This window comes from Erwinia sp. Eh17-17 (assembly GCF_039675725.1).
Lineage (GTDB): Bacteria > Pseudomonadota > Gammaproteobacteria > Enterobacterales > Enterobacteriaceae > Erwinia.
This window is the reverse complement of the sequence record NZ_JBDFQT010000001.1, coordinates 57,492-114,591: the sequence shown is the minus strand read 5'-3', so window position 1 is coordinate 114,591 and position 57,100 is coordinate 57,492. Positions and strand designations below refer to the sequence as shown.

Annotated in this window: 54 protein-coding genes (2 of these 54 only partly in view); 12 read left to right on the top strand and 42 right to left on the bottom strand. The window is 54.6% G+C overall.

What is annotated here, in order from left to right; translation table 11 throughout:
• The 4 genes from menH to elaB all read right to left on the bottom strand — a co-directional run.
• Nucleotides 1–215, bottom strand: partial view of a 2-succinyl-6-hydroxy-2,4-cyclohexadiene-1-carboxylate synthase gene (gene menH / locus ABEH87_RS00535; protein WP_346572947.1) — the 5' portion only. Its footprint begins 553 nt before the window's first position; only the first 215 of its 768 coding nucleotides appear in the window; it begins with the start codon at nt 213–215; the stop codon falls past the left edge of the window.
• The gene (menD, locus tag ABEH87_RS00530; protein ID WP_346572945.1) at nt 212–1,891 is read right to left on the bottom strand and encodes a 2-succinyl-5-enolpyruvyl-6-hydroxy-3-cyclohexene-1-carboxylic-acid synthase; all 1,680 of its coding nucleotides are present in this window, start codon (nt 1,889–1,891) and stop codon (nt 212–214) included. Before menD ends, menH begins: the two co-directional genes overlap by 4 nt.
• A 73-nt stretch (nt 1,892–1,964) precedes the next feature.
• Nucleotides 1,965–3,221, bottom strand: a complete 1,257-nt coding sequence (locus ABEH87_RS00525) for an isochorismate synthase (protein ID WP_346572943.1) — start codon at nt 3,219–3,221, stop codon at nt 1,965–1,967.
• A 125-nt stretch (nt 3,222–3,346) separates the two neighbouring features.
• The gene (elaB, locus tag ABEH87_RS00520) at nt 3,347–3,658 is read right to left on the bottom strand and encodes a stress response protein ElaB (RefSeq protein ID WP_346572941.1); all 312 of its coding nucleotides are present in this window, start codon (nt 3,656–3,658) and stop codon (nt 3,347–3,349) included.
• Nucleotides 3,659–3,993: 335 nt separating this feature from the next.
• Between elaB and ABEH87_RS00515 the strand changes: the two genes are divergently transcribed.
• Nucleotides 3,994–5,652, top strand: coding sequence for a glucan biosynthesis protein (locus tag ABEH87_RS00515; RefSeq protein WP_346572939.1), 1,659 nt, complete (start codon nt 3,994–3,996; stop codon nt 5,650–5,652).
• Nucleotides 5,653–5,716: 64 nt separating this feature from the next.
• Here ABEH87_RS00515 and ABEH87_RS00510 read toward each other — a convergent pair whose 3' ends face one another.
• The 15 genes from ABEH87_RS00510 to lrhA form a co-directional block, all read right to left on the bottom strand.
• Entirely contained in the window at nt 5,717–6,178 is a 462-nt protein-coding gene (locus ABEH87_RS00510; protein ID WP_346572937.1) for a GNAT family N-acetyltransferase, read from the bottom strand.
• 74 nt (nt 6,179–6,252) lie between these two features.
• Nucleotides 6,253–7,710, bottom strand: a complete 1,458-nt coding sequence (gene nuoN, locus ABEH87_RS00505) for an NADH-quinone oxidoreductase subunit NuoN (RefSeq protein WP_346572935.1) — start codon at nt 7,708–7,710, stop codon at nt 6,253–6,255.
• A 6-nt stretch (nt 7,711–7,716) separates the two neighbouring features.
• Nucleotides 7,717–9,237 carry an NADH-quinone oxidoreductase subunit M gene (nuoM, locus tag ABEH87_RS00500; protein ID WP_346572933.1) on the bottom strand — a complete coding sequence of 507 codons (1,521 nt, stop codon included), beginning with the start codon at nt 9,235–9,237 and terminating at the stop codon, nt 7,717–7,719.
• 71 nt (nt 9,238–9,308) lie between these two features.
• Nucleotides 9,309–11,147 carry an NADH-quinone oxidoreductase subunit L gene (gene nuoL / locus ABEH87_RS00495; RefSeq protein WP_346572931.1) on the bottom strand — a complete coding sequence of 613 codons (1,839 nt, stop codon included), beginning with the start codon at nt 11,145–11,147 and terminating at the stop codon, nt 9,309–9,311.
• On the bottom strand, nt 11,144–11,446 hold the full coding sequence (gene nuoK / locus ABEH87_RS00490; RefSeq protein WP_048915457.1) for an NADH-quinone oxidoreductase subunit NuoK: 303 nt from the start codon (nt 11,444–11,446) through the stop codon (nt 11,144–11,146). Before nuoK ends, nuoL begins: the two co-directional genes overlap by 4 nt.
• Complete coding sequence (gene nuoJ / locus ABEH87_RS00485; protein ID WP_346572927.1) at nt 11,443–11,997, bottom strand: NADH-quinone oxidoreductase subunit J; 555 nt, start codon at nt 11,995–11,997, stop codon at nt 11,443–11,445. Before nuoJ ends, nuoK begins: the two co-directional genes overlap by 4 nt.
• A gap of 10 nt (nt 11,998–12,007) precedes the next feature.
• On the bottom strand, nt 12,008–12,550 hold the full coding sequence (gene nuoI, locus ABEH87_RS00480; RefSeq protein ID WP_346572925.1) for an NADH-quinone oxidoreductase subunit NuoI: 543 nt from the start codon (nt 12,548–12,550) through the stop codon (nt 12,008–12,010).
• Nucleotides 12,551–12,562: 12 nt separating this feature from the next.
• Nucleotides 12,563–13,540: an NADH-quinone oxidoreductase subunit NuoH gene (gene nuoH, locus ABEH87_RS00475; RefSeq protein WP_346572923.1), complete on the bottom strand. Its 978-nt coding sequence runs from the start codon at nt 13,538–13,540 to the stop codon at nt 12,563–12,565.
• A complete protein-coding gene (gene nuoG / locus ABEH87_RS00470) occupies nt 13,537–16,263 on the bottom strand; it encodes an NADH-quinone oxidoreductase subunit NuoG (protein WP_346572921.1) in 2,727 nt (908 codons plus the stop codon). Before nuoG ends, nuoH begins: the two co-directional genes overlap by 4 nt.
• Before the next feature lie 50 nt (nt 16,264–16,313).
• Nucleotides 16,314–17,654 (bottom strand): NADH-quinone oxidoreductase subunit NuoF, encoded by a 1,341-nt coding sequence (gene nuoF, locus ABEH87_RS00465; protein ID WP_346572919.1) that lies wholly within the window; start codon nt 17,652–17,654, stop codon nt 16,314–16,316.
• The gene (gene nuoE / locus ABEH87_RS00460; RefSeq protein ID WP_346572917.1) at nt 17,651–18,166 is read right to left on the bottom strand and encodes an NADH-quinone oxidoreductase subunit NuoE; all 516 of its coding nucleotides are present in this window, start codon (nt 18,164–18,166) and stop codon (nt 17,651–17,653) included. Before nuoE ends, nuoF begins: the two co-directional genes overlap by 4 nt.
• Before the next feature lie 2 nt (nt 18,167–18,168).
• Nucleotides 18,169–19,968 (bottom strand): NADH-quinone oxidoreductase subunit C/D, encoded by a 1,800-nt coding sequence (gene nuoC / locus ABEH87_RS00455; protein ID WP_346572915.1) that lies wholly within the window; start codon nt 19,966–19,968, stop codon nt 18,169–18,171.
• 117 nt (nt 19,969–20,085) lie between these two features.
• Nucleotides 20,086–20,760, bottom strand: a complete 675-nt coding sequence (locus tag ABEH87_RS00450) for an NADH-quinone oxidoreductase subunit B (protein WP_346572913.1) — start codon at nt 20,758–20,760, stop codon at nt 20,086–20,088.
• A 17-nt stretch (nt 20,761–20,777) separates the two neighbouring features.
• A complete protein-coding gene (locus tag ABEH87_RS00445; protein ID WP_346572911.1) occupies nt 20,778–21,215 on the bottom strand; it encodes an NADH-quinone oxidoreductase subunit A in 438 nt (145 codons plus the stop codon).
• A gap of 669 nt (nt 21,216–21,884) precedes the next feature.
• Complete coding sequence (lrhA, locus tag ABEH87_RS00440) at nt 21,885–22,811, bottom strand: transcriptional regulator LrhA (RefSeq protein WP_191933007.1); 927 nt, start codon at nt 22,809–22,811, stop codon at nt 21,885–21,887.
• A gap of 1,028 nt (nt 22,812–23,839) precedes the next feature.
• Here lrhA and ABEH87_RS00435 point away from each other — a divergent pair.
• Complete coding sequence (locus ABEH87_RS00435; protein WP_346572909.1) at nt 23,840–25,057, top strand: pyridoxal phosphate-dependent aminotransferase; 1,218 nt, start codon at nt 23,840–23,842, stop codon at nt 25,055–25,057.
• Nucleotides 25,058–25,125: 68 nt separating this feature from the next.
• On the top strand, nt 25,126–25,722 hold the full coding sequence (gene yfbR, locus ABEH87_RS00430) for a 5'-deoxynucleotidase (RefSeq protein WP_346572907.1): 597 nt from the start codon (nt 25,126–25,128) through the stop codon (nt 25,720–25,722).
• Between the two features lie 64 nt (nt 25,723–25,786).
• Here yfbR and ABEH87_RS00425 read toward each other — a convergent pair whose 3' ends face one another.
• From ABEH87_RS00425 to yfbV, 3 genes are all read right to left on the bottom strand, one after another.
• Nucleotides 25,787–26,446 (bottom strand): sugar phosphatase, encoded by a 660-nt coding sequence (locus ABEH87_RS00425; RefSeq protein ID WP_346572905.1) that lies wholly within the window; start codon nt 26,444–26,446, stop codon nt 25,787–25,789.
• Nucleotides 26,447–26,459: 13 nt separating this feature from the next.
• The gene (locus ABEH87_RS00420; RefSeq protein ID WP_346572903.1) at nt 26,460–26,954 is read right to left on the bottom strand and encodes a YfbU family protein; all 495 of its coding nucleotides are present in this window, start codon (nt 26,952–26,954) and stop codon (nt 26,460–26,462) included.
• Nucleotides 26,955–27,075: 121 nt separating this feature from the next.
• Nucleotides 27,076–27,528, bottom strand: coding sequence for a terminus macrodomain insulation protein YfbV (gene yfbV, locus ABEH87_RS00415; RefSeq protein ID WP_346572901.1), 453 nt, complete (start codon nt 27,526–27,528; stop codon nt 27,076–27,078).
• Between the two features lie 354 nt (nt 27,529–27,882).
• Here yfbV and ackA point away from each other — a divergent pair, with 354 nt between their 5' ends.
• Both ackA and pta read left to right on the top strand, forming a co-directional pair.
• The gene (gene ackA, locus ABEH87_RS00410) at nt 27,883–29,085 is read left to right on the top strand and encodes an acetate kinase (protein ID WP_346572899.1); all 1,203 of its coding nucleotides are present in this window, start codon (nt 27,883–27,885) and stop codon (nt 29,083–29,085) included.
• 127 nt (nt 29,086–29,212) lie between these two features.
• Complete coding sequence (gene pta / locus ABEH87_RS00405; protein ID WP_346572897.1) at nt 29,213–31,357, top strand: phosphate acetyltransferase; 2,145 nt, start codon at nt 29,213–29,215, stop codon at nt 31,355–31,357.
• Nucleotides 31,358–31,454: 97 nt separating this feature from the next.
• Here the strand turns inward: pta and ABEH87_RS00400 are convergent, their stop codons facing one another.
• The 3 genes from ABEH87_RS00400 to yfcF form a co-directional block, all read right to left on the bottom strand.
• Nucleotides 31,455–32,144 carry a helix-turn-helix transcriptional regulator gene (locus ABEH87_RS00400; RefSeq protein WP_346572895.1) on the bottom strand — a complete coding sequence of 230 codons (690 nt, stop codon included), beginning with the start codon at nt 32,142–32,144 and terminating at the stop codon, nt 31,455–31,457.
• 600 nt (nt 32,145–32,744) lie between these two features.
• Nucleotides 32,745–33,269, bottom strand: a complete 525-nt coding sequence (gene yfcD, locus ABEH87_RS00395) for an NUDIX hydrolase YfcD (protein WP_346572893.1) — start codon at nt 33,267–33,269, stop codon at nt 32,745–32,747.
• Nucleotides 33,270–33,389: 120 nt separating this feature from the next.
• On the bottom strand, nt 33,390–34,037 hold the full coding sequence (gene yfcF, locus ABEH87_RS00390) for a glutathione transferase (RefSeq protein WP_346572891.1): 648 nt from the start codon (nt 34,035–34,037) through the stop codon (nt 33,390–33,392).
• Nucleotides 34,038–34,239: 202 nt separating this feature from the next.
• Between yfcF and ABEH87_RS00385 the strand changes: the two genes are divergently transcribed.
• Nucleotides 34,240–35,133, top strand: coding sequence for a TIGR01777 family oxidoreductase (locus ABEH87_RS00385; protein ID WP_346572889.1), 894 nt, complete (start codon nt 34,240–34,242; stop codon nt 35,131–35,133).
• A gap of 98 nt (nt 35,134–35,231) precedes the next feature.
• On the opposite strand, the gene hisP is transcribed toward ABEH87_RS00385, so the two are convergent.
• From hisP to tctD, 16 genes are all read right to left on the bottom strand, one after another.
• The gene (hisP, locus tag ABEH87_RS00380; RefSeq protein ID WP_346572887.1) at nt 35,232–36,005 is read right to left on the bottom strand and encodes a histidine ABC transporter ATP-binding protein HisP; all 774 of its coding nucleotides are present in this window, start codon (nt 36,003–36,005) and stop codon (nt 35,232–35,234) included.
• Nucleotides 36,006–36,015: 10 nt separating this feature from the next.
• Nucleotides 36,016–36,732, bottom strand: coding sequence for an ABC transporter permease (locus ABEH87_RS00375; protein WP_346572885.1), 717 nt, complete (start codon nt 36,730–36,732; stop codon nt 36,016–36,018).
• Entirely contained in the window at nt 36,729–37,415 is a 687-nt protein-coding gene (locus ABEH87_RS00370) for a histidine ABC transporter permease HisQ (protein ID WP_346572883.1), read from the bottom strand. The genes ABEH87_RS00375 and ABEH87_RS00370 overlap by 4 nt, the downstream gene beginning before the upstream one ends.
• A gap of 123 nt (nt 37,416–37,538) precedes the next feature.
• Nucleotides 37,539–38,321: a lysine/arginine/ornithine ABC transporter substrate-binding protein ArgT gene (gene argT, locus ABEH87_RS00365; protein ID WP_346572881.1), complete on the bottom strand. Its 783-nt coding sequence runs from the start codon at nt 38,319–38,321 to the stop codon at nt 37,539–37,541.
• 276 nt (nt 38,322–38,597) lie between these two features.
• Entirely contained in the window at nt 38,598–39,167 is a 570-nt protein-coding gene (locus tag ABEH87_RS00360) for a UbiX family flavin prenyltransferase (protein WP_346572879.1), read from the bottom strand.
• Between the two features lie 90 nt (nt 39,168–39,257).
• Nucleotides 39,258–40,775 carry an amidophosphoribosyltransferase gene (purF, locus tag ABEH87_RS00355; protein ID WP_346572877.1) on the bottom strand — a complete coding sequence of 506 codons (1,518 nt, stop codon included), beginning with the start codon at nt 40,773–40,775 and terminating at the stop codon, nt 39,258–39,260.
• Between the two features lie 36 nt (nt 40,776–40,811).
• Nucleotides 40,812–41,297, bottom strand: coding sequence for a colicin V production protein (gene cvpA / locus ABEH87_RS00350; RefSeq protein ID WP_346572875.1), 486 nt, complete (start codon nt 41,295–41,297; stop codon nt 40,812–40,814).
• A gap of 326 nt (nt 41,298–41,623) precedes the next feature.
• Entirely contained in the window at nt 41,624–42,373 is a 750-nt protein-coding gene (gene dedD, locus ABEH87_RS00345) for a cell division protein DedD (RefSeq protein WP_346572873.1), read from the bottom strand.
• On the bottom strand, nt 42,363–43,625 hold the full coding sequence (gene folC / locus ABEH87_RS00340) for a bifunctional tetrahydrofolate synthase/dihydrofolate synthase (protein WP_346572871.1): 1,263 nt from the start codon (nt 43,623–43,625) through the stop codon (nt 42,363–42,365). The genes dedD and folC overlap by 11 nt, the downstream gene beginning before the upstream one ends.
• A gap of 65 nt (nt 43,626–43,690) precedes the next feature.
• A complete protein-coding gene (gene accD / locus ABEH87_RS00335; RefSeq protein WP_346572869.1) occupies nt 43,691–44,602 on the bottom strand; it encodes an acetyl-CoA carboxylase, carboxyltransferase subunit beta in 912 nt (303 codons plus the stop codon).
• A gap of 175 nt (nt 44,603–44,777) precedes the next feature.
• Nucleotides 44,778–45,437 (bottom strand): DedA family protein, encoded by a 660-nt coding sequence (locus tag ABEH87_RS00330; protein WP_346572867.1) that lies wholly within the window; start codon nt 45,435–45,437, stop codon nt 44,778–44,780.
• Between the two features lie 29 nt (nt 45,438–45,466).
• Entirely contained in the window at nt 45,467–46,282 is an 816-nt protein-coding gene (truA, locus tag ABEH87_RS00325; protein ID WP_346572865.1) for a tRNA pseudouridine(38-40) synthase TruA, read from the bottom strand.
• Entirely contained in the window at nt 46,282–47,292 is a 1,011-nt protein-coding gene (locus ABEH87_RS00320) for an aspartate-semialdehyde dehydrogenase (protein WP_346572863.1), read from the bottom strand. The genes truA and ABEH87_RS00320 overlap by 1 nt, the downstream gene beginning before the upstream one ends.
• A 71-nt stretch (nt 47,293–47,363) precedes the next feature.
• Nucleotides 47,364–48,491, bottom strand: a complete 1,128-nt coding sequence (pdxB, locus tag ABEH87_RS00315) for a 4-phosphoerythronate dehydrogenase PdxB (protein WP_346572861.1) — start codon at nt 48,489–48,491, stop codon at nt 47,364–47,366.
• Between the two features lie 64 nt (nt 48,492–48,555).
• Nucleotides 48,556–49,947, bottom strand: coding sequence for a sensor histidine kinase N-terminal domain-containing protein (locus ABEH87_RS00310; protein WP_346572859.1), 1,392 nt, complete (start codon nt 49,945–49,947; stop codon nt 48,556–48,558).
• The gene (gene tctD, locus ABEH87_RS00305) at nt 49,944–50,609 is read right to left on the bottom strand and encodes a transcriptional regulator TctD (RefSeq protein ID WP_346572857.1); all 666 of its coding nucleotides are present in this window, start codon (nt 50,607–50,609) and stop codon (nt 49,944–49,946) included. The genes ABEH87_RS00310 and tctD overlap by 4 nt, the downstream gene beginning before the upstream one ends.
• A 119-nt stretch (nt 50,610–50,728) precedes the next feature.
• Here tctD and ABEH87_RS00300 point away from each other — a divergent pair, with 119 nt between their 5' ends.
• From ABEH87_RS00300 to ABEH87_RS00290, 3 genes are read left to right on the top strand one after another with little or no spacing between them, the layout of a single operon-like run.
• Nucleotides 50,729–51,709, top strand: a complete 981-nt coding sequence (locus tag ABEH87_RS00300; protein WP_346572855.1) for a tripartite tricarboxylate transporter substrate binding protein — start codon at nt 50,729–50,731, stop codon at nt 51,707–51,709.
• An 11-nt stretch (nt 51,710–51,720) separates the two neighbouring features.
• Nucleotides 51,721–52,152 carry a tripartite tricarboxylate transporter TctB family protein gene (locus ABEH87_RS00295; RefSeq protein WP_346572853.1) on the top strand — a complete coding sequence of 144 codons (432 nt, stop codon included), beginning with the start codon at nt 51,721–51,723 and terminating at the stop codon, nt 52,150–52,152.
• Nucleotides 52,153–52,163: 11 nt separating this feature from the next.
• Entirely contained in the window at nt 52,164–53,672 is a 1,509-nt protein-coding gene (locus ABEH87_RS00290) for a tripartite tricarboxylate transporter permease (RefSeq protein WP_346572851.1), read from the top strand.
• Nucleotides 53,673–53,744: 72 nt separating this feature from the next.
• Here ABEH87_RS00290 and ABEH87_RS00285 read toward each other — a convergent pair whose 3' ends face one another.
• Nucleotides 53,745–54,521, bottom strand: coding sequence for a helix-turn-helix transcriptional regulator (locus ABEH87_RS00285; RefSeq protein WP_346572849.1), 777 nt, complete (start codon nt 54,519–54,521; stop codon nt 53,745–53,747).
• A 99-nt stretch (nt 54,522–54,620) separates the two neighbouring features.
• Between ABEH87_RS00285 and ABEH87_RS00280 the strand changes: the two genes are divergently transcribed.
• The 3 genes from ABEH87_RS00280 to ABEH87_RS00270 all read left to right on the top strand — a co-directional run.
• A complete protein-coding gene (locus ABEH87_RS00280; protein ID WP_346572847.1) occupies nt 54,621–55,496 on the top strand; it encodes a DMT family transporter in 876 nt (291 codons plus the stop codon).
• 503 nt (nt 55,497–55,999) lie between these two features.
• A complete protein-coding gene (locus ABEH87_RS00275) occupies nt 56,000–56,527 on the top strand; it encodes a fimbrial protein (protein WP_346572845.1) in 528 nt (175 codons plus the stop codon).
• 60 nt (nt 56,528–56,587) lie between these two features.
• Nucleotides 56,588–57,100, top strand: partial view of a fimbria/pilus periplasmic chaperone gene (locus tag ABEH87_RS00270; RefSeq protein ID WP_346572843.1) — the 5' portion only. Its footprint extends 237 nt past the window's final position; 513 of the gene's 750 nt are visible here — the first part of the coding sequence; it begins with the start codon at nt 56,588–56,590; the stop codon falls past the right edge of the window.

The following is a 57,100-nucleotide window of genomic DNA, read 5'->3' as shown; positions in this document are numbered from 1 at the left end:
GTGGCATTAAGGCGCTGCGAAAGATCGTCAAAGCCCTTCACGCTTTGCGCCTGTGAACCGCCGTGGCCGGGCAGGTCCACACTGAGCAGCGGCCAGTGGCTGAAATAGCGCTGTACCGGCAGCCAGTCCAGCGCACTGCCGAGAAAGCCATGCAGCCATACCAGCACCGGCCGCGTGCTGTGATGGTGCCCCTGCCAGTGTGCATGTAGCATCATAAGTGGATCACCTCGCTGGCACAGCGAGCCAGCGTTTGTGCACCTTCATCTCCGTTCGTCACGACTTCAATCACTGTGACGCCCGCCGTAAAACCCCGGACGACTGCCTCCTGCAATGCCACCCAGCTGGCTGGCCGCGCAAATTGCAGGCCAAACAGCGCTGCCGCGTGGCGGAAATCCACCTGAGGCGGCATAGCGAAAAAGCGTTCCCGCTCAGAGGCGGGCGTGGGCAGAATAGAGAAAATCTGTCCGCCCTGATTGTTGACTATCACCACCACCACCGGGGCTGACGACTTCTGTAGCAGTGCCAGACTGTTGAGATCGTACAACGCCGACAGGTCGCCCAGCAGGATCAACAGCGGCCGACCGCTACCGCGCTGTACCCCTGCCGCCGTCGCCAGCAGACCGTCAATGCCGCTGGCCCCGCGATTGCAGTACAGCGGATAGCCAGCAGGAAGCTGGGCGAAGGCGTCTACCAGACGCACAGAGAGGCTGTTACCGATAAACAGCGCGCCGTTATCCGGCAGCAGCGCTGCCAGGCGGTGTGCCAGCTGCGCTTCACCAAACTGTTGCAGATGCTGCCGGAGATAGTGCGTGGTCTGCCTGGCCAGCTGGGCCAGCTGTGGGCACCAGGGGCGATGCGCCACAGCCGGATGGCTCAACAGCCAGTGCGAAATATCAGCGACAATTCGACGCCCACTTACGCTGCCGGGATGGCGCTGGCCGGGGAGTTCATCCACCAGCCAGTACATTTCTGCGCGGTTGTGGTTCTGATAGTCGAGCAAGTTTTTGCCGGTCAGGCTGCTGCCAAACTGCACCACGATCTCAGCGTCATCCAGTGCCTTACGGGCTGCAGGGTGCGCCAGCCACAAAGAGGCCGCAGGCAATGGCTGCCCGGTTTGCGACAGCACGTCGCCCAGCAGCGGCCAGCCGAGCGTATCGGCCCAGGCTGCCAGCTGCGATCCCTGCTGCGCGCTCACCCGACCGGCGATCACCACCCCGCGCTTTTCCCGCCATAGCGGCCAGTCCGCTTCACGGGGCACATCGCTGGGCTGCGGATAGCTGAGCCAGGGCTGATTGCCTTGCCACCAGCTACCGAGTTCCTCCTGCCACGCGCGGAAGTCATCACTTTCCGGGCCGTAAAGGGGTTCGGCAAACGGACAGTTAATGTGCACTCCACCGTGCTGCTGCTGAGCCAGTAACGTATCCACGGCTGATACCAGCCAGCGCGCCGGGACAGAGGGTGAAGGACGGGGAAGATTGAGAGAGGCTGACACATGGGGAGCAAAAATACCGATCTGGTCAATCGCCTGATTGGCACCGCAGCCGACCAGTTCCGGAGGCCGATCGGCACTGATCACCACCAGCTTTTCACCCGTGAGATGGGCTTCGACCAGCGCCGGATGAAGATTGGCCACTGCCGTCCCGGAAGTGACGATAATCGCGACAGCCTGACGGGTCGCTTTCGCCAGCCCCAGCGCCAGAAAGCCGAGACCCCGCTCGTCAAAATGGGTATGACACAGCCATTTTTCACTGGCTGCGGCGGCCAGCGTTAGCGGAGCGGAACGGGAACCTGGAGCAATGCAGATATGGCGAATACCGTGGCGCGTCAGCGTTTCCAGCAGTACACCAGCCCAGCGGCGATTGAACGTTGCGTGCGACTTCTCTTGCTGCATAGCCACTCCAGAGCAAAAATCCTCGCGCTATTATAGTCAGCCGTCTGCGCGCTCTTTTTGATTTGGGCCAGCTTTACGCCTGGTTTTCACGCGTCAGTAAACTGCCCAGCGTGGCCGCTTTGCGCTCGATCTCCTGCCACTCCAGCTCCGGTTCTGAACCGCTGACGATGCCAGCCCCGGCGTAAAGGCGCAGCTGTGGACCACAAATTTGAGCACAGCGTAATACGACGGAAAACTCACTCTGTGACCGGGACAAATAGCCCACCGATCCGCTGTACCAGTCGCGACTGAAGGGTTCATGCTGACGAATAAATGCCAGCGCCGCCGTGCGCGGTAACCCTGCCACGGCTGCCGTAGGCTGAAGCCGATCGACACACTGCGCATCGTCGGGGCGTAACAGCTGCGCGCTGATGCGTCGCCGTAAATGTTGCAGGTGCCTCAGAGGTAACAGCTCTGCCGGACTCACATTCAGCCGGGAAACGAAACCCGCCAGGCGCTGGCGAATATCATCCACCACCAGGCGGTTCTCCCACTGGTTTTTGCGATCCTGCAGCAGCCCATGCTCATCAGGCGCTGCGGTACCGGCCAGCGCCTCGCTTTGCAGCAGATCGCCGCGACGGGCATACAGCCTTTCCGGGCTGGATCCGATCAGCGCCTGCTGTTCACCGGTAGCCAGCATAAAGTGGTAGCAGAGCGGGTTAATCTGCTGGCTGGCCGCCAGCAGAGCCGCTGCAGAGACCGGGCCTGACAGCGTAAAATCGCTGGCGCGGGCCAGCACCACTTTGTCGAACTGGCCGTTGTTAATTGCCTCCAGCGCCTGATCCACCCGCTGAAACCAGCCCGGTTTGTCCGGAATATGACGCACGCCAACTGCGTGAGGGAGCGCAGCGGCTGCCTGCGTCGGGCGCAGCGTATCCAGCCAGCGTATGCTGCGCCGGGCTGCCTGCTGCAACGAATGGTCACTGACAAGATTAAGGATTAACTGCTGGCCCTCCCCGTCCTGCTGCCACTGCAGGTGTGGCAGAAACAGTTCACTGCCACCGGCAATATTGTTTGCCCCGTAAATCCGCCACCCTGGCGGCAGGGTTTGTAAGCGCCGGGAGGCCTGAATCACTGAAGGAAAGCGCTCAACGGCGCCACAGGCCGCCACACTCTCCTCCCCCGTGCGCGACTGCCAGTAAAATTGTGGCCAGCAGGTCTGGGAGGCCAGCCAGTTCAGCGCAGGGTCATGCGGTGCAAAAGGGACGCTGATTTGCAACGCTCCGGGCACGGACTGTGTGACACGTGCAAGCTGGTAGCGGATCTGATTAATCGCCTGAGCAACTGGCAAGCGGACCTCGGTAGATAAGGGGGGCGGAAGCGTAATATTAGCGGGGAATGAGAGCCGGAATATTGATCTGAAGATCGTACGGGGAGAAGAAAACAGACGCCGCCGGGGCGCCTGTAGGGTATCTGTTAGCGACGTGCCAGCAGCAGACCGATGACCAGGCCCAGAGTGGCACCGACGCCAATGCCCTGCCACGGTTTGTCGTGGACATATTCGTCAGCACGCGTGACCGCCTGACGTGCGCGAACGTAGTAGGTGTCTGAAGCATTGCTGAGACGGGATTTCACCTGGTTCAGTGACTTTTCCGCTTTCTCTTTTAATTCGATGTACTTCTGATCGGCCGGATCGCCCGACGATTTCAGTACTTCTTCAAGAGTTTCCGTCAGCAGCGCCAGATCATCATCAAGGCGAGTTTCATGTGGTTCAGTCGTTGTAGCCATTTCGTTCCTCCGTGGGCGAATAAAACGCGTGTGGAATAACTATAGACAGTTTTTGCCGCTCTGTTTGATTAAAACCGCCAGGAATCGACTGAGAATGATCGGTTTTCTGGCTGCCGGGTGGCCCATAGCGTGCTTCTTTTCCCGATATTTACGTTACTTCACATGCGAAATCACTGCGGCAGTTAGATTTATCTGATAAATTTCGCGTGAACTGAATCATTAAACCGGCCTGCTGTCGTAACTCCCTGTAACCGGACTCAAACCGGTAAAGCGAATGCGTGCAAACGCACGACAGTCACTACAAACTCCGTTCACCTGAGGAAATTATTTCCGGCATGAATCGAAGAATGTTTATGAAAGCGTCAATGGCATTCGCAACCCTCAGTGGGATGTCGGGTTTATCCACGTTGTTCTCCCAGGCTGCCTGGGCGGAAGACGGGATTGCCGATGGTTCCGCAAAGCGATTTGATTTTGATGTGCTAAAAAAAATGGCCGCCGATATGGCGAAACAGGCCTACGGTGGCGCTCCGGCTCCTTTGCCTGAAACACTGGCAACGCTGACGCCACAGGCCTATAACGAAATCCAGTACGACGCTAACCATTCGCTGTGGAACGGCATCGATAATCGTCAGCTTGACGTTCAGTTCTTCCACGTGGGGATGGGCTTTAAACGCCGTATTCGCATGTTCTCTGTTGATGGTGCCAGCCGCGAAGCGCGTGAAATTCACTTCCGCCCTGAGCTGTTTAACTACAACGACGCTAAGGTTGATACCAAACAGCTGGAAGGCAAAACCGATCTCGGTTTCGCCGGTTTCCGTGCGTTTAAAAAACCAGAACTGGCAAAACGCGATATCGTCTCCTTCCTGGGAGCCAGCTATTTCCGCGCGGTGGATGAGACCTTCCAGTATGGTCTGTCTGCACGCGGCGTGGCCATCGACACCTTCAGCAACGGTAAAGAAGAGTTCCCGGACTTCACGGCCTTCTGGTTCGAAACGCCAAAGGCTGATGACACCACCTTCGTGGTCTATACCCTGCTTGATGGTCCGAGCTGCACCGGTGCGTTTAAATTTATCATCCACTGTGAAGATAAACGTGTGGTGATGGAAGTGGAAAACCACATCTACGCCCGTAAGGATATCCAGCAGTTGGGTATCTCACCGATGACCACCATGTTCAGCTGCGGTAATAATGAACGCCGCATGTGTGACACCATCCACCCACAGATCCACGACTCCGATCGTCTGGCCATGTGGACCGGAACGGGTGAATGGATCTGTCGTCCCCTGAACAATCCGCAGCGTCTGACGTTCAATGCTTATCAGGATGAAAACCCTCGTGGTTTTGGCATGTTGCAGCTAAACCATGACTTCCAGAGCTATCAGGATGTGATTGGCTGGTACAACAAACGTCCCAGCCTGTGGGTAGAGCCCGTAGGCAAGTGGGGCAAAGGCGCCATTAACCTGATGGAGATCCCGACCACCGGGGAAACGCTGGATAACATCGTCTGCTTCTGGCAGCCTGCTGAGGCTATCAAAGCGGGAAGCGAGCACAGCTTCTCATACAAACTGTACTGGAGCGGTCTGCCGCCGGTACGCAGCGGTTTGTCGCGTGTGAATGCCACCCGCACCGGCATGGGCGGTTTCCCGGAAGGCTGGGCACCGGGTGAACATTATCCTAACGTCTGGGCGCGCCGCTTTGCGGTCGACTTTGTGGGCGGCGACCTGAAAGCCGCTGCGCCGAAGGGGATTGAACCGGTGATTAACGTCACTTCCGGTACGCTCAAGCAGGTCGAAATCCTCTACGTTGAACCGATTGACGGCTACCGTATTCTGTTCGACTGGTATCCGGACAGCGACTCGACCGAACCGGTCAATATGCGCCTGTTCCTGCGAACCAAAGATGAGACGCTGAGCGAAACCTGGCTTTATCAGTATTTCCCACCGCCGCCGGATAAGCGTAAATACGTTGATGACCGCGTAATGACGGCGGGTTAATCAACGCCTGACGCCAGTAAAGCATGCAGGGCGACCGCAAAAGTCGCCCTGCGGCTAAACAGAGTCAGGGACACAACGTACGTTCCATATCTATATGCGGAATACCGTCTTCCAGATACTCTCCGCTGACCGCCACAAAACCCTGTCGACCATAAAAATCCTGCAGATGAGCCTGCGCTGAGAGAAAAATCGGCACACTGTGCCAGTGCTTTTCACAGCTGTTAATTGCCTGTTCCATCAGGCGACTGCCCAGGTTCAGCCCGCGCGCCTCACCGGAAACAATCACGCGTCCGATTTTCACCGGTTTACTGTCATCGTCAGGTGCCAGAATACGGGCATACGCGACCAGCTTATCGTCAATTAACCCCAGCAGATGCCGGTTATCACCGGTCATGTCCGCGCCATCAATATCCAGATAGGGGCACTGCTGCTCGACGATAAACACCGCGTTACGCAGTGCCAGTAGCTGATAAAGCTGAGCAGCACTCAATTCGCTGTGGTGTAAATCCAACCAGGTGATTTCCATGACTTCATTCCTTAGATTGAAAGTAAAAAAAATCGGGCCTCTGTGGGCCCGATTATTACCTGTCTTAGGTGCAATTACATTAGCGGCTGAGCCAGATTGACCAGCGAAATCAGCGGCTGCGGGTAAATACCCAGTACCAGCACCAGAATCGCAGAGATCAGCACTACCACACCACCGACGGTAAACGCCCAGTTCGCCGGGGTATCACGCTGCAGCAGCTCCGGTGGCGACAGATACAGGCTGACGGTCATACGCAGATAGTAGTACAGGCCAATCGCACTGCCCAATACCACACCACCGGTCAGCCACCACAGGTGCGCGCTGACACCTAAGGCAATCACGTAGAACTTACCGATAAAGCCCAGCGTCATCGGAATACCCGCCAGCGACAGCATCATCACCGTCATTACTGAGGCGAGAATCGGACGGTGCCAGAACAGGCCGCGGTAAGAGTAGAGTGAATCCGCATCCGGGCCACGGTATGGGCTCGACATCAGGCTGACCACGCCAAAGGCACCAAGGCTGCTGAACAGGTAACCAGCCAGATAGACGCCAACGGTTTCCATCGACAGCTGATGCGTCTGAACGGCAATCAGCGCCACCAGCAGATAGCCCAGGTGAGCGATAGACGAGTAACCCAGCAGACGCTTGATGTTGCTCTGCGAGATAGCCATCAGGTTACCAAACAGCATCGACGCCACAGCGATAATACTGAGTACGGTACGAACCCCTTCGTTATCCGCCATTGGCGCATACATGAAGAGACGCATCAGTACGCCAAAGATGGCGATTTTGCTGGCTGTTGCCAGGAAGGTGGATACCGGAGCAGGTGCGCCCTGGTAAACGTCCGGCGTCCAGAGATGGAATGGGACTAGCGACAGCTTGAAGCCAAAGCCGACGATCATCATGCCCAGACCCGCCAGTAACAGCGGTTCGTTGATCACACCATCATTCAGGCTCTTACCCAGTGATGCAAAACCAAGGTTACCGGAGTCAGCATACACCAGCGCCATACCGAACAGCAGGAACGATGACGCGGCTGCCGACAGGATGGTGTATTTGATCGCCGCTTCCAGCGAGCGTTTTTGCTGGAAGGCATAGCCCACCAGACCAAACAGCGGCAGCGAGATCAGCTCAATACCAATGAACAACGACGCCAGGTGGTTGGCACTCGCCAGCACGACACCACCCAGAGCCGCTATCAGCACCAGCAGATAGAACTCTTCGCGGTTATCCGGGTAAGTGGCCAGCCACGGATAGGCAAAGGTGCAGGTTGCCAGGCTGGCAATGATCACCAGGCCGGTATACAGCATCGAATAGCCGTCCACCCGCATCAGCGGGGTAACATCCATTGGCCCTGCCTGGCCGACAAAGTACAGTGAAAACAGCGCCAGGTTCAGACCGATAACGGCCAGCGTCGCATTGACGAAGTGGTTGCGTCGCCACGCAATGGACAGCATCACAACTACCACCGTCAATCCGACGATCAGCAGCGGCAGAAGCGCGATCAATTGTTGAGGAGTTATTGTCATGGCGAATTACGGCCTTGTAGTTGAAATTGAAGCAGTAAACCACTGCTGAATATTGCTCATCGCAGCGTGCGAGGTATCCAGGATCGGCTGCGGATAAACGCCCAGCAACACCAACAGAACCAGCAACACCATGATCATCAGGAACTCACGCGCAGACATGCCACGCAGCGGTGTTTCTGACTTAGGCGCACCGTAGTATGCGCGTTGCATCATAATCAACGAGTACACCGAGGCGAATACCAGACCGAACGTCGCGATGATGATAATCATCGGCACCGACTGGAAACTGCCCGTCAGGATCATGAACTCACCCACGAAGTTACCGGTACCCGGCATTCCGAGGTTCGCCACGGCGAAGAACAGCGACAGACCCGGCAGCCATTTAATACGTGACCACAGGCCACCCATCTGACGCATATCACGGGTATGCAGACGCTCATACAGCTGACCACACAGAATAAACAGGGCGGAAGCTGAAAGACCATGAGCAATCATCTGGACAACTGCACCCTGGAACGCCAGCTGGCTGCCGGTGTAGATAGCAATCAGCACGAAGCCCATATGGGAAATCGAGGTGTAAGCAATCAGACGCTTAATATCGTACTGTGAGAACGCCATCCATGCGCCGTAGAAGATACCGATAATCCCCAGCCACATCGCAATCGGTGCAAATTCAGCAGAAGCATTCGGGAACAGCGGCAGCGCAAAGCGCAGCAGACCATAGGCAGCGGTTTTCAGCAGAATACCCGCCAGGTCAACAGAACCTGCCGTTGGAGCCTGACTGTGCGCATCGGGTAACCAGCCGTGTAATGGCACCACCGGCATTTTTACCGCGAAGGCGATAAAGAAACCGAGCATCAGCAGGTATTCCACGCCGTGCGTCATTGGCGTTTTCAGCAGCAGTTCGTAGTTAAACGTCCACACGCCGGTTGCGTTGTAATGCACGAATACCAGCGCAAGAATCGCAATCAGCATCACCAGACCGCTCGCCTGGGTGTAGATGAAGAACTTGGTCGCAGCAGAAATACGCGTCTTCCCGTCGGAGGCTTTATGGCCCCACAGCGCGATCAGGAAGTACATCGGCACCAGCATCATCTCCCAGAAGAAGAAGAACAGGAACATGTCCATGGCCAGGAACACGCCGATAACGCCACCGAGGATCCACAGCAGGTTAAGGTGGAAAAAGCCCTGCCATTTCTCAATTTCATTCCATGAGCAGAGGATCGCCATCAGACCCAACAGGCCAGTCAGCACTACCATCAGCAGGGAAAGACCATCCAGTGCCAGATGGAACTCAATGCCGAAGCGTGGGATCCACGGTACGGAGAACTCAGATTGCCACTGCGGAAGTCCCGCAGCCTGCGTCAGTGAGTAGTCTCCCTGCAGCCAAAGTTGCAGCGAGAGTACAAACGTCAGCCCCATTGCGATCAGTGCAATCCAGCGTGGCAGCTTAGGCCCGAAGCGCTCCAGCTGCCAGCACAGTAACCCACCGACAAACGGGATGAATATTAGCCAAGGTAATAACATGGCGGTTTTCCCTTTATTGCGATTTTTATTCTTTATAGGGTGTGGCTCTGCCTCACCCCACTCACAAACCTTTACATCACCATCAGCAGCGCCAGTACCACAACGGCACCGATGCTCATGGAGGCGAGATACCAGCGCAGGTAGCCGTTTTCGCTGACGACCAGGCCTTTGTTAGCGCCACGCGCCAGCAAAGCAGGAATATTCATCAGTGAATTTAACGGGTCACGCGACAGCAGCCAGGCCACACCGAGATAAGGCTTAACGAAGACTTTGTCATACAGCCAGTCGAAGCCCCAGGCGGCAAACCACCATGTGGTAAAGAAACGCCCCACTGCGCTATTCGCAATCGCGGTGACCAGGGTACGTTTACCCAGCCACAGCGCTGCCGCCAGCAGGATGCCCGCAATCGCCACCACGCCAGAAGCGATCTCCAGCGTCAGGACACTGCTGTGGGCCAGTTCACTGGTTTCCGGCAGTACGCCTTTCAGCGGTGGAACGATCAACGCGCCAATAAAGGTTGAGAGAATTAACAGCACAATCAGCGGCAGATGATGAGTAATCCCCTTGCCGGCATGAGCGTGAATTTTTTCTTCGCCATGGAAAGTGATGAAAATCATACGGAAGGTGTAGAGCGACGTCATAAACGCTCCGGCCAGACCCGCAATCATCAGATTGAGATGACCGTTAGCCAGCGCACCTGCCAGAATTTCATCCTTACTGAAGAAGCCTGAAGTGATCAGCGGCAGCGCGGAGAGTGCAGCGCCCCCGACCAGGAAGCAGACATACACCAGCGGAATACTTTTACGCAGACCGCCCATCTTGAAGATGTTCTGCTCGTGGTGGCAGGCAAGGATCACCGAACCCGAAGAGAGGAACAGCAGCGCTTTAAAGAACGCATGCGTCATCAGGTGGAAGATCGCCGCATCCCAGGCCTGCACACCCAGCGCCAGGAACATGTAACCAATCTGACTCATGGTGGAGTAAGCCAGTACACGTTTGATATCGGTCTGCACCAGCGCAGCAAAACCTGCCAGCACCAGAGTGACTGCACCAATAATACCGACCAGATGCAGCACTTCAGGCGTCAACAGGAACAGGCCGTGGGTACGGGCGATCAGGTAAACACCCGCCGTCACCATGGTCGCGGCGTGGATCAGTGCAGATACCGGTGTCGGGCCTGCCATCGCATCGGCGAGCCAGGTCTGCAACGGCAGCTGTGCAGATTTACCCACCGCGCCGCCTAACAGCATCAGGGTGGCCCACTGCAACATGTGGTTGTCAGCAGCGAAGTGCGCTGGCGCCAGTTCCATCATTTCGCGGAAGTTCAGCGTACCCAGCTCGTTGTAGAGGATGAACAACGCGAACGCCAGGAACACGTCCCCCACGCGGGTAATGATGAAAGCCTTCATCGCCGCCGCGCCGTTTTTCGGGTTAGTGTAGTAGAAACCGATCAGCAGATAAGAACAGAGGCCCACCCCTTCCCAACCGAGATACATCAGCATCAGGTTGTCGGCCAGAACCAGAACGACCATGCTGGCGATAAACAGGTTGGTATAGGCGAAGAAGCGTGAATAGCCCTCTTCTCCACGCATATACCAGGAGGCAAACATATGAATCAGGAAACCGACGCCAGTCACTACTGACAGCATGGTCAGCGACAGGCCGTCCAGCGTCAGGTTGACGTCAATTTTAAAGTTACCTACCTGCATCCAGGTCCACAGCGCCTGGTTAAACACCTGCTGCCCGTTATTGAAGAAGTCGATTCCCGCATAAGCAGCGACCAGCGCCGCCAGTCCGACAGAGCCCATCCCCACGGTAGCAGACAGATTTTCAGACCAGCGCCCACGTGAGAAGGCCAGCAGTAAGAAGCCAATCAGCGGAAACAGGATTGTTAAATAGAGAAGGTTCATCCGCGCATCTCGCTCACTTTATCAATGTTGAGGGTCTGGCTGCGACGATGGAGCTGCAACAGCAGCGCCAGGCCAATACTGGCCTCTGCCGCGGCCAGGCTGATTGCCAGGATGTACATCACCTGACCATCGGCCTGTCCCCAGTAGCTTCCCGCCACCACAAACGCCAGCGCTGCAGCGTTAATCATGATTTCGAGACCAATCAACATAAACAGCAGATTGCGGCGAATAACCACGCCCGTCAGTCCAAGGACAAACAGGATGGCCGCCAGAATAAGTCCATGCTGCAGAGGGATCATACCCGCTCCTCCTTATTACTTTTCGCCACATCAGCCGGACGGTTGCTCAGAACCTCACCGGAACGCTGTTCGCGCCCAACGTGGAATGCCACCACCAGACCGGCAAGAAGCAGCATTGAGGCCAGCTCAACGGCCAGAACATACGGGCCAAACAAACTGATACCCACGGCTTTTGCATCAATCATGTTGCCGTCAATACCCTGGTCATTAATGCCATGGATGGCGTAAACCAGCACCAGCAGCAACACCAGAGAGAGCACTGCCGGACCAATCCACACAGCCGGCTTCAGCCATTGACGTTCCTGCTCAACTTCCTGGCCGCCAAGATTCAGCATCATGACCACAAAGACGAACAGCACCATAATCGCACCGGCATAAACGATAATTTCCAGCGCACCGGCAAAATAGGCGCCGAGCGAAAAGAACACCCCGGCCACTGCCAGCAAAGAAATAATCAGGTACAACAACGCATGTACCGGGTTGGTATGAGTGATAACGCGCAACGTCGCCAGCACAGACACCAGACCACAAACGTAAAATGCAAATTCCATGCCTGGCTCCTTAAGGTAACAAGCCCTTGACGTCGATAGGTTTGGCTTCGTTTTCTGCGTCGCCTTTATCTTTACCATCGATCGCCATACCTGCCATCCGGTAGAAATTGTATTCCGGGTATTTACCCGGACCGGAAATCAGCAGATGTTCTTTTTCATAAACCAGATCCTGACGCTTAAACTCACCCATTTCGAAATCTGGGGTAAGCTGAATCGCAGTGGTCGGGCAAGCCTCTTCACACAGGCCACAGAAGATGCAGCGCGAGAAGTTAATGCGGAAGAATTCCGGATACCAGCGTCCGTCAGCCATCTCAGCTTTTTGCAGAGAGATACAGCCCACAGGGCAGGCAACGGCACACAGGTTACAGGCAACGCAGCGCTCCTGACCATCCGGGTCACGCGTCAACACGATACGGCCGCGATAACGCGGCGGCAGGTAGACAGGCTCCTCCGGGTACATCAGGGTTTCACGCTTGGCGAAAGCATTTAAACCAATCAGCCAGATACTGCGTACTGTAGTACCAAAACCAACGACAATATCTTTTAATGTCATGTCCTTAACCCCTTACTGTGCCGTGTACAGAATCACTGCGGCAGTTGCCAGCAGGTTCAACAGCGTCAACGGCAAACATACCTTCCAGCCGAACGACATCACCTGGTCATAGCGTGGGCGCGGTAACGCAGCACGGATCAGAATGAACATCACCATGAAGAATGCCGTTTTGATGGCAAACCAGACAAATGGGGGCAGCCACGGACCGTACCAGCCACCGAAAAAGAGCGTGACGATCAGTGAAGAGACGGTGACGATACCGATGTATTCCCCAACAAAGAACAGACCAAACTTCATGCCGGAGTATTCAATGTGGTAACCATCAGCCAGTTCCTGCTCTGCTTCTGGCTGGTCAAATGGATGGCGGTGACACACTGCAACACCCGCAATACAGAAGGTGAGGAAGCCCAGGAACTGCGGAATCACATTCCACAAATGCGCCTGGCTGTTCACAATGTCGACCATGTTAAATGAGCCAGCCTGTGCCACCACGCCCATCAGTGACAGGCCGAGGAACACTTCGTAGCTCAGGGTCTGAGCTGAGGCACGCATGGCACCGAGCAGTGAGAACTTGTTGTTACTCGACCAACCGGCAAACAGTACCGCATAGACCGCAAGGCCTGCCATCATCAGGAAGAACAGAATACCAATGTTCAGGTCGGCGCCCATCCAGGTCGAAGTGACCGGCACAATCGCCATCGCCAGCAGCAGCGAGGTAAAGGCAATCATTGGCGCAAGGGTGAAGATCACGCGATCGGAAAAGCGTGGGATCCAGTCCTCTTTAAAGAACATTTTAATCATGTCAGCGACCAGCTGCAGCGAACCGCCCCAGCCGACACGGTTAGGCCCGTATCGGTTCTGGAACAGACCGAGCAGACGACGCTCGCCAAAGCTCATAAATGCACCACAACCCACGACGACCAGTAGGATGATCAGCGCTTTACCGACGGCAATCAGCACGTCAATAACTTCTGGTGTCAGCCAGCTCATTGTACTGCCTCCCGCAGATTGTCAATGTCGCTACCGGCGAGGAACGGTGGTATGCCCGGCAGACCGAGCGGCAGACCCACCTGCCCTGCCTGCAGATTGCTTGAGAAGCGCACCGGCAAGCGCAGGGTTTCGCCCTGGCAAGTAAACTCAACCGCAGCCCCGGCATTAACGCCGAGGATCGACGCGTCCTCCGGATTCACCACAACGTAAGCCTCAGGCATACGCTGCTGAATTACCGGGGCGCGCTGCGTCATCTCTTCACTACCAAACAGGTGGAAGTAAGGCGCAACACGCCAGACACGTTCCTGTCCGGTAAAGGCAGCAGGCACATTCTCGAACCAGCCCAGCTGAGGTGTACCCGCTTCGATCAGGCGTACCCCAGGGTCACCGTTACGCAGCTTACCGCCCACTTCAGCCTGGAATTTGTTCCATGCCTGCGGTGAGTTCCAGCCCGGAGCCCAGGCAAACGGGATCTGCGAACGCGCTGCACCCGGCTGGTTGTTTCCTTCCATTGAGAAGGAGAACATGGTGTCTTTATCCTGTGGCTGACGCGGTTCATGCACGCTGATATTGGCGCGCATAGCCGTACGACCGCTTGAGCGATGCGGAGAACGCGACAGTTTCTGACCACGGATACGGAAGCTGGCATCAGGTGCTGCTTCTTTAATCCCGGCCAGCTGTGGAAGTTCTGCCACACAGGCGTCAATGACGTGATCAAGCTGACTCCAGTCCACTTCACGGCTGTTGATGGTGCTTTGCAGCGAGTGCAGCCAGCGCCAGCTCTCCAGCATCTGAACTTTTTCGTCGTAGTAGGCCGGGTCATATACCTGGAAGAAACGCTGCGCGCGACCTTCCTGATTCACCACGGTGCCATCGCTTTCTGCAAAGCTGGCGGTGGAAAGAATTAAGCCTGCTTTCTCGGTGGTTGCCGTACGCTGATGGTCCAGCACGATCACGTTTGGCGTATTGGCCAGCGCGGCATCCACTTTGGCTTTTGGCAGATGACGATAGAGATCGTTTTCCATGACGATTACCGCATCAGCCGCGCCGTTTTCCAGCTCAGCCAACACCACGTCCAGCGATTTGCCGCCGATGATACCCAGTCCGACGCTGTTAGCCGCATTTGCCAACAGCGTAATGCCGACATCAGCACCGCGCCCTTTCAGCGCTTTCGCCACGTTGGCGGCAGCCTGAATCATCGCTTCGCTACCGGAATTCGTTCCGGAAATAATCAGCGGTTTTTTCGCCCCGGCTAATGCCTGAACAACAACATCGATTTTACCGGCCAGCGCTTTATCAATATTGCTGACTGCCGGTGCGCTGGCGTCCAGTTCGTGAGCAATGGCGAAGCCTAAACGCGCCTGATCTTCTACCGGGGCGCGATAGCTCCACGCGGCAATATCATCAAGACGGGTTTCATCAACGTTGGTCACAAACAGCGGATGTTTAGCGTTCTGTCCGATATTCAGGATCGCCGCAATCTGCCAGTCAGCCACTTTCTGCGCCGCTGCCATTTCACGGGATTTACCCTTAACAGCCTGACGCACAGACAGCGCCACGCGCGCGCCAGTCTGGGTCAGATCTTCACCCAGCACCAGTACCGCATCGTAGCTTTCAATTTCACGCAGTGCAGGAGTATGGATCCCGCCGTCACGCAGCACTTTCAGCATCAGTTCCAGACGCGCCTGCTCACCCGCCGGGATCCCGGTGGAGAAGTTGTCAGCGCCCACCAGCTCACGCAGCGCAAAGTTACTCTCTACGCTGGCACGCGGGGAACCAATCCCGATCACTTTCTTCGCCTGGCGCAACACATCGGCAGCGCCCTGCATCGCCTGCTCAGCGTTAAGAGCAATCCAGTCGTCACCACGACGCTGCATTGGCTGGCGCGGACGATCTTTCAGGTTCACGTAGCCATAGCCGAAACGACCACGGTCACAGAGGAAATAGTGGTTTACGGTACCGTTGTAACGGTTTTCGATACGACGCAGTTCACCATAGCGCTCACCCGGACTGGTGTTACAGCCGATGCTGCACTGCTGGCAGATGCTTGGCGCAAACTGCATATCCCATTTACGGTTATAGCGTTCGGAGTGAGTTTTATCCGTGAAAACACCGGTCGGACAGATCTCGACCAGGTTACCAGAGAACTCACTTTCCAGCACGCCGTCTTCCGGGCGACCGAAGTAGACGTTGTCATGGGCACCGTAGACACCGAGATCGGTACCATCAGCGTAATCTTTGTAGTAACGCACACAGCGATAGCAGGCAATACAGCGGTTCATTTCATGAGAAATGAACGGGCCGAGATCCTGATTACGGTGAGTACGTTTGGTGAAGCGGTAACGACGGAAGCTATGTCCCGTCATCACGGTCATATCCTGCAGGTGACAGTTCCCACCTTCTTCACACACCGGGCAGTCGTGCGGATGGTTAGTCATTAACCACTCGACCACGCTTTCACGGAACTCTTTTGCTTCACCGTCGTCAATCGAGATAAAGGTGCCGTCAGACGCCGGGGTCATGCAGGACATAACCAGGCGACCACGGGTATCTTCGGCATTCTGAAATTGCTTTACCGCGCACTGGCGGCAGGCACCGACGCTACCGAGCGCCGGGTGCCAGCAGAAATAAGGAATATCTAAGCCGAGTGAGAGACACGCCTGCAACAGGTTGTCTGCTCCATCAACATCATATTCTTTACCGTCTACATGAATTGTAGCCATAGTGAACATGCTTCCGTAAGGCCCGTGCGAACACGGGCGTTAAACTTTGCTTACCAGCGCGCCTTTAACAGGTTTGGCTGGATGCCGCTAATCGCGTGTGCGTTGCTGAATACCTGAGGTGCCATACCCGCTTCAAACTCTTCGCGGAAATATTTAATGGCACTTTGCAGTGGCTCTACTGCACCAGGCGCATGCGCACAGAAGGTCTTGCCTGGGCCAAGCTGGCGACAGAGCTGCAGCAGGGTTTCGATATCCCCCGGCTGCCCCTGTTTATTTTCCAGCGCACGCAGAATTTTCACACTCCACGGCAGGCCATCACGGCATGGCGTACACCAGCCGCAGGATTCACGGGCGAAGAACTCTTCCAGATTGCGCACCAGCGACACCATGTTGATCTCATGGTCAACAGCCATCGCCAGCGCCGTGCCCAGACGGCTACCGGCTTTACCAATGCTGGCAAATTCCATCGGCAGGTCGAGATGGGATTCTGTCAGGAAGTCAGTTCCTGCCCCACCCGGCTGCCAGGCTTTAAACTTCAGACCGTCGCGCATACCACCGGCATACTCTTCAAGGATTTCTCGTGCGGTAGTCCCAAACGGCAGCTCCCAGACGCCTGGATTTTTCACCCGGCCAGAGAAGCCCATCATTTTGGTTCCGGTGTCTTCACTGGTAGAAATACCTTTGTACCAGTCAACACCATTAGCGATGATGGCCGGAACATTGGAGAGGGTTTCTACGTTGTTCACGCAGGTCGGCTTACCCCATGCACCCGCTGACGCCGGGAATGGCGGCTTGGAGCGTGGGTTCGCGCGACGGCCTTCCAGTGAGTTAATCAATGCGGTTTCTTCACCACAAATATAACGACCAGCGCCGGTATGGACGATCAGTTCAAAGTCGAAACCGGAACCGAGAATATTTTTGCCCAGCAGACCGGCTTCCGTGGCTTCAGCAATTGCCCGGCGCAGGTTCACCGCGGCTTCAATGTACTCGCCACGCAGGAAGATATAACCGCGATAGGTTTTCAGCGCAAAAGCAGCAATCAGCATGCCTTCCACCAGCTGGTGTGGCATCTGCTCCATCAGCAGGCGGTCTTTATAGGTCCCTGGCTCCATTTCATCGGCGTTACACAACAGGTAACGGATATTCATGGATTCATCTTTAGGCATCAGGCTCCATTTCAGCCCCGTGGAGAAACCTGCACCACCACGCCCCTTCAGACCTGAATCTTTTACCTGGGCAACAATTTCATCCGGCGCCATGGACTTCAGTGCTTTTTCCGCACCGGCGTAGCCATTCTTACTGCGGTATTCCTCAAGAAATACCGGCTGCTTGTCTTCACGCATGCGCCAGGTCAGCGGATGCATTTCGGCAGTACGCACGATCTGTCTCATTGATACTGCTCCAGTAAGTTGGCGATACCTTCCGGAGTGAGATGAACGTGAGTATCTTCATCCACCATCATCACCGGCCCTTTGTCGCAGTTGCCGAGGCAACAGGTTGGCAGCAGCGTAAAGCGACCATCAGCCGTGGTCTGCCCTGGCTTGATATTCAGATTGCTTTCCAGCGCTGCCTGAATCCCCTGGAAACCGGTGATGTGGCACACCACACTGTCACAGTATCGGATCACATGACGCCCCACCGGGGTACGGAAAATCTGGCTGTAAAATGTTGCCACACCTTCCACATCACTGGCAGGGATAGCCAGAACTTCTGCAATCGCGTTGATCGCGCCATCTGGCACCCAGCCGCGATGCTTCTGGACGATTTTAAGGGCTTCGATAGACGCCGCACGGGCGTCTTCATAGTGGTGTTTTTCATGCTCGATAGCGTCACGCTCGGCAGTACTCAGCACAAAAACCCCGGATTCATCGATCGTTTCAATCGCAATTCTTTGATCGTGCATAATTAGCGGTCCACGTCTGACATAACAAAATCGATACTACCGAGGTATACGATCAGGTCGGATACCAGGCTGCCATTGATCACCGAAGGGATCTGCTGCAAGTGTGGGAAGCTTGGCGTACGCACGCGAGTACGGTAACTCATGGTGCTGCCATCGCTGGTCAGGTAGTAACTGTTAATCCCTTTTGTCGCCTCAATCATCTGGAATGATTCATTGGCAGGCATGACTGGCCCCCAGGAAACCTGCAGGAAGTGAGTGATCAGGGTTTCGATATGCTGCAGCGTGCGCTCTTTTGGCGGTGGTGTTGTTAGCGGATGGTCAGCTTTGAACGGACCTTCCGGCATGTTCTTCAGACACTGCTCCAGGATACGCATACTCTGGCGCATCTCTTCCATTTTCAGCATCACACGGCTGTAAGCACAGCTGACGCCGTCACCGATCGGCACTTCAAAATCGAAGTTTTCATAACCGGAATAAGGGCGCCATTTACGAACGTCAAAATCAAGACCCGTCGCGCGCAGCCCCGCACCGGTGGTACCCCAGGCCAGAGCTTCTTCCATGTTGTAGGCAGAAACCCCTTTCGAGCGTCCAATCAGTACGGTATTTTTCAGCGCGGTCTGCTCATAGGATTTCAGGCGTTTTGGCAGCCAGTCCAGAAGCTCACGCAGCAGGCGATCCCAGCCTTTCGGCAGGTCATGCGCGACACCGCCGATGCGGAACCAGGCCGGGTGCATACGGAAACCAGTAATGGCTTCAACCACGTCATAAATTTTCTGGCGATCTGTGAAGGCAAAGAACACCGGGGACATAGCACCGACGTCCTGAATAAAGGTAGAGATGTAAAGCAGATGGCTGTTTATGCGGAACAGCTCTGATAGCATCACACGGATAACGTCAACGCGCTCAGGCACTTTGATACCTGCCAGCTTTTCAACAGCCAGCACGTAAGGCATTTCATTGACGCTACCGCCGACGTACTCGATGCGGTTGGTATAAGGGATGTAGCTGTGCCATGACTGGCGTTCACCCATCTTCTCTGCACCGCGGTGGTGGTAGCCGATATCAGGCACACAGTCGACGATCTCTTCACCGTCTAACTGCAGGACGAGACGGAATGCACCGTGCGCTGAGGGATGGTTCGGACCCAGGTTGAGGAACATGAAGTCCTCATTGTTAGTCGAACGCTTCATGCCCCAGTCTTCAGGCTTGAAGGTCAGCGACTCCATCTCCAGATCTTCTTTCTGCTTGGTCAGCTCGAACGGGTCGAATTCTGTTGCACGCGCAGGATAATCTTTACGCAGCGGATGCCCTTCCCAGCTCTGCGGCATCATGATGCGCGTCAGGTGCGGGTGGCCTTCGATATTGATGCCGAACATCTCCCACGTTTCACGCTCATACCAGTTGGCATTCGGGAAAATTTTGGTGATGGTTGGCACATTCAGATCGTTTTCAGACAACGCCACCTTGAGCATGATATCGCGATTGCGTTCAATGGAGATGAAGTGGTAGAAAACGGAAAAATCCGCCGCGGGTAAACCAGCACGGTGGGTACGCAGACGCTCATCCATACCATGCAGATCGAACAGCATGACATAAGGTTTTGGCAGCTTGCGCAGGAAATCGATAATCTCAAGCAATTGCTCACGTTTAACCCAAACCACCGGGATTCCGGTTCGGGTTGCTTGAACAGTAAAGGCATCAGGCCCAAAACGATTACGCAGCTCGCCGATCACCGGGTCATCCTGGTGATCACGGGTTTGCCATAATGGCTGAGCGAGATCTTGCGTGGTTAAATCTGTCATAAGTCGTTCACCATTCTGGCCTGATATTCAGGCGCTCAGTGTTGGCGTCAGGCGGGTCTGCGCACGTTACATTGTGTTTTTTTGCGCTTTTGCTGACCACATCCATAAACTGCTGTTTTAAATTTCGTCTGGCGTACGCAGATTAGTCACGGCGATACGCTCCGCGTTTTTCCTGTCGCGTTCAGACTGCATATTGGCGCGGTAAACACCCTGATCGTTCACCACCCACGACAGCGGACGGCGCTCTTTGCCGATCGATTCCTGCAACAGCAGCAGTGCCTGCATGTAGGCTTCAGGGCGCGGTGGACAGCCAGGGATATACACATCAACCGGCAGGAATTTATCCACACCCTGCACCACCGAGTAGATATCGTACATGCCGCCAGAGTTGGCACAGGCACCCATGGATATCACCCATTTTGGTTCCAGCATCTGGTCGTAAAGACGCTGAATAACTGGAGCCATTTTGGTGAAACAGGTTCCCGCTACCACCATAAAGTCAGCCTGGCGAGGGGAGGCACGAATGACTTCCGAACCAAATCGCGCTACGTCATGCACCGAGGTAAAGGACGTCGTCATTTCTACGTAGCAACAAGAAAGACCGAAGTTAAACGGCCATAGAGAGTTCTTACGTCCCCAGTTCACCATGTCGTGCAGGGCATGCTCTAGCTTACCCATGTAGACGTTCTGATGAACCTGCTGCTCCAGAGGATCGCTGACGGTCTCCTGTTTTTGCAGGGGGTAACGGTCATTCTCACCGTTCGGGTCTATGCGGGTGAGCGTATAGTCCATGTGTATTTGCCTCGCTGTTACTGCTTGTGACGGTTGGCGTGCGAGATGGTGGTAGGTTTGACGTCAAACTGACGACGGGCAGGAGCCCAATCCAGTGCGCCAATGCGAACCAGATAAAACAGACCAGCAAGCAGGACCAAAATGAAAATAGCGGCTTCCGCAAAGCCAACCCATCCGCTTTCGCGAATAGCCGTCGACCATGCGTAGAGATAGAGGGCTTCAACGTCGAAGATCACGAAGAACATGGCAACCAGATAGAACTTAGCGGACAGGCGCAGTTTTGCGCTGCCGAAAGACGCTATACCGGATTCAAAAGGTGTACTTGTATGCCTTCCACGGGCTCTTCCGCCCAAAAACCATGCTCCGGCCAACATCAGGCAGCAGAGACCAATCGAGACGATCAGGAAAACAGCGAATGCCCAATGATGGGCGACGACTTCTGTGGTTGTTGACATACTCTTGCTTACTCACCAAAAGTGGCGTTTCGCGTCCTGCTCTCATATTTGGCAGTTAACACACCACATCGATTCAAGGGAAGAATGAAAAACCGGATAAAATTTACTGTCTTTAGCGATTAGGCAGTAATTTTATGTGGTTTTTTACTCCTTTAACTAACCTTTTGTCAACTTTGACAAAACTATCCGCACATTAATTTACACACACTACACTTTTTTAACATATGATGCTTAAAAAGCGGGCTAAATCGAGTCAGTGGCATCATGTGATCAAAGTGTAGCGGTTAAAATCCTGATTGGATCGGGTATTTAACAAGGTCTATTTTGGCAGGAATCAACATCTTTTCCTGCCCCTTAATAGGGTTATTTTTTTGATCCAGGACACACTTTAGTGTTTTTTGAGAGAAAAATGGTCAGATTTATTTGTGCAAAATCAATTCACTGATCGGACCAGATGACAGATTGGAGAGAGAATATTTCGCTATTGCGCTATTGGTGAATTTTTGGCAACCACAGCACAAAAGGTGTTGAAAAAACGATTATTAACCTGAAGAAATGAATTAAAAAAAAGCCTTTCAGCTTTAAATATCTCTGAAAGGCTTTTTTTGCACAGTTAAACGCAAAACAATTAACTTTTAATGATAAAAGTAATCGTTTTCATTTAGCCGGTTACTCTTCTTCGTCTGCGAATGCCGCCCCATCCTGCGCCGCAACGGTCAGGTTGTAAGGATCATTACGCGACTCCATGGCATTGAAAATAGCCAGCGCCAGTTCGTTATCACTATCCGGGTTACGGCACAGCAGATACTCCGTGTCCGGCAGCATAGGCAATCCTTCAGCAGCTCCCATCACGCGCAGCTCCGGGCTCATCATCTCTACCGGACGAGCCGTCACACCCAGGCCCGCTTTCACCGCAGCACGAACCGCAGCCAGCGTTGAAGCCACATAAGAGATGCGCCATGGGATACCCGCTTCATTAAGATGGTCAATCGCCATATCACGGTACGGGCTTGGCTCATCCAGCAGCACCAGAGGGATCGCTTCCCCACGCTGGAAGATGTAGTCAGCCGCACAGTACCAGAGCGTGGGTGACGTACGCAGAACCTGCCAGGTGAAATTCATCGGGCTGGAGGTGGTCACCACCAGATCGACTTCACCCTGGTTGAGCATTTCCATCATGAAAGGGTTACGTTTAACACGAACATCTATAGCCAGCTTCGGATATACCGAGGTCACGCGGTTTAACAGGAACGGCAAAATAGTATCGGAGGTATCATCGGATGCACCGATGGTCAGAACCCCCTGAATGTTGCTGTACATCAGAGAAGTACAGGCTTCATCATTGAAGCGCAGTATCTTTCTGGCGTAGCCCAACAGCTGAATACCATGTTCCGTCAATAATTTGTTGCGTCCATGCCTGGCAAACAGCTCTTTGCCTACCAATTGCTCCAGACGCTGCATCTGCTGACTGACGGCTGACTGCGTTCTGCACACGGCAGCCGCAGCGGCGGCAAAGGTGTTCAGATCGGCAACAGCAACGAAAGTTCTCAGCAGATCGAGGTCAAGATTGAGTACTGGACGATTTGCACTAGTCATGTTTTTCTTCACTTTATAAGTTTTTTACAAACAGCTACCCTGGTGTTATTACCTGTTTTATCAATGGGATAAAACGATAACAATTGCGTAATGGTTACAGTGTTCAGCAATAAAAAATTACCTGATGCATTACTTTCATTGGCAGACGGTAAAGTCGTTTTTACTCTGGAAAGTACTTTCTACGGAGGGAAGCAGAAAGAGAGAGAAAAGGTGCTTACGTCTGATACATCACTAATGCACGCTGCGTTAACCCATAAGTTGCAGGAAGCCGCGTCGTTATAGTTAAGTAACGCCGACAGAACTCAAAACCAGACGAGTTGCGGTGTCGTTAGTCTAAAACAACCATTGAAAATTAAATTACCAGCACGCTGTAAGAACAGCGAAAAATGTTAAGCATCACTTATTGTTTAGGGTAATAAAAATCATTTTTTTATTACCCCGGAGACCTGCACACCCGGTGCAAAGTCTCCTGAAGGTTATCCTGACATACTGTCGTTTACTTTTTAAGCCCAAATCTTATTAATCTCATCACTAAAGTAAGATTTTATCGGCAGAAGCCCACGAGACGGGCTCTGTGAAGATAAAATTTATCTTTATCACCCTATCCCTGAGATCCATCACCTTCCGCCCCTGCCGGTAAGCCAGCGACGCCTTATCTCCCGGCAAAGACGCGACTGACTACAAAACATACAGCAAAATAAGAATTCCTTGACTGTTTCAATCATCATTAGTACATCTTTTTTTACTAAATAATTTAATCATTGCACGGGTAAACAATGGATACACGGTCTCACTTTAGGGATTTTAAAACGCCACCACAGTCAATAGCATCGGAATAGACCCAATAAGTAGCATGAAATAGCACTCAAAGGCTGACAACGCCTTCCCCCTGCCATCTGAAGGAAAAATCATCCTTTAACACTCCAAAGCCCCTTACCACCCTTCAAAAGAAACCGGGAGAGGAGTACATTGTGCAATGTTTAGTTTTCCACGGCAGGAACGCGCTTCTGCCAGTTAAGGCGACAGAGATGACCCCAATTGATAAATCCAGCAAACTGGATAATGTGTGTTACGACATTCGCGGCCCGGTGTTAAAGGAAGCAAAGCGCCTCGAAGAAGAAGGGAATAAGGTTCTCAAACTGAATATTGGCAACCCTGCCCCATTCGGTTTTGAAGCTCCGGACGAAATCCTGGTTGATGTGATCCGTAACCTGCCAAGTGCTCAGGGTTACTGTGATTCCAAGGGGCTCTATTCGGCTCGTAAAGCGATCATGCAGCACTACCAGGCTCGTGGTATGCGCGATATCACCGTAGAAGACATCTATATTGGTAACGGTGTCTCTGAATTGATCGTGCAGTCGATGCAGGCATTGCTTAACACGGGCGACGAAATGCTGGTCCCTGCCCCGGATTATCCGTTATGGACTGCGGCGGTCTCACTTTCCGGTGGTAAAGCGGTGCACTACCTGTGTGATGAATCCGCAGGCTGGTTCCCGGATCTCGACGATATTCGCAGTAAAATCACGCCACGCACCCGCGGTATCGTGATCATTAACCCGAATAACCCGACGGGTGCCGTCTACAGCAAAGAGCTGCTGATGGAAGTGGTTGAACTGGCCCGCCAGCACAACCTGATTATTTTTGCCGATGAAATTTACGACAAAATTCTCTACGATGCCGCGCAGCACCACTCTATTGCCGCACTGGCGCCGGACCTGCTGACCATCACCTTTAACGGCCTGTCTAAAACCTACCGCGTCGCGGGCTTCCGCCAGGGCTGGATGGTGCTGAACGGACCGAAGAAACACGCCAAAGGCTATATTGAAGGTCTGGAGATGCTGGCCTCAATGCGCCTTTGCGCAAATGTCCCGGCGCAGCATGCCATCCAGACCGCGCTGGGCGGCTATCAAAGTATCAGTGAATTTATCCAGCCAGGCGGCCGCCTTTATGAACAGCGTAACCGGGCCTGGGAGCTGATTAACGAGATCCCCGGCGTCAGCTGTGTCAAGCCGCAGGGTGCGCTGTATATGTTCCCAAAAATTGACGCGAAAAAGTTCAACATTCACGACGACCAGAAAATGGTACTGGATTTCCTGCTACAGGAAAAAGTGCTGCTGGTACAGGGCACCGCGTTTAACTGGCCGTGGCCGGATCACGTGCGTATCGTCACTCTGCCGCGTGTGGATGAACTGGAGATGGCCATTAATAAGTTTGGCCGTTTCCTCGGCGGTTACCGCCAGCTATAGCATTACATTTTGTTGTACTGAAGAGCGGCTAACCCCCGCTCTTTGTCATTTGTACTCAGGATATCCTCATGACCCAGAGCCACTTCTTTGCCCATCTCTCTCGTCTTAAACTGATCAACCGCTGGCCGCTGATGCGTAACGTGCGCACCGAAAACGTCTCTGAGCACAGTTTACAGGTGGCGATGGTCGCCCATGCGCTGGCAGTGATTAAGAATAAAAAATTTAACGGCAACCTCAATGCCGAACGAATCGCGATGATGGCGATTTACCACGATGCCAGTGAGGTGCTGACCGGCGATCTGCCCACGCCGGTAAAGTATTACAATGCGCAGATTGCCCACGAGTACAAGAAGATTGAAAAGATTGCTCAGCAAAAGCTGATTGAGATGCTGCCGGAAGAGCTGCGGTCAGCCTACGCCCCCCTGATTGATGAGCATCAGCACAGCGAGGCCGAGACGGCTATCGTCAAGCAGGCCGATGCCCTCTGCGCTTACCTGAAATGTCTGGAAGAGCTGTCAGCGGGTAACAATGAGTTCCTGCTGGCGAAAGCGCGCCTTGAAAAGACGCTGGCGCAGCGTCAAAGCCCGGAGATGGACTATTTCGTAGAGGTCTTTGTGCCAAGCTTCAGTCTGTCGCTAGACGAAATCAGCCAGGACTCACTGTAACCTCAGGCTCGCCGCCTTTCGATGCGGGAACTAAAAAACCCCGCCTGGGCGGGGTTGAAATCCGTTAGTGTCTGCGGTGAATATTCACGCTGCCGTCAGTATTTTTATGAATGACGATCTCATCCAGAGAGGTGAGCACCATATCAACATCTTCCAGACGTGGCGCATCTGACGGAACGTTTACAGCGATAACATGGCAACCTGCAGTCAGCCCGGACAGAATCCCGGCAGCGGCATCTTCGACGACCACACACTCTTCCGGCTCAAGATCCAACAGCTGAGCACCAAGCAGGTAGGCATCTGGTTCAGGTTTGCCATTTTCGACACGTTCAGCGGTGACAAACGCCTCAGGCGCGGGCAAACCTGCCGCTGCGTGACGCGCACTGGCGACGGGTACAGAACCGGAAGTGACAATAGCCCAGGGGATTTCCAGCTCGTCGAGGGTCGCCAGCAGTGCTAAGGCGCCCGGCAGGGCGACGATGCCATCGGTATCCTCTGCTTCCAGTTTTTCCAGTGCAATAAACTCCTGCTGGATAGCTTCTGCAGAGGCTCCCGCCATAAAATGGCGCAGTGAGGTAATAGCCTGCTTACCGTGGATGAAAGCCAGCACCTCTTCAGAATCAATCCCGTGGCGCTTACCCCAGTTTTTCCAGGCACGTTCGACGACCGCAAGGGAGTCTACTAACGTGCCATCCAGATCAAACAGAAAACCTTTACACTTCACTGCATCTTCCTTCTCAGGCGTTGATAACTTGCGCGATCTCATTCGCACTCAGATGGTACTGTCGGGGACAATTGTGCCACACAGCCAGCATGCGTTGATACTTTTCCCACATCGGCACCTGAGCATTAAACTCATGGCTACCCCCAGTGAAATGCCCGTAGCGCCCTTCCACATTCACCAGAAAGCGTACATAGCCGAGGTAGCGGCCTTCTGTTGCCGCATCAAAGCCGAGGAAAACCAGGCGGCGCTGCTCAACGCTCTGCGGCTCTTTCAGATTAGTCCAGGAAATATGCAGCGCGTGGTACATCTCCATCATGGCAATCAATGTACGGCACTCTGCCTCCGGTAACTGACCGAAGTCGCTATCCAGCTCGCGCAGCTGTAAACCGTAGCCGCGTTCAACAATCGTCTGGTGCCGGCGATGACGCGCAGCGTTATCCGGGTCAAGCAGGGTCATTAACTGGTATTGATTGGAAAGAATTAAACGCTGGGCATGTGTCATATCCATGAAAGGCTCCTCGGCCACGGGGCAGTCTGAAAGTGGCCCAAGGATCGCACAGCGCAGGGAAAAGCTTCTTTGACGCAAAGCGGGTTTATCATCGTTTCAGCGGTGAAAACCCGTCAGGCCGTCAGAGATCGTCGAGGAAGGTTTTGTCTAACTGCTTGAAGGCACGTTTCAGCACATCAGCCAGTGACTGATAGGTCGGCTTCCCCTCCACGGGAGCAATAGCCTGACCGGCGGCCTGAAGTTTACCGCGCACGTCGTGGAACCAGCCAAGCAATGCCGGGGGCAGCGGCGTGACGGAACGTTTACCCAGCCACCACAGCCCCTGCATCGGCAGACTACAGGCAAATAAAGCCGTGGCAACCGCCGGGCCAAGCTGCCCGCCAAGAGCGACCTGCCATGTCAGACTAAAGATAGCGACAGGAGGCATAATACGAATAGCAAATCGCGTGGCTCGCGTTACTCTGTTTTCGGGAAACATGGGCGCAAGGCGTTTATCGACAGGCCACGTTTTCATGTAATGCTGTCCATGCTGGAACAGTTTGAACCACCCGACACTGCCGGAGTCATTTGCCATGTCTGACCTCAACTTCAGAGATAAAGATTAAAAAAAAACTGTAACACACCAACTTTACCTAACATGATTCAAAATATTTTGTCTTTACGAGTGACACTGGTTTATCCTGAGCGCGTTTTAACCCTGACATTTTGGGTGAAGCACCTGGATTGCGAGCAACACGGGTCAACAATCAGTCAAGCCATGATGAAGCAGATAATATTTAAAAAAATCTCGTAAAATTTCCAATTTTTTTTGCTTTCGGACAAAACTTTCCGCAAGCCTGATGTTCATCATTAATGTACCAGCTTTCATGCGCTACGCTGATAGTCTGTTTGACTTTTATTTCGCCACTTTTAATAAATAGGACTTTCCATGTCGAGTAAGTTAGTACTGGTTCTGAACTGCGGTAGCTCTTCCCTGAAATTTGCCATTATCGACCCGGCAAACGGTGACGAATATCTGTCAGGTTTAGCGGAATGCTTCCATCTGCCGGAAGCCCGCATCAAGTGGAAACTGGATGGCGCTAAACAAGAAGCGGCTCTGGGTGCTGGCGCGGCACACAGCGAAGCACTGAACTTCATGGTTAAAACTATTCTGGCACAAAAACCAGAACTGTCGGCACAAATTGCTGCAATCGGTCATCGCATCGTTCACGGTGGCGAAAAGTTAACTCAGTCTGTCGTCATCGATGAATCGGTGATCCAGGGCATCAAAGACGCCTCTTCCTTTGCACCGCTGCACAACCCGGCGCACCTGATCGGCATTGATGAAGCGCTGAAAAACTTCCCACACCTGTCAGATAAGAATGTCGCTGTTTTCGACACCGCATTCCATCAGACAATGCCGGAAGAGTCTTATCTCTACGCCCTGCCTTACTCACTGTATAAAGAGCACGGCGTGCGCCGCTATGGTGCTCACGGCACCAGCCATTTCTATGTGACTCAGGAAGCCGCCAAAGCCCTGAACAAGCCCGTTTCAGAACTGAATATCATCACCTGCCACCTGGGCAACGGCGGTTCTGTTTCTGCCATTCGCAACGGCGAATGCGTCGATACCTCTATGGGCCTGACCCCACTGGAAGGCCTGGTGATGGGCACCCGCAGCGGTGACATCGACCCGGCCATCATCTTCTTCCTGCACGACACCCTGGGCATGAACGTTGATGCGATCAACAAAATGCTGACGAAAGAGTCCGGCCTGCTGGGCCTGACCGAAGTCACCAGCGACTGTCGTTACGTTGAAGACAACTACGCCACGCATGCCGATGCGAAACGCGCCATGGACGTGTTCTGCCACCGTCTGGCGAAATACATTGGTTCTTACACTGCGCTGATGGATGGCCGCCTGGATGCCGTGATCTTCACCGGTGGTATCGGTGAAAACGCCGCCATGGTGCGCGAACTGTCTCTGGCAAAACTGGCGCTGCTGGGCTTCGAGATCGATCACGATCGCAACCTGGCCGCGCGCTTCGGTAAATCAGGCTTCATTAACAAAGAAGGCACCCGCCCGGCGATTGTCATCCCAACCAACGAAGAGTTGGTCATCGCGCAGGACGCTAACCGCCTGACTGCATAACACCGTCACTCTCCGTCAGCTCAGGCTGGCGGAGTGGTTTCAGACACCATTTTATATAGCTCAATATTTCGCATCACAGGCTGCCAATCCGCCTGTTGCATGAAAAATAAGCTATCGGAGGTACAACGTGTCCCGTACTATCATGCTTATCCCTACCGGCACCAGCGTCGGCCTGACCAGCGTCAGCCTGGGCGTAATCCGTGCTATGGAACGTAAAGGCGTGCGTCTCAGCGTCTTCAAACCGATTGCCCAGCCACGCGCCGGCGGCGACAGCCCGGACCAGACCACCACCATCATCCGTAAAAACTCCAGCATTCCGGCCGCAGAACCCCTGCCGATGAGCCGGGTGGAATCGCTGCTGGGCTCCAATCAGCAGGACGTGCTGATGGAAGAGATTATCGCCCGCTACCATGAAAACACCAAAGATGCAGAAGTGGTGCTGGTAGAAGGCCTGGTGCCAACGCGTAAACATCAGTTTGCTAACTCGCTGAACTATGAAATTGCCAAAACGCTGAATGCCGAAATCGTCTTCGTGATGGCGCTGGGCAATGACTCTGCGGCACAGCTGAAAGAGCGTATCGAACTGACGCAGAGCAGCTTTGGCGGCAGCAAGAACAAAAACATTACCGGCGTAATCATCAACAAACTGAACGCCCCGGTGGACGATCAGGGCCGCACCCGCCCGGATCTGTCAGAGATCTTCGACGACTCGAACAAAGCCAGCGTCGCCAATATCGACCCTAAGCAGCTGTTCGCCAACAGCCCGCTGCCGGTACTGGGCTGCGTGCCGTGGAGCTTCGAGCTGATCGCCACTCGTGCCATTGATATGTGTCGCCACCTGAACGCGCGCGTCATTAACGAGGGTGATATCGCCACTCGCCGCGTGAAGTCAGTGACCTTCTGCGCCCGCAGCCTGCCACACATGCTGGAGCATTTCCGCCCTGGCTCACTGCTGGTGACCTCTGCTGACCGCCCTGACGTACTGGTTGCTGCCTGCCTGGCCGCGATGAACGGCATTGAAATTGGTGCCATTCTGCTGACTGGCGGCTACGCCATTGATGCGCCTATTCAGAAGCTGTGTGAACGTGCTTTCCAGACTGGCCTGCCGGTATTTGTGGTAGAAACCAACACCTGGCAGACTTCCCTCAGCCTGCAAAGCTTCAACCTGGAAGTGCCAAGCGACGATACTCAGCGTATTGAGCGCGTGCAGGAATATGTGGCCAGCCACATTGACGCCGACTGGATTGAGTCGCTGACGGCGGAATCTGAGCGTAGCCGCCGCCTGTCGCCACCGGCCTTCCGCTACCAGCTCACCGAGCTGGCACGCAAAGCGGGCAAACGTATCGTCCTGCCAGAAGGCGACGAACCACGTACCGTGAAAGCCGCCGCTATCTGTGCTGAACGCGGCATCGCCACCTGTATCCTGCTGGGTAACCCGGAAGAGATCCAGCGCGTCGCCGCCGCTCAGGGCGTTGAGCTGGGCAAAGGCATCGAGATTGTTGACCCGGTACTGGCACGCGAAAACTACGTGGCGCGTCTGGTTGAGCTGCGTAAAAGCAAAGGCATGACCGAAGTGGTTGCGCAGGAGCAGCTGGAAGACAACGTGATGCTCGGCACCATGATGCTGGAACGCGGCGAAGTTGACGGTCTGGTTTCCGGTGCCGTTCACACCACTGCCAATACCATTCGTCCACCGTTGCAGCTGATCAAAACGGCACCAAACAGTTCACTGGTCTCTTCAGTGTTCTTTATGCTGCTGCCTGAGCAGGTGCTGGTGTACGGTGACTGCGCGATCAACCCGGACCCGAACCCGGAGCAGCTGGCAGAGATTGCGATTCAGTCTGCCGACTCTGCGCTGGCGTTTGGCATCGAGCCGCGCGTCGCGATGATCTCCTACTCTACCGGTACTTCCGGCGCGGGTAGCGACGTTGAGAAAGTGCGTGAAGCCACGCGTATCGCCCAGGAAAAACGTCCTGACCTGGTGATCGACGGCCCACTGCAGTACGACGCCGCGATCATGGCCGACGTAGCCAAATCTAAGGCTCCGAACTCTCCGGTTGCCGGTCGCGCTACCGTGTTCATCTTCCCTGATCTGAACACCGGTAACACCACCTACAAAGCCGTACAGCGTTCTGCTGACCTGATCTCTATCGGGCCAATGCTGCAGGGGATGCGTAAGCCGGTCAACGACCTGTCACGCGGCGCACTGGTAGACGATATTGTTTATACCATCGCGCTGACAGCGATTCAGTCCAAACAGGCTGAAGGGTAATAACGGCTAAGGGCCAGGCGGCATGCCTGGCCCGCCAGGCAACAACAGATGTCGCTATATTTTCCAGGGGCAGATCGTGTTTTCCGATCTGCCCTTTTTACAGTTCCACCGGAAACGATGCGCAGCTGTTAAAAAAACTTTGCGGGATATAATTATTCATATTGTTATCATGACAATATTCAATCAGGCCACGTTTATTGCTGACGCCAATCTTGCTGTACATGTTCTGCACATAGTTCCCTACTGTGCGTTGGGATAATCCAAGGTGTATCGCGATCTCTTTTACCGAGTAAGTATGTAGAATATAAAATATTATTTCCCACTCACGATCGGTGAATATCTTTGAAGGTGGTGTAAAAACTAAGGAGGTAGGAACTTTTATTTTATTGAGTTTAGTCAGGATAATGTTATCCACTGGCCTGCCATGAAAAAATGTTCCCCTGACACTACCATCCTCAGCAATAAGTGGATATTTATCAAAGAACCACGGTGCCAGGTAAGGTCGGTTTTCCCACGGGTGGATTTCTATAGCCGTAACGCGATCTTTGACTTTTTCGACTTTACGATCGTGTGCCTGAAAACAGTCTTGATATTCACAAAAGTGCGACGGCAATTCAGCATCAACACGCCCCTCAAGTGTAAAATCATTCGGTAAGTACAGCATTTTTTTAAATACATCATTACCAAAAATAAATCTTGATTCCGTATCCTTAGCCCCCCATGGCTCACTGCTATGTTCCCAGAAACGAATTAACATATTGATAGTGCTGTTTAATGTATCACTCATAACCTTTCTCTCCTTGAATTTTCCACCCACGGTGAAACTATACGTTCATTCTTAAACCCTTAGTGTGATAAATTTTTCAATAATTAAAAAATGGACAAAGAACCACATCCAGAATAATTCCTAAAAAGAGAATAACTCCCGATATTATCTTTTTATCCTGAGACTAGATTTCCTCGTACTTTTTAGAGCGAAAACACTTCATTGCAGACAGATTATTTCAGGTAATGTCACATTTGTTGGTACGATAACTCTTTCATCCTTTGCTCGATGCTGGGAATAAAGATTGAGCCTTATGAAGATGATTACCTTTCCATTCAATAACAATCGGCTCAGTTTAAACAGGGTAATAATCACTCATGGCTGGATATAAAGGTCGTGACATTACGGTGCGTTGATATTAGCTATCCCATAGTGTGCTGACATCAAGGGGGCCGTTACGCGCCACCGCCAGCCTGATGACGGTAACGTCGTTGATTCGGTTGATGGTGATGGAAGTGCTGCGCCGACGCGCTGAGAAAATACACCCGTGGGGCAGGCATATTGAAAGGTGTTTAGCTGGGGAATAAGCGTGGCGCAGAATGACGGCGCCACGGGAGGGGATTAATCGTGGCGGCCTGATTCGTTATTACGCGTCAGCCACAGCGACAGCGCCTTCAGCGAGTCGTTGGTGAACTCATCACAGCGCGCGGTGATCTCTTCCGGTGTCATCCAGAAAATCTCATCCACTTCTTCTTCCTGCATGGCAAACGGACCGTGGGAAACGCAGCTGAACAGCCCACCCCACACCCGGCAGTGCTCATCTTCGTAATAGAACTGACCGTGCTCGGCAAACGGTACTGCAGCAATTCCCAGCTCCTCTTCGGCTTCACGGCGTGCAGAGGCCAGCATCTCTTCACCGGTCTGTACCACCCCACCAGCGGTGGCATCCAGCATACCCGGCATGAAATCTTTTGTTTCAGTGCGGCGCTGTACCAGAATTTTTCCCATGCCATCGTGAACCACGATGTAGGTTGCGCGATGGCGCAAACACTGTGCACGCATCTGTACACGGCTGGATTGTGCTATGACTTCGTTATCTTCACTAACGATATCCACCCACTCCGTGCCCTGATCTTGCTCCACCATCCGTAACCCTTTTTTGTTCTGGCGCCTGGCGCTCAGTTGAATCAAACGTTTTCGCGCACCGTTGTGCGATCCGCCCTAAATTAATGTGTAACGCCGTGCGACGCAATCATCAATTTGTGCTCAGACACTCTGCTTTTTCGACGACTCGGCCAGCCACAGCTGTACCGAGGCGCGCTGCCACTGAAAATGCGCATAATCAGCCAGACGCGCCGGCAGTGGATCGCCATGCACAGCCAGGCGGTTAAGCATCACTGCCAGGTCGGTATCGGCAATTGACCATTCGCCAAACAGATTGTGCCTGCCCTCTGGCAGCAGGCGTTCCACTGCAGCGATAAGTGTCGCTGCCGACTGCTGGGCAGCCTCATCCAGCGGTGCAAAACGCTGACCGGCAAACAGCACTTCTGTCGGGCGCTGCTGGCGGATCGGCATAAAATCACTGCGCAGCCAGGCCTGAATTTCACGCGCTTTTGCGCGTTTTTCGATATCACGCGGGTAGAGACGTTCATAGTCCGGGGCCGGGAAACGGTCTTCCAGATACTCCGTAATGGCGGAGGATTCAGAAAGCAGGAAACTGTCTACCTGTAACGTCGGCACGCGGCGCGTCAGTGACACCTCACCATAGGCTGGCTGATGATGCTCCTGGCTTGCCAGGTTCAGGCGCTTCAGCGAAAAAGGAATGCCTTTTTCACTCAGGGCAACATATACCGACATCACATACGGGCTGAAAAATCTGGAATCTGACCATAACTGAATCGCGGGATAACTCATCAGGACGTCCTCTGACGTTCACGGATAGGAACATCCTGTTTACCGATTTTTCAGGCTGAAGGCAATCTCCACGGTAGGGTTGTCTTACAAATAAGAACAACCAGTATCAGCTCCTGCCCGTGCGTATTGTCACACGCATTCCCGCCATCTTCACCTATGCTAAATGCAGCACCATGTACTGACTTATTTTAAGGAAAACCGCATGCATATTTTAATTACTGGCGGTACGGGGTTGATTGGCCGCGCGCTAACGATTCAATTGCTCAACGCCGGTCACCAGGTCAGCGTGGTCACACGCGATGTTGCGGCTGCGCGTCGCCAGCTCGGTGAGCAGGTCAGCCTGTGGTCGGGGCTGGATCAGCAGCAGGATCTGAACGGCACTGATGCGGTCATCAATCTCGCCGGAGCACCGATAGCGGATAAACGCTGGAGCGGGCAGCAGAAGCGTCTGCTGTGCGACAGCCGCTGGCAAATCACTCAACGGCTGGCTGAACTGATTCAGGCAAGCAGTACGCCCCCTGCGGTGCTGATTTCCGGTTCGGCGACCGGCTTCTATGGCAACACCGGTGAACTGGTGGTTACCGAAGATGACCCCGGCCACGCGGAGTTCACCCATGAGCTTTGTGCCCGCTGGGAAGAGCTGGCGCTGAAGGCGCAAAGCGAGCGCACCCGCGTCTGTCTGCTGCGCACCGGCGTGGTCCTGTCAAAAAAAGGGGGAGCGCTGGAGAAGATGAAGCTGCCGTTCAAATTAGGGGTTGGAGGGCCGCTCGGCAACGGCAAACAGTATCTGCCATGGATCCATCTTGAGGATGAAGTCAGGGCCATTATCTGGCTACTGGAGAACCCTGCGCTGAACGGTGCGTTTAATCTTGTCGCCCCTTATGCCGTACGTAACGAGCAGTTTGCCGCCGCACTGGGTGAGGCGATGCATCGCCCGTCGTTTATGCGCACGCCAGCCCCCGCTATCCGGTTGTTAATGGGTGAGTCGGCGGTATTGGTGCTGGGAGGGCAGCACGTGCTGCCACAGCGGCTGGAGGCGTCAGGGTTTCGATTTAAATGGTATGAGCTGGATAAGGCATTAGAAGATGTCCTCTGATGCGGTAGCGGGATTCACTGCGGGCGGTGCCAAATAACGGGCCGCCCCATGCCTGTTTCACCGCAGGGGCGACCCTTTTTCCGTTCGCCCCTCAGGGATTATTTCAGTGCACCGGACAAAAACTGTTGCAGGCGCGTGCTCTTCGGATGATTAAAGACCGCCTCCGGCGGGCCTTCCTCTTCAATTTTCCCCTGATGCAGGAAGATCACGTGGCTGGACACATGACGGGCGAACTCCATCTCGTGCGTCACTACCACCATGGTTTTCCCCTCTTCCGCCAGCTTCTGCATGATGCGCAGCACCTCCCCCACCAGCTCCGGGTCCAGCGCGGATGTAGGTTCATCAAACAGCAGAACTTCCGGCTCCATCGCCAGCGCACGGGCAATAGAGACGCGCTGCTGCTGGCCCCCCGACAGGTGAATCGGATATTTGGCGCGCGCGCGCTCGTCAATTCCCACCTTATCCAGGTAGCGAATGGCGCGCTCCCGCGCTTCGGTTTTGCTTAACCCCAGTACCTGCACCGGTGCCTCCATCACGTTCTCCAGAACTGTCATATGGCTCCAGAGGTTGAAGTGCTGGAATACCATAGTCAGGCGGGTGCGCAGCATCCGCAGCTGTTCTTTGTTGGAAACTTTCAGCTGACCGTCGGTATCACGTACCAGATGGACGTTCTCATTATTCACCGAAATAGTGCCTTCACTCGGCTTTTCGAGGAAGTTAATACAGCGCAGGAAGGTACTTTTCCCGGAACCCGATGAGCCAATAATACTGATCACATCTCCGGCGTTTGCCTGCAGCGAAACACCCTTCAGCACTTCATGCTCACCGTAACGTTTATGCAGCTCGGTGACGCTTAATTTATTTTCAGCCATGGTGTTTTACTCAGTGTGACGATGAAGGTTTAACGTGCGCCAGCCAGCGTTGTTCCGCTTTACGGAACAGACTAATCAACACATAGGAAATAATCAGATACAGCACGGCCGCAATGCCGAAGGCAATAAACGGCTGATAAGTGGCAGAGTTAATGTCGCGGGCCACTTTCAGCAGGTCCGGCACCGTGGCGGTAAAGGCCAGCGCCGTGGAGTGCAACATCAGAATGACTTCATTGCTGTAGGCCGGCAGCGCAGAGCGCAGCGCCGAAGGCATAATAATGCAGCGATACAGTTTGAAGGTGGAAAAGCCGTAGGCGCGCGCGGCTTCGATCTCACCGTGCGGCACGGAACGAATCGCCCCTGCGAAGATCTCCGTGGTGTAGGCACAGGTGTTGAGCGTCAGCGCCAGCAGCGTACAGTTCAACCCGCTGCGGAAGAACGCATTCAGCAGCTCAGTGCCCTTGACCACTTCCAGGGTATACATTCCGGAGTAGAACACCAGCAGCTGAACATACAGCGGCGTACCACGGAAAATATAGGTGAACAGCCACACCGGGAAACGCACCGCTTTGATCGGGGAAACGCGGGCAATCGACATCAGCACTGCCATACAGCCGCCCAGCACCACGGATACCACCAGCAGCCAGAGGGTGATTGCCACGCCGGAGAAGCGATAACCGTCGGTCCACAGCAGGGCTTTCCAGTACTCCTGAATAATCTCAATCATAAGTCAGCCCTTTTCACGCCCACCGTATAGCGGCGTTCCAGCCACCAAAGCACCCCGTTAGAGAGTGTGGTAAAAATCAGGTAGATCACCCCGGCAACGATGGCGAAATAGAACGGCTCCCAGGTCGATTTTCCGGCCAGCTGCGTGGCCTTGACCACATCTTCCAGGCCCAGAAGCGACACGAGTGCCGTGGCTTTCAGGATAACCTGCCAGTTATTACCGATACCCGGAAGGGCAAAGCGCATCATGCCGGGGAACAGCACACGACGGAAGGTTTGGGAACGGGTGAAGCCGAAAGCCGTAGCCGCTTCGATCTGCCCTTTTGGCACCGCCATATAAGCACCGCGAAACGTTTCAGTGAAGTAGGCTCCGTAGATAAAGCCCAGGGTGATAATCCCGGCGACCATCGGGTCAATATCAAACTGCGACAGGCCGAGGAAGTCCGTCACCTGGTTCAGCGCAATTTGCAGACCGTAGAAAATCAGCAGCATCAGGACCAGATCAGGTACGCCGCGGATCAGGGTGGTGTAACCTTCAAAAATAACCACCAGCGGGCGGCTGTTGGACAGTTTGGCCCCGGCGCCAATCAATCCAAGCACCACGGCAAACACCACCGAGCTGAGAGCCAGCTCCAGGGTGACCATCGCGCCTTTAAAAATGACTTCAGAGTAGCCATACAGCATAAGCACATCCTGTCTTGCTACCGTCATAATTCAGGCTGTCAGCCGAACTATTCAGGTATAAATAATCATTTGCTAAAGCAGCCTCACCGTGGTGTGCGGCGAGGCTTGCAGACAGGTTTTTACTTAGCCGCCGTAGACGTCAAAATCGAAATATTTTTTCGCTAATTTGTCGTAGGTACCATCTTTGCGCATTTCATCGAACGCTTTATCGATAGCAGCTTTCAGCTCAGGGTTATCCTTGCTCATGCCCATACCCGTACCCACGCCAAAGATTTTCTCATCTTTTACCGCCGGGCCGGCGAACGCATAGCCTTTACCCGCAGGCTGCTTGAGAAAACCTTCGCTGGCGGCCACTTCATCCTGGAACGCGGCGTCGATACGGCCCGCAGTCAGGTCCTGATACACCAGATCCTGGTTGGCATATGGCGTAACGGTCACGCCTTTTGGACGCCAGTTATCGTTAGCGTAGGTTTCCTGAGTGGTGCCCTGCAGCAGACCAATGGTTTTGCCTTTCAGAGACTCCAGCGTCGGCTGAATTTTAGAGCCTTTAGGCGCAATCAGACGTGAGTTCGCGGCATACAGTTTTTCAGAGAAGGCAATCTCCTGCTGACGCTTTTCAGTAATCGACAGAGAAGAGATAATCGCATCAATCTTCTTCGCTTTCAGTGAAGGGATCAGCGCGTCAAAGTCGCTTTCCACAAACGTACATTTGGTTTCCATACGCTTACAGATTTCGGTCGCCAGATCGATGTCAAACCCGACCAGCTGACCCTGAGCATTTTTCATTTCGAACGGTGCATACGTCGGGTCGGTGCCGATACGCAGTGTTTTTGGACCCGCAGCAAACGCGCTGCCTGCAGCTGTGATTGAGATTAACAGGGATAGAGCCAGGACCTGCTTTTTCATAAATAACCCTCAGTTTCCAATATTATTTTTTATGGTTCGTGATGTGTCTGCACAGTGACTTGCACAATATAATTAGCAGGTTCCGTGCCACATTTTGTGGCAAGGGGCAGTTTATATCGCGAAATACCTCAGGCACCGTGATTGCTCGGTTTGCAGGAAAATTTATAGCAGGTTTGTAGGCAGGAGGTAGCAACTATGTTTCATATTGGTGCATAACTTGCACGAAAAGCGATTCAGCACCAACATTTGCACTGCGATAGTGCGCTTTAACGGCGGTTATGCACCTTGCCAGCGCGTAAACAGATCCTTATCCAGTTCAATATCAAACTGGTCGAGAACGCGATTGACGGTCTGGTCAACGATGTCCATGACATTTTGCGGGCGGTGATAGAAAGCGGGTACGGGTGGCATAATGATGGCACCCAGTTCGGCGGCGGTGGTCATCATACGCAGATGCCCCAGATGCAGCGGCGTTTCACGTACGCAAAGCACCAGGCGACGGCGCTCTTTCAGCACCACATCGGCCGCGCGCGTCAGCAGACCATCGCTGTAGCTATGGACAATGCCGGAGAGGGTTTTCATCGAACAGGGGAGAATCGCCATGCCATCGGTCTTAAACGACCCGGATGAAATGCTGGCAGCAATATCACGCGCATCATGGACCACGTCGGCCAGCGCCTGCACCTGGCGTAACGTATAGTCACTCTCCAGCGCCATGGTCTGACGCGCGGCCTGGCTCATGATCAGATGAGTCTCTACCCCGCTGACCTGCTGCAAAATTTGCAGCGCGCGGATGCCGTAAATCACCCCGCTGGCGCCTGAAATGCCAACAATGAGTCGCTTCATAAAAATCCTTAAAAAAAATGGGCCGGAGTTACCCGGCCCATCTTAGCCCATTTCCCCATCTGCCCTAAACAATTCGGCGGGCGACGGTTATCAGCCTTCGTTATGCATTTCCAGATTTTCGACTTCATTCTGACGCTGCATCGCTTTCGCATCGTCATTGCGCAGAGACTGCAAATACTCCAGGTACTGCTGGTCAACGTCTTTGGTGACGTAGATACCATCAAACACCGAGCACTCGAACTGGGCAATATCCGGATTCTCTTCACGCACCGCTTCGATCAGGTCACTGAGATCCTGGAAGATCAGCGCATCAGCCCCGATCAGCTGGCGGATCTCTTCCACTTCGCGGCCGTGCGCGATCAGCTCAGTGGCGCTTGGCATATCAATGCCGTAAACGTTCGGGAAGCGGATTTCCGGTGCCGCTGAAGCGAGATAAACTTTCTTCGCCCCGGCTTCACGGGCCATTTCGATAATCTGTTCTGACGTGGTGCCGCGCACGATGGAATCATCCACCAGCAGCACGTTTTTACCCCGGAACTCAGCGCGGTTGGCGTTCAGCTTACGGCGAACCGCGCTACGGCGCAGGTGCTGGCCCGGCATGATAAAGGTACGCCCGACATAGCGGTTCTTCACAAAACCCTGACGGTATGGCTTGTCGAGAATACGGGCCATCTCCAGAGCGATATCGCAGGAGGTTTCAGGAATAGGAATGACCACATCAATATCCAGGTCTTCCCACTCGCGGGCGATCTTAGCGCCGAGTTTGGTGCCCATACGCACGCGTGCGCTGTACACCGAAATTTTATCCAGGAAGGAGTCCGGGCGCGCAAAGTAAACGTACTCGAACAGGCATGGATTGCACTTTGGATTTTCAGCACACTGGCGGGTAAACAGCTGGCCCTTCACGGTCACATAAACCGCTTCTCCCGGTGCCACGTCGCGCAGGAACTCAAAACCAAGGGTATCCAGCGCGACGCTTTCTGAAGCCACCATATACTCGATACGGCCATCGGCCATCGCACGCTTGCCGATCACCAGTGGGCGAATACCGTTAGGATCGCGGAATGCCACCAGGCCGTGGCCGATAATCATCGCGACGCAGGCATAAGCACCGCGCACGCGCTGGTGTACGGCGGCCACAGCGGAGAAGATGTTTTCAGCTTCCAGCGGGTCGTGCTGGAAACGATCCACTTCCTGCGCAAAGATATTCAGCAGGATTTCAGAATCGGAGGTGGTATTCACATGACGACGACCCGTTTCGAACAGCTCTTTGCGCAGTTCGTGGGCGTTGGTCAGATTGCCGTTATGGGCAAGGGTAATACCGTAAGGGGAGTTCACGTAGAAAGGCTGGGCTTCTGAAGCGCTGGAGCTTCCTGCCGTTGGGTAGCGCACGTGGCCAATACCCATGTTGCCCTGCATACGCTGCATGTGGCGGGCTTCAAATACATCGCTAACCAGACCGTTTGCTTTACGCAGACGGAAGCAATTCAATGCATCAATGGTAACGATGCCTGCGGCATCCTGCCCACGGTGCTGAAGCACCGTTAACGCGTCATAAATCGACTGGTTGACCGGCGCAAAACCGGCGATCCCGACAATACCGCACATATTGACATTTCCTCATAAGCCGCAACCCCGGTGCGATTACCGGGGCAAAAAACTCGACGTGCTTTTCAGGTAGTCAAAAAACCACCTGATGATTGAACTGAACTGAGGGATAAGCTGGGACTGCTGCCAGTCCGGGCTTTTGGAAAAGCCGGTGAATGTGTCGAGGAAAAACAGCATGGCTGAAACGATCAGCACACCGCGTAATGCCCCAAAACAGACGCCAAGCACTCTGTCGGTTCCCGACAGGCCGGTTTTTTCAACCAGCGAACCAATCACGTAGTTAACAATGGCCCCGACAATAAGGGTGGCAATGAATAACACGGCAACGGCGATTCCATTTCGAACCAGTTCGTCTTCAAACCCGGTGAACCAGACGGCAAGGAAGGAGTAGTAATGACTGGCGACAAAAAATGCGCAACCCCAGGTGACGAGAGAAAGAGCTTCCCGAACAAAACCTCGAATCAGGCTAACGAGAGCCGAAAAACCAATAACCGCAATAATGACGTAATCTATCCAGATCATGAACGCTTCCAGTGACCAAGCCCTGAATCAGCCTGCGTCCCCTTGTAGCACAGGTGCAAGGGGATACTGCCTCAGTTCGGGGCGAATTCTAACAGAAAAAGAAAACGTTTGCGTAGGGTTTTCCTGTGGCGATTTAAATTAACGATGACGTTAAAAAAAACCGCCGACAGACGCAGAATTCACTCTGCGGTCCCCTGACGCAATACCTTGATTTGCCAGTATCATCACGCACGACGCCCGGAACGACACTGTGTCGACTCCGGGCGCGGGGTGATAAAAACTCATCGCATCACCTGCCACGCAGAAAATCGGCAGGCTAAAAACAGTTAGCGAACGCTGTAGGGCTTCACCACACCGCCTAAGCCAGAAATCCCCTGCAACGCGCCTACCGCAGCCTGCATTTTCGCTTTCGAGGCATCCGGCCCCACGTAAATGCGGGTGATCTGTCCCTGCACCGGCGTCGCCGGAACGGTAAAGGCACGGTAGCCCGACAGACGAAGCTGCGCGACAATTTCATTCACTTTTGCCGCGTTCTTCAGCGCACCAAGCTGCACCACCCAGGCCTGACCTGACGGCGCCGTTTCGGCAGCCGCAGGCTTACTCTCGGCGGGGGTTTCCACTTTCGGTGCAGGCGCTTCAACCGGTTTTGGTTTCTCGACCGGCTTAGGCTTCTCAACCGGTTTTTCAACCGGCTTAGGCTGTGGTTTCGGTTTTTCCACGACTTTCTGCGGCTGTTGCTGGACAGGTTTCACCGGCGGCGGTGTCACCACCGTCGGCTGGTTGCGCGACTGCGGTGCGGTCGAGCCACTGTCTGCCTGCGAAGAGTTGTCGTTAAGATTGCTTCCGGCGCTGATCGCCGCCCCTGCCCCTTCCGGCGGCTGAGCAGGTAAAGACTGCGTTACCGGAGGCACCAAATCAGTTTCCTGCTGGTCTTCCGGTTTCGGCACCAGCGGAATGGCGGCAAACTCTTCTTTGTAGTGCTTCTTCTTACCATCGAGCAGGCCGGGCAGAACAATCACGCCCAGTGCCACAATGATGATGGTTCCGACTAAACGGTTTTGAAACTTACTGGCCACTGCCGTTCTCCGTTTCCATCCATTCCATTACCTGCGCTACGGTGTGGAAAGATCCACACACCAGCACAATATCCTGTTCCGCTGCCTGTTGCAGCGCCTGCTGATACGCCGCCGCCACCGAGCTGAACGCCTGCGCGCCGCTCAGGTGTGCCATCAGCTGTTCAGCGCTGGCTCCGCGCGGGCCGTCAAGCGGCGCGCAGTACCAGAGATCGACCTCAGGGCTGAGGCAGGCCAGCGTACCGGCGATATCTTTATCGTGCAGCATCCCGACCACCGCATGAACCTTACCGCTGCGGGGCACTTCCGCCAGGCGCCCGGCCAGGTAACCTGCCGCATGAGGGTTATGGGCCACATCGAGGATCACGCGCGGTGACTCACTCACCGTCTGAAAACGACCGGGCAGCATCGCCAGCGGCAGCGAACGACGAATTGTCGCTTCATCCACGCTCAGCGTTGAGGCTCGCAGTGCCGCCAGAGCGGTCGCGGCATTGGCCAGAGGCACCTGCGGCAGCGGTAGCTGCTCAATAGTGCCGTGCGCGTCGCGGAATGACCAGCCGTCACCGGTGACGTGATATGACCAGTCTCGATCGCGCTGTAACAGCTGTGCGCCCTTCTCTGCTGCCACCTCAGCGATGGTGTGCGGCATATCCGGCTCGCCCACCACAGCCGGTTTACCGGCGCGGAACACGCCGGCTTTTTCGCGGCCGATGCTGTCTCGATCCGGTCCGAGCCAGTCGGTATGATCCAGCGCAATGCTGGTTACCACAGCGACATCGGCATCGACGATATTGGTGGCGTCAAGACGACCGCCAAGACCGACTTCCAGGATCACCACGTCGGGTTTTGCCTGCGTAAACAGCCACAGCGCCGACAGCGTGCCGTATTCAAAATAGGTCAGCGAGGTCTCGCCGCGCCCGGCTTCGATGGCGGCAAATGAGGCCGTATGGGCCGACTCTGCCAGCTCCTCTCCCTGAATGCGCACCCGTTCAGTGTAGCGCACCAGATGCGGGGAACTGTAAACGCCCACGCGATAGCCCGCCGCCATCAGCAACGTTTCAAGGGTGCGGCAGGTTGTGCCTTTACCATTGGTTCCGGCGACGGTGAAAACCACAGGGGCAGGTGTCAGCAGGTCAAGCGAAGTGGCAACGCGCCGGATACGATCCAGCCCGAGTTCGATAGCCTGAGTATGCAGATGCTCAAGATAATAAAGCCACGTGGCAAGAGGCGACGTGGCTTGAGGAAGATTATCCATGTGTCCCGTTCACAGCGTTACGGTTCATTGGTAAAAGGGGCACGGGGCCCCTTTCTCATCATCGGTCAGGCCTCGTGGCTCTGAGGGGCGTCAGCAGGCGCGTCCGGGACTTCATCTTCCTTAGGTGCAGGCAGATTCATCATTTTCGCCAGCACGCTGGCCAGCTTAAAGCGCATTACCGGACGGCGAACGATCATATCAATCGCGCCTTTTTCAATCAGGAACTCACTGCGCTGGAAGCCCGGCGGCAGTTTTTCACGCACGGTCTGCTCAATAACGCGCGGGCCGGCAAAGCCGATCAGTGCTTTAGGTTCAGCAATGTTGAGATCGCCCAGCATCGCAAAGCTGGCAGAAACGCCGCCCATGGTCGGGTCAGTCAGCACGGAGATATACGGCAGGCCACGCGCCTGCATCTTCGCCAGTGCCGCACTGGTTTTCGCCATCTGCATCAGCGACATCAGCGCTTCCTGCATACGGGCACCGCCTGATGCAGAGAAACAGATCATCGGACAGTTATCTTCCAGCGCCTGCTCAACGGCACGCACAAAACGCGCGCCCACTACAGAACCCATTGATCCCCCCATGAAGGAGAATTCAAACGCTGCGGCAACGACCGGCATCCCGTGCAGGGTTCCTTTCATCACAATCAGCGCGTCGGTTTCGTTAGTCTCTTTCTGAGCCGCGACCAGACGATCTTTATATTTTTTTGAATCCCGGAACTTGAGCACATCTTTCGGTTCCAGCTCGCTACCCAGTTCAACCAGCGAACCTTCGTCCAGCACGCTGTGCAGACGATCGCGACCATGCATACGCATGTGGTGGTCGCATTTCGGGCAGACTTCCAGATTACGCTCCAGCTCGGCACGGTAGAGAACCTGCCCGCAGCTGTCACATTTTGTCCAGACCCCTTCAGGAATGCTTGCTTTGCGCGATGGGGTAATGGTGCTCTTATTGAGAATTCGTTCAATCCAGCTCATTGATGACCTTTCTGTTTGAACCTGGCGCTCCTGCTGGGGAGCGCCAGTTTTTCTTTTTCCACGCTGCTGCCTGACGCCGCAGCGCAAACCATAATTTATCGCTCATTAAACCATAACCGCCCGACACTGTGGATAAAAATCTGGTCGAAGGAGGCGGGCCTGACGATTTATTTCACTACTGTTTCTGCTGACGTGCCGCGCGACGATGGCGCAGAACTTCAATCACACCCGGCAGGATGGACACCAGGATAATGGCAACAATCAATAGCTTAAGGTTTTCCTGCACCACCGGGAAATTACCAAACAGATAACCGGCATAGGTAAACAGCAGAACCCACAGCAGGCCACCCGCGACATTATAAATGGCAAAATGGCGGTAAGACATCTTACCCATTCCCGCCACAAACGGCGCAAACGTACGCACAATGGGCACGAAGCGAGCCAGAATAATGGTTTTACCGCCGTGACGCTCATAAAATGCATGGGTCTTATCAAGATAGCTGCGACGGAAGATCTTCGAATCCGGGTTGCTGAACAGCTTATCGCCAAACAGACGGCCAATGGTGTAGTTCACGGCATCACCGAGAATGGCTGCCACCACCATCAGCGCGACCATGGTGTGCACATTCAGGTCATTACCCGGCAGTGCAGCCAGTGCTCCCGCCACAAACAGCAGAGAATCTCCCGGCAGGAATGGCGTCACCACCAGACCGGTTTCGCAGAACAGGATTAAAAACAGAATGGCATACACCCAGATACCATACTGAGCGACCAGCTCCGCAAGGTGGACGTCGATATGCAAAATGAAGTCGACAACAAAACGAATCAATTCCATACAGGCTTCCTTTAACACTCCAGGCCAGGTTAATCCCCGAGGAACAGCGGTCCCATCGGTGGACGAGGTAACTCATAGCGTGCGGGATAGTCGACCGAGACCAGATACAGACCTTCCGCCCGCCCTGTTGCCGCGGCCAGCTTGCGATCTTTGGCCGCCAGCAGTTCAGCTATCCAGCCTTCAGGCTGATTCCCGCAGCCCACTTCGATCAGGCTGCCAACGATATTGCGCACCATATGATGCACAAACGCATTGGCTTTAATATCCACCACCACGTAAGCACCGTGGCGGGTCACGTTCAGGTGCATTACGTTACGCATCGGGGTACGCGACTGGCACTGCACGGCGCGGAACGAGGTAAAGTCGTTCTCACCCAGCAGGCACTGTCCGGCGCGCTGCATTTTTTCCACATCCAGCGGATGATAAAAATGCGTGACGCCCCCGGCCAGAATCGCCGGGCGCAGCCGCTGGTTATAAATCACATAGCGGTAACGACGCGCGGTGGCGCTGAAACGGGCGTGGAAATCATCCGGCACCGCTTTCACCCAGCGAACGGCGATATCCCCCGGCAGATTGGTGTTGACACCCATCGTCCAGGCGGCATCTTTCCGCTGCGAGGTAGTTTCAAAATGCACCACCTGCCCGGTGCCGTGGACACCGGCGTCCGTCCGCCCTGCGCACAGCACTTCCACCGGATGGTTAGCCACTTTCGTCAGCGCCTTTTCCAGTTTTTCCTGCACGCTGCGCACTTCCTGCTGCCGCTGCCAGCCGTAGTAACGGCTACCGTCATATTCAATGCCCAGCGCCAGTTTCAGGGTTGGCTGTGGGACGGCGATGTCGGACATTAGTAAAAATACTCCTGCACCAGCTTCTCAGCCGTTTTCACTGCCATCAGCGCGCCGCCAAACCGCACGTTATCGGCAACTGACCAGAACTGTAACAGTTCAGGGATACCGTAATCATTGCGCACGCTGCCGATGCTCAGGTGCGCACTGCCGGAGGCATCGCCCACCTGCGTCGGGAAGTCATCCTCGGCGGTCAGGTTAATATCATCGACCTGAGCCAGCGCATCGCGGGCTTCTTCTGAAGACATCGGGCGCAGGTTTTCGATATAGACAATCTGCGCATTACCGTAGAACACCGGGGCCTGAATAGTGCTGACCGCTATCGGTAATCCATCATCCTGCAGCACTTTACGCACCTGCTCTACCAGCAGACGCTCCTGCGCCACGCTGCCCTCTTTATCTGCCAGCAGGGGTAACACGTTGAACGCCAGCTGGCGGCCAAAGTAGCCCTCTTCCGCTGGCAAACCGTTCAGCAGTCGCGCACTCTCACCGGCCAGCGAATCCACCGCCGCTTTACCGTGTGAGGATGCCGCCAGCAGGTTGGTTACCTGCAAACGCCCCAGACCGGCCTGATCGACCAGCGGTTTGATGGCGCACAGCAGCTGGCTGGTTAATGCATCGGCCACGCTGATGATATTCCGGTTGCGGTAGTCGGCCAGCACCTGTGGGTTCACATCCGGCACCACCAGCGGCACATCCGGCTCCAGTGCAAACAGATCGCTGCTGTCGATCACCAGACAGCCTGAGTTTGCCGCTTCATCAGCATAGCGCGCCGAGGCTTCGCGGCCGGCAACGAAGAACGCCAGCTGCACCTGCGACCAGTCAAACTCTGCGGCATCGCTCACGCGTACCGATTTACCTTCATAGCGCAGCACTTCGCCCGCGCTGCGCTCGCTTGACAGCGCATACAGCTCACCAACCGGGAACTGGCGTTCCGCCAGCAATTCCAGTAAAGCTCCCCCTACTGCGCCTGTCGCACCTAAGATTGCGATATTCCAGCCGTCAGACATGTTGGTTTACTCCAGACAATGACACAAAAATAGAAGGCGGTGGTTTAACCGCCTGAAGATTAGGAAAATACTTAAAGGCAGAGTGCGGTAAAGCCCAGCCTGTTCAGCAGCGCGGCGGTGTCGGCGTTATCACACTCAACCCGCAGCGAAGACCATTCGCGGCGCTCCTGATAATGCTTGCGCAGGCGGTCAAATTCGCCCGGAACAGCCGCCACGTGGCGCAGCGGCGCATCATCGCGGCGCACATCATACACCAGATGTACCAGACGTTTCAGCGTTGCCTGATCCAGCGCGCCGCGCAGCGTAATACGGCCGAATTCCGGGGCGGGCAGCAGCGTATCCAGCGCCACCTGCTGCGGCTGACCGATAAACTGCGTCCAGGCCTCAAATACCTGAGTGGTGCCGCGCGCTTTGCCCTCCAGGGTATAACCGGCAATGTGGGCCGTGGCGATATCCACTTTATCCAGCAGCGGCAGCGACAGCTCCGGCTCGGGTTCCCAGACGTCCAGCACCACGCTGAGATCGTCACGCTGGCCCAGCACTTTCAGCAGAGCGGCATTGTCCACCACCGGGCCACGGCAGGCGTTGATCAGAATGGTGTCGGGTTTCAGCGCCAGCAGCAGCGCCTCATCGGCCATATGCAGCGTCTGGTAAGGTCCCTGCCTGAACAGCGGCGTGTGGAAGGTGAGCACGTCCGCTTCGGCTACCAGCTGTGCCAGCGGCAGGAAATCTCCCTCATCACCCCGTTCGGCACGCGGCGGGTCGCACAGCAACGTGCGGATCCCCAGCGCTTCAAGCCGCGCCTGAAGGCGGCCACCGACGTTACCCACTCCGACGATACCCACGGTGCGCTCGGTTAACTGGAAACCGTCGCGCTCGGCCAGCAGCAGCAGCGCGGAAAAAACATACTCCACCACGGCAATAGCATTACAGCCGGGGGCGGCGGAGAACGCGATGTCCTGCTGCTTCAGCCATGCTTCATCGACATGATCAGTACCGGCGGTAGCCGTCCCGACAAATTTCACCGGTTTACCGTCAAGCAGCTGGGCATTCACTTTAGTGACCGATCGCACCATCAGCCCGTCGGCATCATCCAGCTCAGCCTGCGGGATGGGACGCCCCGGCACGGCCACGACGTCGCCGGTCCGGCTGAACAGTTCACGGGCATACGGCATATTTTCATCAACGAGGATTTTCACAATCGGTTTCCAGTCGGTTCGGTGGGGGGATATTCTGCCATAAAACGGGGTTCAGGGGGCATCCTCAGCGCACGGACGGAACAGGGGTGAAGGCAACATCAACAGACAGACCGCCGAGAGCTGCGCTCTGTGACAGAGACATCTGACCGCCATGCCAGCGAACAATATCCTTTACCAGAGCCAGCCCCAGCCCGGTTCCTGCTGAATGACGAGTATGTTCCAGCCGGTAAAACGGTTGCAGCACCTGCTGTCGTTCAGATTCAACGACCCCCGGCCCGCTGTCTTCAATATGCAGGCGCCCGTCGCGCACGCTGGCGGTAATCATGCCGCCCTCAGGCGTATATTTAATCGCGTTATCCAGCAGATTCGCACAAAGTTCGGCCAGCAACAGCGCATCACCACGGATGACCGAGCGCTCATCGCCTTCATAGCCCAGGTCAATCTGTCGGCTGCGGGCCTGCGGGTAGTGCAGCAGGCAGGCCTCGCGCACCAGCGCAACCAGGTCAACAGGGCTCCCCGGATGATTCTGCTGCATCGCCTTAATGCGCGACAGTTGCAGTAGCCGATCGGTGAGTATGATGGTGTCGTTCAGCGTGTGTCGCATCCCCTGCAGACTCTCCTGCCACACCCCCGGGTCATTGCTGTTCAGCGCCACGCTGACCTGGGTTTTCAGAATAGTCAGCGGTGTACGCAGCTGATGCGAGGCATCCGCGCTGAAGCGTTGCTGCCTTGCCACCATCGCTCTCAGACGCTCAATATAGCGGTTTACCGCCACCATCAGCGGCTGTATTTCTGACCAGGGTAACAGCGCGGGCAGCGGGGTCAAATCGCCGGGGTCGCGTCGCAATATCACCCCGGAGAGGTGCCGCAGCGGACGCAGCACCTTGTGCAGTACCCAGCTGGCCAGCAGCAGCGTGATCAGCACCAGCGCGCCCTGGCTGAGAATGGCGGTATACAACAGGCTGCCAGCAAAATCGCGACGCGACGTCAGGGTTTCAGCGACGATCACCAGCGCCATCCCCTGCACCTTATCTTCGTTGACCGGCTGCCACAGGGCCGCCAGGCGAATAGGCAGGCCATTGTAGCGGGCATCATAAAAATGGACTAACGCCGGATAATTGCGCGACAGCGGGGTCTTTTCCGGCAGCGGCGGCAGGTCATCATAGCCGGAAAGGGTTTTGCCCTCCGGGGAGATCACCTGGTAAAAAAGCTGATCGTTCATGTTGCGCTCGAAACTGTCGAGGACCACCCACGGCACATCGACCTCAAGATGCCCCTGATGCACGCGTATCCGCTCCGCGACGGTGCGCGCAGAAGCCAGTAACGAGCGGTCATAGGCCTGGTTAGCCGCCTGGAGCGCGCTGGCATAGTGGGTATAGACCGACAGCGCCCAGAGGATCAGCAGCGGCAGGCCCAGCCACAGCAGCAGATGTGCGCGCAATGACGCCATCTTCATGGCTGCCGCTCAAGGCTGTATCCCAGCCCACGCAGGGTGATAATCGACACATTGCTGCCCGACAGCTTTTTCCGCACCCGGTGAACATACAGTTCGATACTTTCCAGGCTGGCTTCATCCGCCAGCGTGAAGGTCTGCTCGTAGAGCTGCTGGCGGGAAACCGGTCGACCGCGCCGCTGCATCAGCGTCATTAACACGCTGGACTCGCGGGGGGTCAGCGCCAGCGGTTTCTGCTGCAGTTCGAAATAGCCCTCATGAAAAAACACCAGTTCCCCAAAGGCTTGTGCCTCCTGTACCTGACCCTGACTGCGGCGCAGCAGCGCCCGGATACGCGCCTCCAGCTCTTCAAGCTCAAACGGCTTACTGAGGTAATCATCCGCCCCCTGATTCAGTCCGCGCACCCTGTCCGTCAGCTCATTGCGTGCGGTCAGCAGCAGGACCGGCACCGTCTGGCCGCGTTTTCTCATGCGGGCCAGCAGATCCAGGCCGTTCAGTCGCGGCAGGGAAATATCCAGCAGCACCAGTTCATAATGCTCGCTTTGCAGTACATGGTCGGCAGCTATCCCATCGGCAATCCAGTCCACGGCAAACCCCGCCTGCGTTAACGCTTTCTGAAGCCAGCAGGCCAGCTCCGCCGTATCTTCCACCAGTAAGAGACGCATATCACATCCTGTTATTTTTCCCGATGGCTGAAAGGTAAATGAAAGGTTGCCGGGTTAACAATTCCATAACCTCATTTTTGGGGAAAGCTCACAAACTCAATGATAAAAACGGAGCCGTGATGAAAACGACAATCCGCACCACCCTGGCCAGCGCCCTGCTGCTGCTCGCCGCACCGGCCACCTTTGCCGCCGAAGCCCCTTCCCGCACCGAGTGCATCGCCCCGGCTAAACCTGGCGGTGGCTTTGATTTGACCTGCAAGCTGTTACAGGTTTCGTTGCAGGACACTCAACAGATCAAGACGCCTATGCGTGTGACCTACATGCCCGGTGGCGTAGGTGCAGTCGCCTATAACGCCATTGTGGCGCAGCGCCCGGCAGAAGCAGGGACGGTAGTCGCCTTCTCCGGCGGTTCCCTGTTGAACCTGTCGCAGGGGAAATTTGGCCGTTACTCCGTGGAAGATGTGAAGTGGCTGGCAGCCGTAGGGACGGACTACGGCATGGTGGCCGTGCGCAGCGACTCACCCTACAAAAATCTGACTGAATTACTGGCGGCAATGAAAAGCGATCCCAACAAGGTGGTGATCGGGGCCGGAGCCTCGATTGGCAGCCAGGACTGGATGAAAACCGCCCTGCTGGCACGCGATGCGGGTATTGATCCCCGCAAGATGCGCTATGTGGCTTTTGAAGGCGGAGGCGAGCCGGTCACCGCGCTGTTAGGCAACCATATTCAGGTGGTGTCCGGCGATATCAGCGAAATGGTGCCGCACATACAGGCAGGCAAGCTGCGCGTGCTGGCCGTGATGTCCGATAAACGCCTGCCCGGCGTGCTGGCCGACGTTCCCACCGCTAAAGAGCAGGGCGTAGATATTGTCTGGCCAGTGATTCGCGGTTTCTACCTTGGCCCTAAAGTCACTGACGCCGAATACCAGTGGTGGGAAGACGCGTTTAAAAAGATGGTACAGACCGACGAATTTAAGCATCAGCGCGATCTGCGCGGCCTGTTTGAATTCAATATGTTCGGTAAAGAGCTGGACAGCTACGTCAAACAGCAGGTGATCGATTACCGCGAGAAGGCGAAATCCTTCGGCCTGGCAAAATAAGGGAGGCCGTCATGAGCGATCGTATTTTTGCCAGCGTCTGGCTACTGCTGTGCATCATCGGCCTGTTTATCGCCTGGAATATTCAGAGTGAATACAGCTATGAACCGGTAGGGCCTCGCCCATTTCCGATGATCATCCTCGGGCTGATGGCGCTGTGTGCCTTTTTCCTGCTGATACGTCAACCTGACGCGATTCAGTGGCCGGCACGCGGCACGCTGCAACGCCTGTTGCTGCTGATGGTCAGCCTGGGTCTGTATGGAGCGGTGTTTGAAAGTCTCGGCTTTCCCCTTGCCACCACATTACTGACCTTCGTCATCGGGCTGCTGTTCGGCGCAGCCTGGTGGGCAGCCGCATTGTCCGGCGTGGTGATGGGTGCCGTGTTGTATTACGCCTTTGACCGCCTGCTCGAAGTGACCTTACCGCTCGGCACCTGGTTGAGCTAACGGAGAAATACATGGATACCTGGTCCTTTCTGATGCAGGGGTTTGCCGTCGCAATGACGCCAGAGAACCTGCTGATCGCCTTAATTGGCTGCTTTATTGGCACCATTGTCGGCCTGCTGCCGGGGCTTGGCCCCATCAATGGCGTGGCCATTCTGATGCCGTTGGCGTTTGCTCTGCATCTTCCGGCAGAGTCGGCGCTGATCCTGCTGGCGACCGTCTACATCGGCTGCGAGTATGGTGGACGAATCTCTTCAATCCTGCTTAACGTACCGGGAGATGCCGGGGCGATTATGACCGCGTTAGACGGTTATCCAATGGCACAGCAGGGCCGTGCGGGCGTGGCGCTGTCGATCTCAGCGGTCAGTTCATTTATCGGTTCCACCATCGCCATTATCGGTATCATTCTGTTTGCTCCGATCCTCGCCAACTGGTCGCTGGCATTCGGCCCGGCGGAATATTTCGCGCTGATGGTGTTCGCCATTGCCTGCCTCGGCAGTATGATGAGCCAGAATCCGCTGAAGTCCTTCCTCTCTGCGCTGATTGGCCTGAGCATGGCCACGGTCGGCGTCGATGCCAACACCGGGGTTTACCGCTTTACTTTTGACAGTGTGCATCTCTCTGACGGTATTCAGTTTGTGGTCGTGGTGATCGGCCTGTTCTCGGTTAGTGAAATTCTGCTGATGCTGGAGTCCACCAGCAGCGGGCAGAAAGTAGTGCGCGCCAGCGGACGCATGCTGTTCAACATGAAAGAAGCCGCGCAGTGTACCGGGGCAACGCTGCGGTCATCGCTGATTGGTTTCTTTGTTGGCGTACTGCCCGGTGCCGGGGCGACCATCGCCAGCGCTATTGCCTATATGAGTGAAAAGAAAATCAGCGGGGGTGAAACCTTTGGTAAAGGGGATATTCGCGGCGTCGCGGCGCCGGAGGCAGCGAACAACGCTTCCGCCTGCGGTTCGTTTATTCCGATGCTGACGCTGGGTATCCCCGGTTCCGGCACCACGGCGGTGATGGTTGGCGCGCTGACGCTGTACAACATTACCCCCGGCCCGGCCATGTTTACCGAGCAGCCGGATATTGTCTGGGGGCTGATTGCCGCCCTGCTGATCGGCAACGTGATGCTGCTGATTATGAATATCCCGATGATCAATATCTTTGCCCGTATGCTGACCATCCCGCTGTGGTTCCTCGTTCCCGCGATTGCCGCGATCTCGGCGGTTGGCGTCTATGCGGTTCACAGCACCACCTTTGACCTGCTGCTGATGGTAGGCCTTGGGATCTTCGGCTATATCCTGCGCAAAATGGACTTCCCGATGTCGCCGCTGATCCTCGGATTTGTGCTCGGCGGGATGCTGGAGCAGAACCTGCGCCGTGCGCTGTCCATCAGCAATGGCAACCTGCCGATTCTGTGGGAAAGCCTGATCTGTAAGCTGCTGCTGGTTCTTGCGGTCAGCGTACTGGTGGTGCCGCCGGTCTGGAAACGCTGGCGCCGTAAACATAAGCAGGCTGCGGCGTCCAACTAACTCAGGGGCAGGCATCGCTATCCCACCCGACTGATTTTCCCGGAGGAGTGAGGCCCGCCTCACTCCTGTTCATCAGGCCCGATTTCGATAGCGTTCCGGCGTTGTCCCCGACTGCTGCTGGAACATGGCAATCAGCGCCGAGGCCGAGCTGTAGCCCAGCTCCTGCGCCATATCCTGAACACTTTTCCCCTGTTCCAGCAGTGAAATCGCATGCAGAAACCGCAGGCGCTGCCGCCATTCGCTGAACGACATCCCCAGCTGCGACTGACAGCGCCGTGACAGGGTGCGTTCAGTGGTGTAGACGCGCTGCGCCCACTGCGCCAGCGTAGTGTTATCCGCCGGGTTCTGCTCCAGCGCCAGCAGCACCGGGGCCAGCATCCTGTCAGGGGTTGAAGGCAGATAGCTTTGCTGGCTCTCCGCCATCAACAGCTGGTCGAGCAGCACCTCACACAGACGTATGTCCTGCACGCTCTGCGGTATCAGCAGCTGGCGTGCCGCACAGTCTTCGATAATCGCGTGGACCACCGGACTGACGCGCAGCAAACAGGCGCGCTCAGGTAATCCCTCACAGGCGTCGGCCGCAATATTGAGCGTGCGAAAGTGCGCCTGCTTGTGGTTGTAGCTGGCGTGCTGATGGCCGGGCGGCACCCAGATAGGGAGATTCGGTGGCGTCAGCAGACGCTCCCCTTCTACCTGCATCTCCAGCACGTTGCATTTTACAAAGATCACCTGCCCCCAGCGATGCTGGTGAGGAAGGTACTCCGTGCGGGCATTGGCCTGCTCGTAGCGGAAGAAAAGCCTAAGTTGTTCTGCATCCGCCGGGGCGCTATAGGTGAGTTGCTGGATCATCTTGTCCGGTTCCATGGTACTTTTGTCTTATTATCGTTATCTGTATTAAATGCGACAAGCTTACACTGCATCACCCATGCCTACCTGAAGAGAAGACAAATGAGTTTTATGTTTCCCCTGCTGGCCGTACTGATCTGGTCAGTCAACGCGATTGTCAGCAAGATGTCGGCCAGTGCGATCGATCCTGCCGCTATCTCCTTTTATCGCTGGCTGCTGGCGCTGCTGGTGCTGGCTCCCTTTGCCCTGCCCGGCGTCTGGCGTCATCGCCAGCAGGTCAGGCAGTCGTGGTGGAAACTGCTGATCCTCGGCCTGCTGGGTATGGTGTTGTATCAGAGCCTGGCCTATTACGCCGCACACAGCGTCAGCGCGCTGTTTATGGGTATTCTGAATGCAATGATCCCACTGCTGACCGTTCTGTTAAGCGTGGTGGTCATGCGGCTGGCCCCAACGGTCGGCATCCTGCTGGGCAGCCTGCTCTCGTTTTGCGGTCTGGTCTGGCTGGTCAGCGCCGGGGATCCGGCACAGCTGTGGTCACACGGTTTAGGCAAAGGCGAAATGATGATGTTTGCCGCCTCGACGTCGTATGCACTGTATGGCGTGCTGACGAAACGCTGGGCGATCCCGCTGCCAAACTGGCAGAGTCTGTGGATACAGATTTTTTTCGGTGTACTGCTGCTGACTCCTAACTTTCTGATGGCAACCGATGTATCGCTGAATATGCACAATATTCCGCTGGTACTGTTTGCCGGCATTCCGGCCTCGATCGTTGCCCCTTTTCTGTGGATCCAGGGGGTAATGCGTCTGGGGGCCAGTACTGCCAGTATTTTTATGAATCTGGTGCCAATATTTACCGCAATTATCGCTGTCAGTTTTTTACATGAATCATTACACAGCTATCATTTTATTGGGGGCGGGATCACCCTTGCGGGTGTCATTCTGGCACAAAGATTACGTAATCCCTTGATAAGGAAATAGAATAACAAGCCCTTGCAGATGGATGTTTTTAAAACCTCACCCAAAGTGGCTAAATTCCCTGGCCACTAAGATCATTCTAATTTCAAAACAAATGTCGCTCTGAACCCTCTTAATATATATTTAAAAAACGCCCCTTTAAAAATAAATTTAGACCTGTCCCTGTTTATTTTGGACACTTTACTATTTACCAATTTTTATCAAAGACTACTCTTCACATTATTAAAAAAACAATATTACTGGCGTAGAATTAATAAAACACTCACTAAAATTATTATAACCAAACGGAACTAGTTATCAGGATTTATCAATATGTTAGAGAAAATATTTTCCAGTCGCTGTATTTACTTATCAGCCCAGGTTGTTATCTGACATAAACCCCAGATTTAGCTGCCTGCGGACAGCTAAATATTCCGCTTGAAATAAACCGGAAGATAATAGCGAAAAAAAACCGCATTAAGACGTTTATCTCAGATAATCGAAAATATTAATAAAAGGATGTTTATATGAAAAAAGTATTACTGGTATCATCACTCATGACGGTCATTGCCCTGCCCATTCCAGCAGCAATGTCCGCAGACGGAACGATCACGTTTACAGGAGAAATTAACAACACCACCTGCAATATTAGCGTTAATGGTCGTAACAGCAGCACTGAGATAACTTTTGATCCAATTTCTGCATCAGCACTTTCTAAAGCAGGGGAAGTCGCCAACGAACAGCCTGTCACTCTGTCATTAACCAACTGTCAGAACGCGACAGAAAATGTTCGGGCAATGTTTGAAAGTAACGAAACGGATAACAGCACAGGGAATCTGAAAAATAAGGGCACTGCATCTAATGTCCAGGTGCAGCTGCTGGATAACAGCCATAGCCCTATCAGGTTGGGTGATGGCTCTCAAAGCAACGGCCCGTCATTCAAAATTGAGAATGACATGGCAACGCTGAACTACTTCGCGCGCTATTACGCCACGGATAAAGTAGATGGTGGTGATGTTAACACCATGGTTAACTACTCTTTGAGCTATTTCTAAATTCCCCTGAGTGCAGGAGTTATCTCTTGCACTTCTTTATTTTTAATCAGAGCTGTTGCTATGTTAGTTTTACGATATCTTCATCAGGCAGTCTGGAAACATTTTTCTTTCATCCTTATTCTGGCTCTACTGCCCCACCAGGGAAAAGCCAACGTTATTATCAACGGAACACGGATTATTTATCCACAGCAAAAGCGTGAGGTAAACATCCAGTTGAGTAACGATGATAATAAGCCCTCTCTTATTCAGGCCTGGATTGACAAGGGGGATGCTGACAGCCATGCCTCGTTTAATAACATCGCCGTTCCTTTTATCCTGACACCTCCCATTATTCGTGTAGAACCGAATACCGGACAGACGCTGCGAATAACATGGACAGGTTCACCTTTGCCGCAGGACAGGGAGTCTCTCTTTTGGCTCAACATCCTGGATATTCCGCCAAAAAACACCGCCACCCCGGAGAGTAATATATTGCAAATGGCGATCCGCAGTCGGATGAAAATTTTCTTCCGGCCGCCAGCATTAACAGCAGACGGCGCCGTCAAAGCATACCATCAATTACGCTGGCAGCGG

What these genes read in the sequence shown, in the direction of transcription:
- menD (WP_346572945.1), bottom strand. Translation starts at nt 1,891, where the DNA reads ATGCAGCAAGAGAAGTCGCACGCAACGTTCAATCGCCGCTGGGCTGGT.
- elaB (WP_346572941.1), bottom strand. Translation starts at nt 3,658, where the DNA reads ATGGCTACAACGACTGAACCACATGAAACTCGCCTTGATGATGATCTG.
- ABEH87_RS00515 (WP_346572939.1), top strand. Translation starts at nt 3,994, where the DNA reads ATGAATCGAAGAATGTTTATGAAAGCGTCAATGGCATTCGCAACCCTC.
- ABEH87_RS00510 (WP_346572937.1), bottom strand. Translation starts at nt 6,178, where the DNA reads ATGGAAATCACCTGGTTGGATTTACACCACAGCGAATTGAGTGCTGCT.
- nuoN (WP_346572935.1), bottom strand. Translation starts at nt 7,710, where the DNA reads ATGACAATAACTCCTCAACAATTGATCGCGCTTCTGCCGCTGCTGATC.
- nuoM (WP_346572933.1), bottom strand. Translation starts at nt 9,237, where the DNA reads ATGTTATTACCTTGGCTAATATTCATCCCGTTTGTCGGTGGGTTACTG.
- nuoL (WP_346572931.1), bottom strand. Translation starts at nt 11,147, where the DNA reads ATGAACCTTCTCTATTTAACAATCCTGTTTCCGCTGATTGGCTTCTTA.
- nuoK (WP_048915457.1), bottom strand. Translation starts at nt 11,446, where the DNA reads ATGATCCCTCTGCAGCATGGACTTATTCTGGCGGCCATCCTGTTTGTC.
- nuoJ (WP_346572927.1), bottom strand. Translation starts at nt 11,997, where the DNA reads ATGGAATTTGCATTTTACGTTTGTGGTCTGGTGTCTGTGCTGGCGACG.
- nuoI (WP_346572925.1), bottom strand. Translation starts at nt 12,550, where the DNA reads ATGACATTAAAAGATATTGTCGTTGGTTTTGGTACTACAGTACGCAGT.
- nuoH (WP_346572923.1), bottom strand. Translation starts at nt 13,540, where the DNA reads ATGAGCTGGCTGACACCAGAAGTTATTGACGTGCTGATTGCCGTCGGT.
- nuoG (WP_346572921.1), bottom strand. Translation starts at nt 16,263, where the DNA reads ATGGCTACAATTCATGTAGACGGTAAAGAATATGATGTTGATGGAGCA.
- nuoF (WP_346572919.1), bottom strand. Translation starts at nt 17,654, where the DNA reads ATGAGACAGATCGTGCGTACTGCCGAAATGCATCCGCTGACCTGGCGC.
- nuoE (WP_346572917.1), bottom strand. Translation starts at nt 18,166, where the DNA reads ATGCACGATCAAAGAATTGCGATTGAAACGATCGATGAATCCGGGGTT.
- nuoC (WP_346572915.1), bottom strand. Translation starts at nt 19,968, where the DNA reads ATGACAGATTTAACCACGCAAGATCTCGCTCAGCCATTATGGCAAACC.
- ABEH87_RS00450 (WP_346572913.1), bottom strand. Translation starts at nt 20,760, where the DNA reads ATGGACTATACGCTCACCCGCATAGACCCGAACGGTGAGAATGACCGT.
- ABEH87_RS00445 (WP_346572911.1), bottom strand. Translation starts at nt 21,215, where the DNA reads ATGTCAACAACCACAGAAGTCGTCGCCCATCATTGGGCATTCGCTGTT.
- lrhA (WP_191933007.1), bottom strand. Translation starts at nt 22,811, where the DNA reads ATGACTAGTGCAAATCGTCCAGTACTCAATCTTGACCTCGATCTGCTG.
- ABEH87_RS00435 (WP_346572909.1), top strand. Translation starts at nt 23,840, where the DNA reads ATGACCCCAATTGATAAATCCAGCAAACTGGATAATGTGTGTTACGAC.
- yfbR (WP_346572907.1), top strand. Translation starts at nt 25,126, where the DNA reads ATGACCCAGAGCCACTTCTTTGCCCATCTCTCTCGTCTTAAACTGATC.
- ABEH87_RS00420 (WP_346572903.1), bottom strand. Translation starts at nt 26,954, where the DNA reads ATGGATATGACACATGCCCAGCGTTTAATTCTTTCCAATCAATACCAG.
- yfbV (WP_346572901.1), bottom strand. Translation starts at nt 27,528, where the DNA reads ATGGCAAATGACTCCGGCAGTGTCGGGTGGTTCAAACTGTTCCAGCAT.
- ackA (WP_346572899.1), top strand. Translation starts at nt 27,883, where the DNA reads ATGTCGAGTAAGTTAGTACTGGTTCTGAACTGCGGTAGCTCTTCCCTG.
- ABEH87_RS00400 (WP_346572895.1), bottom strand. Translation starts at nt 32,144, where the DNA reads ATGAGTGATACATTAAACAGCACTATCAATATGTTAATTCGTTTCTGG.
- yfcD (WP_346572893.1), bottom strand. Translation starts at nt 33,269, where the DNA reads ATGGTGGAGCAAGATCAGGGCACGGAGTGGGTGGATATCGTTAGTGAA.
- yfcF (WP_346572891.1), bottom strand. Translation starts at nt 34,037, where the DNA reads ATGAGTTATCCCGCGATTCAGTTATGGTCAGATTCCAGATTTTTCAGC.
- ABEH87_RS00385 (WP_346572889.1), top strand. Translation starts at nt 34,240, where the DNA reads ATGCATATTTTAATTACTGGCGGTACGGGGTTGATTGGCCGCGCGCTA.
- hisP (WP_346572887.1), bottom strand. Translation starts at nt 36,005, where the DNA reads ATGGCTGAAAATAAATTAAGCGTCACCGAGCTGCATAAACGTTACGGT.
- ABEH87_RS00375 (WP_346572885.1), bottom strand. Translation starts at nt 36,732, where the DNA reads ATGATTGAGATTATTCAGGAGTACTGGAAAGCCCTGCTGTGGACCGAC.
- ABEH87_RS00370 (WP_346572883.1), bottom strand. Translation starts at nt 37,415, where the DNA reads ATGCTGTATGGCTACTCTGAAGTCATTTTTAAAGGCGCGATGGTCACC.
- argT (WP_346572881.1), bottom strand. Translation starts at nt 38,321, where the DNA reads ATGAAAAAGCAGGTCCTGGCTCTATCCCTGTTAATCTCAATCACAGCT.
- ABEH87_RS00360 (WP_346572879.1), bottom strand. Translation starts at nt 39,167, where the DNA reads ATGAAGCGACTCATTGTTGGCATTTCAGGCGCCAGCGGGGTGATTTAC.
- purF (WP_346572877.1), bottom strand. Translation starts at nt 40,775, where the DNA reads ATGTGCGGTATTGTCGGGATCGCCGGTTTTGCGCCGGTCAACCAGTCG.
- cvpA (WP_346572875.1), bottom strand. Translation starts at nt 41,297, where the DNA reads ATGATCTGGATAGATTACGTCATTATTGCGGTTATTGGTTTTTCGGCT.
- folC (WP_346572871.1), bottom strand. Translation starts at nt 43,625, where the DNA reads ATGGATAATCTTCCTCAAGCCACGTCGCCTCTTGCCACGTGGCTTTAT.
- accD (WP_346572869.1), bottom strand. Translation starts at nt 44,602, where the DNA reads ATGAGCTGGATTGAACGAATTCTCAATAAGAGCACCATTACCCCATCG.
- ABEH87_RS00330 (WP_346572867.1), bottom strand. Translation starts at nt 45,437, where the DNA reads ATGGAATTGATTCGTTTTGTTGTCGACTTCATTTTGCATATCGACGTC.
- truA (WP_346572865.1), bottom strand. Translation starts at nt 46,282, where the DNA reads ATGTCCGACATCGCCGTCCCACAGCCAACCCTGAAACTGGCGCTGGGC.
- ABEH87_RS00320 (WP_346572863.1), bottom strand. Translation starts at nt 47,292, where the DNA reads ATGTCTGACGGCTGGAATATCGCAATCTTAGGTGCGACAGGCGCAGTA.
- ABEH87_RS00310 (WP_346572859.1), bottom strand. Translation starts at nt 49,947, where the DNA reads ATGAAGATGGCGTCATTGCGCGCACATCTGCTGCTGTGGCTGGGCCTG.
- tctD (WP_346572857.1), bottom strand. Translation starts at nt 50,609, where the DNA reads ATGCGTCTCTTACTGGTGGAAGATACGGCGGAGCTGGCCTGCTGGCTT.
- ABEH87_RS00300 (WP_346572855.1), top strand. Translation starts at nt 50,729, where the DNA reads ATGAAAACGACAATCCGCACCACCCTGGCCAGCGCCCTGCTGCTGCTC.
- ABEH87_RS00295 (WP_346572853.1), top strand. Translation starts at nt 51,721, where the DNA reads ATGAGCGATCGTATTTTTGCCAGCGTCTGGCTACTGCTGTGCATCATC.
- ABEH87_RS00290 (WP_346572851.1), top strand. Translation starts at nt 52,164, where the DNA reads ATGGATACCTGGTCCTTTCTGATGCAGGGGTTTGCCGTCGCAATGACG.
- ABEH87_RS00285 (WP_346572849.1), bottom strand. Translation starts at nt 54,521, where the DNA reads ATGATCCAGCAACTCACCTATAGCGCCCCGGCGGATGCAGAACAACTT.
- ABEH87_RS00280 (WP_346572847.1), top strand. Translation starts at nt 54,621, where the DNA reads ATGAGTTTTATGTTTCCCCTGCTGGCCGTACTGATCTGGTCAGTCAAC.
- ABEH87_RS00275 (WP_346572845.1), top strand. Translation starts at nt 56,000, where the DNA reads ATGAAAAAAGTATTACTGGTATCATCACTCATGACGGTCATTGCCCTG.